General features: G+C 44.4%; 41 protein-coding genes (1 of these 41 cut by a window edge). 32 read left to right on the top strand and 9 right to left on the bottom strand.

Annotation, left to right across the window (positions count from 1 at the left end):
* Positions 1-46: 46 nt before the first annotated feature.
* The 3 genes from CW740_RS11815 (at position 47) to CW740_RS11805 (ending at position 3346) form a co-directional block, all read left to right on the top strand.
* Entirely contained in the window at positions 47-508 is a 462-nt protein-coding gene (locus tag CW740_RS11815) for a thioesterase family protein (RefSeq protein WP_106647689.1), read from the top strand.
* 36 nt (positions 509-544) lie between these two features.
* Positions 545-1465 carry an EamA family transporter RarD gene (gene rarD, locus CW740_RS11810; RefSeq protein ID WP_106647688.1) on the top strand — a complete coding sequence of 307 codons (921 nt, stop codon included), beginning with the start codon at positions 545-547 and terminating at the stop codon, positions 1463-1465.
* Positions 1466-1570: 105 nt separating this feature from the next.
* Positions 1571-3346 carry an SLC13 family permease gene (locus CW740_RS11805; RefSeq protein WP_106647687.1) on the top strand — a complete coding sequence of 592 codons (1776 nt, stop codon included), beginning with the start codon at positions 1571-1573 and terminating at the stop codon, positions 3344-3346.
* A gap of 19 nt (positions 3347-3365) precedes the next feature.
* Here CW740_RS11805 and CW740_RS11800 read toward each other — a convergent pair whose 3' ends face one another.
* The 3 genes from CW740_RS11800 to CW740_RS11790 form a co-directional block, all read right to left on the bottom strand.
* On the bottom strand, positions 3366-4622 hold the full coding sequence (locus tag CW740_RS11800; RefSeq protein WP_106647686.1) for a pepsin-like aspartic protease: 1257 nt from the start codon (positions 4620-4622) through the stop codon (positions 3366-3368).
* 96 nt (positions 4623-4718) lie between these two features.
* On the bottom strand, positions 4719-7031 hold the full coding sequence (locus CW740_RS11795; protein ID WP_106647685.1) for a TonB-dependent receptor: 2313 nt from the start codon (positions 7029-7031) through the stop codon (positions 4719-4721).
* A gap of 73 nt (positions 7032-7104) precedes the next feature.
* Positions 7105-7377: a hypothetical protein gene (locus CW740_RS11790; protein ID WP_106647684.1), complete on the bottom strand. Its 273-nt coding sequence runs from the start codon at positions 7375-7377 to the stop codon at positions 7105-7107.
* A gap of 184 nt (positions 7378-7561) precedes the next feature.
* Between CW740_RS11790 and CW740_RS11785 the strand changes: the two genes are divergently transcribed.
* Genes CW740_RS11785 through CW740_RS11775 form a run of 3 tightly spaced genes read left to right on the top strand, consistent with a single transcriptional unit; the run spans position 7562 to position 10276 of the window.
* Positions 7562-8872, top strand: coding sequence for a threonine/serine exporter family protein (locus CW740_RS11785; RefSeq protein WP_106647683.1), 1311 nt, complete (start codon positions 7562-7564; stop codon positions 8870-8872).
* Positions 8873-8903: 31 nt separating this feature from the next.
* Complete coding sequence (locus tag CW740_RS11780) at positions 8904-9377, top strand: thermonuclease family protein (protein WP_106647682.1); 474 nt, start codon at positions 8904-8906, stop codon at positions 9375-9377.
* Positions 9378-9382: 5 nt separating this feature from the next.
* On the top strand, positions 9383-10276 hold the full coding sequence (locus tag CW740_RS11775) for an aspartoacylase (RefSeq protein WP_227523864.1): 894 nt from the start codon (positions 9383-9385) through the stop codon (positions 10274-10276).
* A gap of 5 nt (positions 10277-10281) precedes the next feature.
* Here the strand turns inward: CW740_RS11775 and CW740_RS11770 are convergent, their stop codons facing one another.
* Positions 10282-12372, bottom strand: coding sequence for a serine/threonine-protein kinase (locus CW740_RS11770; protein ID WP_106647680.1), 2091 nt, complete (start codon positions 12370-12372; stop codon positions 10282-10284).
* Between the two features lie 340 nt (positions 12373-12712).
* Between CW740_RS11770 and tagH the strand changes: the two genes are divergently transcribed.
* The 12 genes from tagH to CW740_RS11710 all read left to right on the top strand — a co-directional run bounded on the left by tagH (position 12713) and on the right by CW740_RS11710 (position 31158).
* Positions 12713-14116 (top strand): type VI secretion system-associated FHA domain protein TagH, encoded by a 1404-nt coding sequence (gene tagH, locus CW740_RS11765; protein ID WP_106647679.1) that lies wholly within the window; start codon positions 12713-12715, stop codon positions 14114-14116.
* An 8-nt stretch (positions 14117-14124) separates the two neighbouring features.
* Positions 14125-14586 (top strand): type VI secretion system lipoprotein TssJ, encoded by a 462-nt coding sequence (tssJ, locus tag CW740_RS11760; protein WP_106647678.1) that lies wholly within the window; start codon positions 14125-14127, stop codon positions 14584-14586.
* 9 nt (positions 14587-14595) lie between these two features.
* Positions 14596-15936, top strand: coding sequence for a type VI secretion system baseplate subunit TssK (tssK, locus tag CW740_RS11755; RefSeq protein WP_106647677.1), 1341 nt, complete (start codon positions 14596-14598; stop codon positions 15934-15936).
* Between the two features lie 32 nt (positions 15937-15968).
* A complete protein-coding gene (gene icmH / locus CW740_RS11750; protein WP_106647676.1) occupies positions 15969-17288 on the top strand; it encodes a type IVB secretion system protein IcmH/DotU in 1320 nt (439 codons plus the stop codon).
* Between the two features lies 1 nt (position 17289).
* On the top strand, positions 17290-20841 hold the full coding sequence (tssM, locus tag CW740_RS11745; protein ID WP_106647675.1) for a type VI secretion system membrane subunit TssM: 3552 nt from the start codon (positions 17290-17292) through the stop codon (positions 20839-20841).
* A gap of 11 nt (positions 20842-20852) precedes the next feature.
* Positions 20853-21629 carry a type VI secretion system-associated protein TagF gene (gene tagF / locus CW740_RS11740; RefSeq protein WP_157826421.1) on the top strand — a complete coding sequence of 259 codons (777 nt, stop codon included), beginning with the start codon at positions 20853-20855 and terminating at the stop codon, positions 21627-21629.
* The gene (locus CW740_RS11735) at positions 21622-22449 is read left to right on the top strand and encodes a PP2C family protein-serine/threonine phosphatase (protein WP_106647673.1); all 828 of its coding nucleotides are present in this window, start codon (positions 21622-21624) and stop codon (positions 22447-22449) included. Before tagF ends, CW740_RS11735 begins: the two co-directional genes overlap by 8 nt.
* On the top strand, positions 22439-23515 hold the full coding sequence (tssA, locus tag CW740_RS11730) for a type VI secretion system protein TssA (protein ID WP_106647672.1): 1077 nt from the start codon (positions 22439-22441) through the stop codon (positions 23513-23515). Before CW740_RS11735 ends, tssA begins: the two co-directional genes overlap by 11 nt.
* A 30-nt stretch (positions 23516-23545) precedes the next feature.
* On the top strand, positions 23546-24061 hold the full coding sequence (gene tssB, locus CW740_RS11725; RefSeq protein WP_106647671.1) for a type VI secretion system contractile sheath small subunit: 516 nt from the start codon (positions 23546-23548) through the stop codon (positions 24059-24061).
* A complete protein-coding gene (gene tssC, locus CW740_RS11720) occupies positions 24061-25551 on the top strand; it encodes a type VI secretion system contractile sheath large subunit (RefSeq protein ID WP_106647670.1) in 1491 nt (496 codons plus the stop codon). Before tssB ends, tssC begins: the two co-directional genes overlap by 1 nt.
* Before the next feature lie 127 nt (positions 25552-25678).
* Positions 25679-28417, top strand: a complete 2739-nt coding sequence (gene polA, locus CW740_RS11715) for a DNA polymerase I (RefSeq protein WP_106647669.1) — start codon at positions 25679-25681, stop codon at positions 28415-28417.
* A gap of 509 nt (positions 28418-28926) precedes the next feature.
* Positions 28927-31158 carry a PKD domain-containing protein gene (locus tag CW740_RS11710; protein WP_106647668.1) on the top strand — a complete coding sequence of 744 codons (2232 nt, stop codon included), beginning with the start codon at positions 28927-28929 and terminating at the stop codon, positions 31156-31158.
* 41 nt (positions 31159-31199) lie between these two features.
* On the opposite strand, the gene CW740_RS11705 is transcribed toward CW740_RS11710, so the two are convergent.
* On the bottom strand, positions 31200-32057 hold the full coding sequence (locus tag CW740_RS11705) for a tetratricopeptide repeat protein (RefSeq protein ID WP_106647667.1): 858 nt from the start codon (positions 32055-32057) through the stop codon (positions 31200-31202).
* Positions 32058-32176: 119 nt separating this feature from the next.
* Entirely contained in the window at positions 32177-32797 is a 621-nt protein-coding gene (gene yihA, locus CW740_RS11700; RefSeq protein ID WP_106647666.1) for a ribosome biogenesis GTP-binding protein YihA/YsxC, read from the bottom strand.
* Between the two features lie 130 nt (positions 32798-32927).
* Between yihA and CW740_RS11695 the strand changes: the two genes are divergently transcribed.
* Both CW740_RS11695 and CW740_RS11690 read left to right on the top strand, forming a co-directional pair.
* Complete coding sequence (locus CW740_RS11695; RefSeq protein WP_106647665.1) at positions 32928-33545, top strand: c-type cytochrome; 618 nt, start codon at positions 32928-32930, stop codon at positions 33543-33545.
* Positions 33546-33688: 143 nt separating this feature from the next.
* Positions 33689-34279, top strand: a complete 591-nt coding sequence (locus CW740_RS11690) for a DsbA family protein (protein ID WP_227523863.1) — start codon at positions 33689-33691, stop codon at positions 34277-34279.
* 58 nt (positions 34280-34337) lie between these two features.
* Here the strand turns inward: CW740_RS11690 and CW740_RS11685 are convergent, their stop codons facing one another.
* A complete protein-coding gene (locus CW740_RS11685; RefSeq protein ID WP_106647663.1) occupies positions 34338-35066 on the bottom strand; it encodes a DUF599 domain-containing protein in 729 nt (242 codons plus the stop codon).
* 106 nt (positions 35067-35172) lie between these two features.
* Between CW740_RS11685 and CW740_RS11680 the strand changes: the two genes are divergently transcribed.
* The gene (locus tag CW740_RS11680) at positions 35173-37245 is read left to right on the top strand and encodes a thioredoxin domain-containing protein (protein ID WP_106647662.1); all 2073 of its coding nucleotides are present in this window, start codon (positions 35173-35175) and stop codon (positions 37243-37245) included.
* On the opposite strand, the gene elbB is transcribed toward CW740_RS11680, so the two are convergent.
* Entirely contained in the window at positions 37242-37901 is a 660-nt protein-coding gene (elbB, locus tag CW740_RS11675; protein ID WP_106647661.1) for an isoprenoid biosynthesis glyoxalase ElbB, read from the bottom strand. The genes CW740_RS11680 and elbB overlap by 4 nt on opposite strands.
* A 172-nt stretch (positions 37902-38073) precedes the next feature.
* Between elbB and CW740_RS11670 the strand changes: the two genes are divergently transcribed.
* The 9 genes from CW740_RS11670 to CW740_RS11630 all read left to right on the top strand — a co-directional run bounded on the left by CW740_RS11670 (position 38074) and on the right by CW740_RS11630 (position 55017).
* Positions 38074-42624, top strand: a complete 4551-nt coding sequence (locus tag CW740_RS11670) for an EAL domain-containing protein (RefSeq protein ID WP_106647660.1) — start codon at positions 38074-38076, stop codon at positions 42622-42624.
* Positions 42625-42810: 186 nt separating this feature from the next.
* Positions 42811-44808, top strand: coding sequence for a transketolase (tkt, locus tag CW740_RS11665; protein ID WP_188459703.1), 1998 nt, complete (start codon positions 42811-42813; stop codon positions 44806-44808).
* 27 nt (positions 44809-44835) lie between these two features.
* Positions 44836-45837: a type I glyceraldehyde-3-phosphate dehydrogenase gene (gene gap, locus CW740_RS11660; RefSeq protein WP_018623768.1), complete on the top strand. Its 1002-nt coding sequence runs from the start codon at positions 44836-44838 to the stop codon at positions 45835-45837.
* 278 nt (positions 45838-46115) lie between these two features.
* Complete coding sequence (locus CW740_RS11655; protein ID WP_106647658.1) at positions 46116-47294, top strand: phosphoglycerate kinase; 1179 nt, start codon at positions 46116-46118, stop codon at positions 47292-47294.
* 45 nt (positions 47295-47339) lie between these two features.
* Positions 47340-48404 (top strand): class II fructose-bisphosphate aldolase, encoded by a 1065-nt coding sequence (gene fba / locus CW740_RS11650; RefSeq protein ID WP_018623770.1) that lies wholly within the window; start codon positions 47340-47342, stop codon positions 48402-48404.
* Positions 48405-48570: 166 nt separating this feature from the next.
* Positions 48571-49887, top strand: coding sequence for a response regulator (locus tag CW740_RS11645; RefSeq protein WP_106647657.1), 1317 nt, complete (start codon positions 48571-48573; stop codon positions 49885-49887).
* A gap of 136 nt (positions 49888-50023) precedes the next feature.
* Positions 50024-51340, top strand: a complete 1317-nt coding sequence (locus CW740_RS11640; protein ID WP_106647656.1) for a DUF4123 domain-containing protein — start codon at positions 50024-50026, stop codon at positions 51338-51340.
* A gap of 15 nt (positions 51341-51355) precedes the next feature.
* A complete protein-coding gene (locus tag CW740_RS11635) occupies positions 51356-54208 on the top strand; it encodes a toxin VasX (protein ID WP_157826420.1) in 2853 nt (950 codons plus the stop codon).
* A complete protein-coding gene (locus CW740_RS11630; RefSeq protein ID WP_106647654.1) occupies positions 54205-55017 on the top strand; it encodes a hypothetical protein in 813 nt (270 codons plus the stop codon). The genes CW740_RS11635 and CW740_RS11630 overlap by 4 nt, the downstream gene beginning before the upstream one ends.
* 69 nt (positions 55018-55086) lie before the next feature.
* Here the strand turns inward: CW740_RS11630 and serA are convergent, their stop codons facing one another.
* On the bottom strand, positions 55087-56316 hold the full coding sequence (serA, locus tag CW740_RS11625; RefSeq protein ID WP_106648193.1) for a phosphoglycerate dehydrogenase: 1230 nt from the start codon (positions 56314-56316) through the stop codon (positions 55087-55089).
* Between the two features lie 237 nt (positions 56317-56553).
* Between serA and CW740_RS11620 the strand changes: the two genes are divergently transcribed.
* Together CW740_RS11620 and prsK are read left to right on the top strand one after the other, a co-directional pair.
* Positions 56554-56817 (top strand): acyl carrier protein, encoded by a 264-nt coding sequence (locus CW740_RS11620; RefSeq protein ID WP_106647653.1) that lies wholly within the window; start codon positions 56554-56556, stop codon positions 56815-56817.
* Positions 56818-56920: 103 nt separating this feature from the next.
* A protein-coding gene (gene prsK, locus CW740_RS11615; RefSeq protein ID WP_106647652.1) for an XrtA/PEP-CTERM system histidine kinase PrsK crosses the window boundary here: on the top strand, positions 56921-57671 show its 5' end (the start). Its footprint extends 1247 nt past the window's final position; 751 of the gene's 1998 nt are visible here — the first part of the coding sequence; it begins with the start codon at positions 56921-56923; the stop codon falls past the right edge of the window.

Here is a 57671-nt window from a genome sequence, read left to right as displayed (position 1 = left end):
TAGTCAGATCAGGCAAACTAGCGCAAAAGCTTTGGTTGGGGAGAATATGGGTTTTCTAAAACAAACAGCGCTCCAGATGCTCGGCGAAGCACTGGTGAACAAGATCCCTTTCAATCGCCATATTGGCCTTGAGTACGATAGCGTCAGCGAGCAGGAATGCATCATTAAGTTTGATATGAAGCCTGAGTTAGTTGGCAATTACTATCATGGAATACTTCATGGTGGAGTGATTTCATCGGCTTTAGATATGGTTGGTGGGACCATGGCAGCGGTAGGTATTTTAAACGATAATCCTGCTACTCATTTACCTCAGCTAAAAACTAAACTGGCCAAACTGAGCACCATTGATATTCGTGTGGATTATCTAAGGCCAGGCCGCGGAGAGCAGTTTTTTGCCAAGGCGCAACTGCTTCGAGCCGGTCGAAAGGTCGCGGTGGTTCGAATGGAGCTGGAGAATAATGAAGGCTCATTAATCGCTGTGGCAACTGGCACTTACATGGTGGGTTAGCCCCATACAAAACCAATATTTGATTAGAGAATCATCATGCAGAACGTTAATCGTGCAGGATACATTTATGGCATTCTAGCCTTTGTCATCTGGGGACTGGCGCCAATCTACTTCAAGGCTCTTGAAGGGGTTTCGGCCTTGGAAATCCTGGCTCATCGGGTGGCTTGGTCGGTGCCTGTGGTGCTTATCATCATGTGGGCCATTAAACGCCCTTTCCCGAAAAATATCCTGCAGGATAAAAAAACGATTGGCATTCTCATCGCTACTTCGGTCTTGATCTCCGGAAACTGGCTGGCTTTTACCTGGGCAGTAACTAATGAGCGGGTACTTGAAACCAGCCTCGGATACTTCATCAATCCGCTGTTCAGTGTTGCATTAGGAATCATGTTCTTAAAAGAAAAGCTGACAAACTGGAGCAAGATAGCACTACTTTTAGCGACGTTAGGCGTACTTTATCGTATTGTGTCGCTAGGAAGCCTGCCCTGGATATCTTTGTGGCTGGCTTTTTCGTTTGGTGTTTATGGCTTGTTGCGTAAACAGGTCAATATCGGGCCTTTACAGGGTTTGCTGGTTGAAACTCTAATAGTGTTCCCATTCACGGCAGGTTACATCATCTATCTATGGTACACAGGCACAGGTGCTTTCCTACATAACTCGGTTTCTATCGACTGGCTATTGTTGGCAGGTGGTGTAATCACGACAGTGCCTCTGGCGTTGTTCTCAGCAGGAGCACGCTTGCTACCGCTCAATACCATTGGCTTTATGCAGTATCTGGCACCAAGCTTGACCTTCCTGTTAGCGGTATTTGCCTTCAAGGAAACCTTCAATATCGATCTGTTGATTACTTTTGCCCTGATCTGGGCAGGTTTGATCATCTATACCATTGGCGTAGTTCGTCAGCAGAATCAAAAACGCCGTGACCGCAAATCAGCAGCTAAGTTAATGGAAAACCAGTAAATTTCTGGCTCATGACATGAGCAATAATCGTATTGGCGAAAGCCTGATTTATGATAAATTAATCAGGCGGTGGATTCATTCATCAACAATACAAACGGAGTTTGTATGACCCTTGAAATCATTTTCGTATTTGCCCTGGTTTTCGCAGTCTTTATTGCCTTTATCTGGGAAAAATACCCCCCAGAAGTCATAGCCCTGGCATCTTCAGCAATATTGATGGTGGTAGGAATTCTGGATACTGGGGAGTTTCTGTCGGTATTCAGTAGTAGCGCTCCGATGACAATTGCCATGATGTTTATCATCAGTGCCGCACTTGAGCGAACTGGCGTGTTGCAAATTATCAGTAACATCCTTAAAAGAAGCGCAAAAGGCTCTTATCTGCGCTCTTTATTCGTGATCATGTTCTTTAGCATGATCTCTTCAGCTTTCATGAATAACACACCAATCGTGATTATGCTGACCCCGGTGGTAATATCACTCGCCTCAAGCATTAATATGGCACCCTCTAAGTTACTGATACCTTTATCATTTGCCTCAATATTTGGCGGCACCCTGACTTTGGTAGGAACCTCAACCAATATTTTGATGAGTACCGTAGCCACAGAACATGGGCAACCCGAAATCGGGATGTTTGAAATGACATTGCCAGCTTTGTTTTTTGTGTTGGTAGGTTTTGTATACATGATGGTTGTTAGCCGATTTTTGTTGCCTGACCGGCACTCTTTGGCCAATCTCGTTAACAGCCAACCTGAGAGAAAATTTATTGCTGAAATACTGATACCTGCAGATTCAAGCCATATAGGTAAGCCGGTTAAAGATTTTTCACTACCGGTTGAAGGAGCAAATATTATTGATATGGTGCGCCGAAATGCATCTGTTAGAAGGAAAATGGAGGAGCTAAAACTGAAGGCCGGAGACCGGTTCATATTGAAAACGGATGCCAGCGAGCTTTTGAGTTTAAAAGAAGATGGTCAGGTTGAGTTTAGTGCTACTTTACCAAAAGGTGTGGAGCCGGTTACAGCCAGTGAGTCCCTTCTTATGGAAGCCAGTATTAACGAGAAATCGAATTTGTTGGGGCGAAGACTGGTAGATTTGGGGTTGGCGCGAAAATATGGTGTCTACGTGATTGCAATTCATCGTAACGATGAAAATATTAATGAGAATTTCGAAAAAATAAAATTAAAGTTCGGTGATACTTTATTGATTGAGGGGCCCGCAGATGGGATTAAGAGACTGCTCGAAGATGGCAATATAATTAATTTGACTGAGCCTCAAGACCGCCCAATTAGACGTAGCAAAGCTCCTATAGCATTTATTACTATCCTGGGGATTATGGTGCTTGCGGCAATGAAAGTATTACCGATAGCAGGATTAGCCATCATTGGCGCTACTATCGTTATGGTGACACGTTGCGTTGATCCTGATGAGGCCTTTGACGCCATAGACTGGCGGATATTGTTCCTGATTTTTGGAATGTTAGGGCTGAGTTTAGGGATGGAAAAGACCGGCGCGGCTGAACTTTTGGTCAGCTCGGTAATGAAAGTTACGGATAATATTGGCCCGGTTGGTTTGCTATTTATAATATATGCTCTGACTTCGATATTAACCGAAATGATCAGTAATAATGCCGTCGCAGTATTGATTGGTCCGCTGGTGATTGCATTGGCAGAGCAGTTGGGATTCGATCCTAGGCCTTTTATCATGGCTGTCATGTTTGCAGCCAGTGCCAGTTTTGCAACTCCGATAGGTTATCAGACTAACACTTTCGTGTATGGGGCCGGTGGTTATAAGTTTAAAGACTTCCTCAAGATTGGTATCCCCCTGAATATTATTTTTGCGCTTCTGGCGACCGCCGTTATACCGATGTTTTTTCCATTTTAGAACTTAGTTGCCGAGGTGATTACAGTTTCACCTTGGCAACTTTTATTACGCCATTGGCATCGTACTCACGATCAAACACACAGTAGTAATCGCTCATCAGCGGTAAACCCATGATCGACATATCAGGCCAGTTTTTTAATTGGTCCATGATCATGAAATAAGCTCGTCCATGTTCCAGTGCATTAATCTGCCAATAATTATCCGGAGTACAACTCATACGGATTTTCTCGCCATAAGGGCTCAGGAAATAGAAGTGGATTTCAGGCCACTTTGTTAGATCCAGATCAGTGGGAAAATAACCTTCACCCGCCTGATTGGCGTTCTGGAAGCGCTCTATATGACTTATAAAGCTGACGTCTAAATCTATCAGCTCATCCATTAGCTCCTGATAAAGATAACGTTGTAGAACTAGAAAGCTCGATCCACAGTCAATGATGCTATTGGAGCGGCCCTTGCTGCGATAATTGTCCTGAATGGGAGGTGCAGCAATTTCACGACCATTGCCCACCTGCATCGAAATCAACTTGGTGTTGTAATAACTGTCATGCACCACATCAATTGTCTCGAGGTTTCCATGATAGAGCTCGCGATGCACTTCCCCAGCTCCTAGAATCAGCAGTCCCTGATTCAGGGGATCGGCATGTAGATGTTCATCGGTATAAGTAGGATCGGCAACATGCACGATTGAGCGCTTAGTATAGAGCGCAAATTTGTTTTTACTGATCTTCTGCTCCTCAAGCTGGGTAAAAAAAGCTTTAGGATAAAGTCCAGGATACTGTTTCAGTTGTTTACGAAATTGACGGATGCCCTGCCTGCTTGATTCAACCTCAAATGGCCAAGGGTAAGTATGCGCTGGATCATGATTTCGCTCAGTAAAGTACTCGGTCAGGTCATGGGCCCGATTAAGTTCCCGATAGCCAAGGCCGAGAATACCATCAGCTCCATAAAAATTATCCTGTTGTTCGGTCTTAATTACCGCAATATGGGTGTCCTTGAGCAGCATACGTTTATTGTCGTGCTCAAGTGATAAGTGTGTTTCAACAATAGGCCCTGCCCAGCCACCGGCACCATAAGTTATAGCCTGTGCCAGAGGAGTCGGCTTTAGATAAAAATCATTAGCATGATTGTAGGCTTTGGTTTCAACTGCGATGGTGCTACTACCTGTATCCAACAGAAGATGGGCGACTTCCTGATTGCAGCCAATTTGAATCGGTGCGCAATAGCCACCTTTGGCTGGAACAATCGTAATTGGTAGTTTCATCGTATCCTTGGGCATTATTATTTTTCCTGTATCAGAAGAAAGCTATGGGTAAAAAAAGAGCCTCAATTGAGGCTCTAAGTTTAGGTGTATTTATTGCTGAAAAGCAACTAGTTAAAAGGTCCAGCGGAATCCTGCGATTAAGGAGCGCCCTGCACGGGGTGCTCTGTCTTTCAGGAAAGATGAATGGTCACGAATTTCTGCATCAGTCAGGTTTTGTCCGCGCAAAAACAAGAACAGTTCTGATTCATCAAAAAAGACGTTATATCCAAGATCAAGATTGACCAGGGTGTAGCCATCAGTCGGCAGCTCGTCTTCCGCCAGATGATCCTGGTCGAATACTTTCGTTGCTGACAGGTTACTGGTGAACATATCGTAATCAAGTCCGACTGAACCGCCTAAACGTTTGGCTGGTGTGCGTGGCAGGTAGGGACCGCTTTTAAGTTCGGCGCTGGTATAATCACCAAATAAACCAGCTTTCCAGACCGCCAGTCCGTCACCGGCAAAACGCCAGTCAATTTCTGCTTCGGCACCTTCAAATACCGCATCAGCCTGAGTGTAAACAAATACAGGCAGTTCTTCGTGAGCATGAACTTCGCCGGGAGCTGGTTCGTGTTCCTCATGAGCAAGATAGATAAAGTCATTGATACGGTTGTGGAAAATGGCAACCGAGGCACTGACTGAGTCAGAGTTATAGCGAATACCAATATCAATGTTGTTGGCAGTTTCTTTATCTAAGCCAGGATTACCCACTTCAATGCTTGCAGTGGCAAGGTGTGGTACATAAGTTTCCTCAGTATTTCCTGCATTAGAATAAAGTTCCTCGACTGCCGCCAAGCGCTGTGCGCGGGTGATATTGATAGGTAATGTCCAATTTTCATCAAGATGCCATAAGGAACCAATTGCCAAACTCAAAGCATTGTCATCGCGCTGACCAAACATATCGGTAGTGATGGTTTGTTTGTCGTATCGTGCGCCAAGTTCAGTATGCCAATGGCCAACCTCATATTCCTCCAACCAGAAAAGGCCAAGCTTTTCGGTATTCGACGGTGGAATATAGGCTTCATCGCCTATGGTCACGAAATCACTGTCTGAATACTGCAGACCAAAAGCACCTTGCCAGCCACCCCAGGAATCATGAACCAACTCTAATCGAGTCTCCTGTGCATCATTAAGGAAGGTAGTGCCGATTTCAGCACCTTCAATTTCCTGGTGCTTATAATCGGTGCTTGCAAATTGCACGCTCAAGCTGCGGAAGCCTTCAAAAGGATCATTCCAGCGGCCTTTCATATCCCAGCGTTGCTGACGAAGGTCCAGACGAACTGCTTCTTCGCCATGTTCTTCACCAGGTATTTCCTCTTCTTCATGATGTTCAGCGTGGCCCGGTAAGCCATAATTACGCTCATAATCGGAATATGAAATGCCCCAGTAACCCGCATCGGAAATATAGGAGAAGCCAACGCTGCCGCCTTTGCTGTCAGTATCACTATTTTCCAGGTAACCGGCAGCTTCTTCATCGTGACCTGCCTCACCTTCTGCTTCTTCAAGCGCATGCAGGTAACTTGACTCTGCATAGCCGGGAATTTGGTATTCGTCAGTTTCAGATTTGAATGCATCTATATTGAAGGCCAGGCCACCGTTAGCCGTTGAAAGTGTTCCTACAGTGCTACGTTCGCCAGTTGCTGAGTCGCCCAGGCGAACTTCAACACCGCCTTCGACACCGTCAGGTAGTTCGGTGGGGATACGATTATCCACAACATTTACCGCACCACCAACTGCGCCGCCGCCATACAGCAATGTCGCTGGACCTTTCAGGATCTCAACCCGTTTGGCCAACAAAGGCTCAGCTGCGATCCAGTGATCAGGACTGGCATTAGAGGCATCCTGAGTAGAACTGTTATTACTTAGTACCGTGACGCGATTACCTTGTTGACCACGAATGACAGGACGTCCAGCGCCTGCACCAAAACCTGATAGATTGACACCTGGCACTTCAGCCAGAGTTTCGCCAATGTTGGCGCCACGCTTCTGGGTTAATTCATCACCGCTTACTATAACTGCAGGGGCAGCCATCTCTAGAATGGTGTGTTCAAGTGGATTACCAGTGATCACTAGTGTTTGAGTGTCTGAGAAATCAACTGTAACGGTTAGGTTGTCGCCAGTATGTTGAACCGCCTTATTGATATGGCCCTGGTTTCCACCTTTGATATCCAGAACATAACGTCCAGTTTCTAAGCCTTTGAACTCAAAGCGTCCGTTCTCATCTGTGGTGACCGATTGATTTTCAGAAGAGATAAAGATCTCAACGTTTGCCAGTGGCTTTCCTTCATTATCTTGAAGAACGCCAGAAAGATTTGAGTTGTCAGCAGCCTGTGCTTGCTGAGTTAAAGCTGCAGATAGCAGTAATGCAATAGCAGAATATTTCATGCTTAAGATTCCTCATAGAATAGACCTGTGCCTATTCGGTTAATACACAAATAAAAGATTAAAAATAGAGAAATTAAGCTGAAACTGGGGGCGCGCGACCAAGATAACCCGTTCGTGGATAAGATTGAGTAACAGGTGTTGGCCAGGCTAGAGATTGCTCCGCAATCAGGGAGGGAGTTGGTACGAAAAGTTGTGGCGGGCTACTGTGGCAGTCTTTAAAAGTCTGATGCAGGCAGATCGCACAATCGTTCGTATCATGATCGGGAGCTTTAGCATGAGCAACACCTACCAGCGCCATGCCAAGCAGGGCGACAATCAGTAGTATGTGTTTAACAGATTTGCTCATGGTTTGTGACTCCTATTACAGAGGCCTAATATCCTAATGACCTTATAACTGATAGGCAATACAAGAATAACCGATTAATGTTACAAATAGTGAACAAAAACAGGTAGCATTGAGTGATAACGTCATACTTGCGCATGATAATTCCATATCAAGCTGAACAACCAGAAACAACGAGTACCCCCCTATGAGTGATAAGGTAACCGAACAAATTCCAGAGTCAATTTCAGAGCGTAGACTCGATAAGGTACCTCATTTCCCCAATCGACATGAGCCAGTTGGGTTTATGTTAAGGCTGGTTAAAGCATTGCATACTTACGGTGTGCCGAGTTATGAGCTTGAGCGTTTGCTAACAAATGTAGCAGAACAATTGGGCTATGGTCTGCAGTGTATTGCCGTGCCGACCAGTATCACTTTGACCTTTATGCTGGAAGAAGACAAGCCTCAGACTTATGTGATTCGTTCGAATGCCGGCGAAGTGGATGTGGACAAGTTGAGTCGAACCATGGAAGTCGCCTATGCCGTCATTAATGAAGAAATGAGTACGGTTGAGGGCGCAAATAAATTAAATGAAATTACCCGCTCTAAGCCTGTCCATAATCGCTACTGGACCATTCTTTGCTTTATGCTTGTTTCGGCATCAATCGCAAGGATATTCAATGGCGGTTTCCTGGAGGTAATTACAGGGGCAGTAATCGGACTGTCAGTGGGTTTGCTGGTCAATTTAGCTGGCTCCCGCTCTGAAACCGTGGCCAACCTGATGCCAGCCCTCTGTGCATTTATGGCTTCTATTATTTCGGTGGGTTTTAATAAGTGGCTGGGACTGGGTTCCACCTATATACCTATTGTGGCGGGTATTATTATTCTGGTGCCGGGCATGATGCTGACCATAGCCATGGCCGAACTGGCAACTCAGAATCTGGTATCGGGTACCGCACGACTGTTAGGTGCTGGCGTAATATTTATTCAGATGACTTTTGGGGTGGCAATTGGTAGCCAGCTGGGTAATTTCCTATTTCCAGCAGAACACATGACCAGTCTGGTATTGTTACCACCCTGGTCTATCTGGGTTGCCATTCTCGCAACATCTTTTTCATTTGTGGTTTTGTTTCAGGCCCGTTGGAGCCATTTCCCATGGATTATTGCAGCGGTCTGCATCGCCTATTTTGTTTCTCGATGGGGAGTAAAATTAATGGATCCAGCCAGCGGTGCTTTCGTGGGTGCCTTGTCGGTTGGGTTGTTTGCAAACCTGGCCTATCGCATTAAGCAGGTTCCGACGGCAACCATTATGATGCCTGGCTTCATTATTCTGGTTCCCGGCAGTATTGGCTTCAAAAGCCTGACAGCGTTGCTGGAGCACGATATTATTGGTGGATTGGATACTGCCTTTAATATGATTATTATAGGTATATCATTAGTCACTGGCTTATTGATTTCGTCGATTGCCACTTTGCCAAAACCAAAAACAAAAGCAAAGCTGGGTAAGCCATTAAGCTAATTAAGCGCATTGATGATAAAGTGGGGTAGGCATGATAAGACAATTGCAATGTTTAATGCTGGTGTTTCTGTTGTCTGGCTGCGAGCCGGCAGAAGCAGAATACCGGGTCAAGTTCGTGCAGGATGGAGACAGCATGATCGTCTGCTGCGAGAAAGGTAATAGTTTCACCATTCGACTTAAGGATATTGACGCACCGGAAAGAGATCAGCCGTTTGCGTCAGATTCGAGAGATTATTTGAAAGAAATGGTCATGGATAAGCCCATTAAACTGATTGGCGATAAGCGAGATAAGTATGGTCGCTTGTTGGTCGATATCATGGTTGATGGACAATCTATTAATGAAATTATGATTGCTGAGGGAATGGCATGGCGGTGGCGATACAGTAAAAGCAAAAAAATGAAACTGCTAGAGGAAACTGCCAGGGATGCAAAAAAAGGCATCTGGGCGCTGCCAGAGAGTCAGCGCATTGAGCCTTGGGAATGGCGTAAACAACGTGCGAGGTAACGGTTGTGTCTAGGGAAGAAGCAAGAGAAATGGTCAATAAGGTGGTGATTGTCGGTGGAACTCATGGCAATGAATACACAGGCGTTTACCTGTTAGAAAAGTACCACGAATATCCCCACCTATTAAAACCAAAGACATTCGAACTTGAATACCTGCTAGCCAATCCTGAAGCCTTTAAACATAACCGCCGTTATCTTGATCGCGATCTCAATCGTAGCTTCAAACAATCTGACCTGAAAGACCCCTTATTATCAGGTTATGAAAATGCCCGTGCTAAAGAAATCAATGACCAGCTCGGTCCAAAAGGCGATGCCCGCGTCGACATGATCATTGACCTGCACACATCAACTGCCCCCATGGGCGTCAACCTGGTATTAACCCAAACCGATACCTTCCATCTGATGTTAGTAGATTATGTTCAGCAACGAATGAACGATGTAACGGTGACGCTTGAAAAACAGCAAGATCATCATTTTTTGATGACTGTTGCTGATAGGCATGTATTAGTTGAAGTCGGCCCTGTGCCGCAAGGCCAATTAAAGCATGAGGTTTTTGAAAAAACCGAACAGGCGGTACAGTTAATTGCAGAGTTTATAGAACACTATAACCAGCATAGGTTACCGCAACCTTCAGAATCGATAGATATATACGAATACTTTGGAGTCATGTATCTGCCCACCGACCCTCTAGGAAACATCTGTGGCATGGTACATAAGAATATACAGGATCGAGACTTCCAGCTACTAAAATCAGGAGAGCCCATCTTCCATCTCTTTAACGGAGAAGATGAGTTTTTTGAGGGCGAAGACTGCACCATAAGCTTCATCAACGAAGCTGCTTATTACGATGAAAAAAAAGCCTTCTCAATGTCGAAGAAACAAACCTACCATATTGGCTGATTAAATTAACTTTGCTCAGCCACTTCCTCAGGTTTATTCATGTCATTCAAAATTTGTCTGCCTCGACTTAGTGCCTTGGCTGCAGCACGATAACTGCGACTGGCATTAAGTTCATCAGCGCGCTTGAAATAGGCATTGGCCAGTGTGTTCTGTAGCTCCTTCGATAAGGCAAAATCGCTTGGTAAAGTTGTTACCAAGGCAAAGACTTCTTCGTCAACTTGTTCCAGTTCACGGGTATTGGAAGCTGCCTCGATTTTAGCTATAAGTTTATTAATCGGTTGTTGATAGAAAATAGTGGCCGCTTTGGTTGGAAATGGCTTACCCGGCTGCTCAGCAACCTGCTTGTTGTACTGATCAATCTGCTTGGCTGCTAATAGAAATGCTTCGCTTTGCTGTTTTAGTTGTTGATACTCCTGGTTATCCACAAAAATCACATCACCTACTTGCTGGTAGCGGTTAAGCTCAGCCACATTGTGTTCGGCTAATGCCTGCTGAATGCCTGTCAAAAAGAGTGATTGTGACTGTTCCGATATATTAGGAGTGTGTTCAGGAGCGATAGCGAGCAGGGTCTGTTGCAATGAATAGACGTCATCGCCGGTGTCTCGCTTTTTGTAGTCCTGCTGCTCCAGTAGCTGGTTAAACTTCTGTTCTAGTGTTGAAACCAACTGGTTTTGTGCATCCAATACTTGCTGCTTGAAACTGGTTAGTTGCTGGGAATCTTTAAGGAACTTCTCGGCTTCGCTAATGGATTGCAAAGCGTTTGGATAATCAGCATAACCAGTATCGGTGGGACGAAGATATTGCTCTGACTTGGCTGAAAAGTGCTGAACGATATCATCATTTAAAATGTTAAGTAGTGAAGTCCTGTGAACATCTGGCAATTGGTTAATGCTCTCAAGTGTTGCATCAATATCGGTTTCAGCCAATGCCAGCAACTGTTGGTATTGGGCATCCTGTTGTTGATAATGAGCAAGCTGTGCCTGTGTCTCAGAAATGGTCTGACTGGAGTTTTGCCACAGAGTGATCGCCACCACAGAAACGAGGAAGGCTGACGCGGCAAGCGCTACCGGCTTGAACAGTGTACGCGTCAAGTCATTATAGAACTGCTGCACAGACTCGGTGCGTTGATGGTGCTCCAGTTGTAAGCCTTTTTCCAGCCCCTTCCAGTTAAGCAAAGCCAGCTTTGGTACTTTGTTAGGTTTGATTTTTTCAGCAAAGGCTTTGTTCGCTGGCTTGCGAGCATATGGGTGCTTGCTGGTGAACATTTCGTAGGTGATACAGGCCAGACCGTAAATATCATCTTTAACATCATGGGTTTGCTGGTTAAGCATGTTGAGGCTGGCATAGGCCGGAGTGTAGCCGCCAACTTCATATTCTGGCTCATCGGAATGCAGTTGAACGGCGTACTCATCGACTTTCTGTTTGAGGCCGCGAGAGACCCCAAAGTCGAAGATTTTGACCCGTTGCTGCTGGGTGATGAAAATATTGCTGGGTTTCAGATCGCTATGCAAGATGCCCTGCTGATGAGCAAACTCTAGCGCCGAAGTGATTTGCTTGAGAATATTAAGAACGCCATTCTTAGGAAGCCCATTGGGTTTACTGCGTTTAATGATTTGATCGAGCGTTTCGCCCTGCAGATACTCCATGACGATGTAACAGAGGGAGTCTTCCAGCACAAAATCATGAATCTGAACAATATTCGGGTGAGCCAGCAGGCGTGTTTTCTTGGCCTCTCGTTGCATAATAGTGACTGCATCCGGATGGGCAGAAAATTCGGAACTTAAGATTTTTACCGCAACATAAGGTTCACTATCACCAGCTTTTTCGGCAAAGGCATCAATGGCTTTATAGACATAGCTCATGCCGCCGGTACCGATAAGCTCAATCAGTCGGTACCGATCACTGAGCAAATCGCCCAGTTTGGGTTGGTCGACAACGGAATTGTTGGTCGTATTGGCACTAAAGTCCTGTACTACCGTTTTATCATTATCCTCAGCTAGCGGCTCGCTGGTTGGCCCTTCAGTTGGGCTGGTGTCTGGTGAATGGCTGTCAGCCTGGTTCTGATTTTTGTGCTGGTCGTCCTGCGAGTGTTCCATACGTTATAACTCTGATCCAATCAATTTCGAGCGCGCCAATCTACATGATTCGAGAGAATTTTTCAATTCTTTAATATATCTGAGAAGTATTTATCAAATATTCCAAAAGTAGTTTAATTTATCGACAAAATCCACTATCATCGGCGCCTGATTTTTTATTCCTGCCCTGTAAGGTTAGTAAAACACTCTCTTGTGGGCAGAATAAGTTGATATAACTTATTGTTATATATGGGATATTAATTTGGCTTAAGTTAAGGCATTGATACCGTGCGCTGCTATAAGTATGCGCACTCAGGGTGCACCAGGAAGTCACAAGGGATAAGAACAAAGGTCATAGAGGATGAAGCAATTAACACTACGTATTACCAGTTTTCACCGATTAGCACCTGATCAGGTTGCGACAAAAACCTTCGACCGTATTGGTGGTGTCATTGGCCGCTCGGCAGATGCTGACTGGCTATTGCCCGATCCGGAGAAGATCGTATCGAGTACTCATGCCGTAATCAGTTTTGAAGCGGGCAGCTATTCGATCACTGACTATTCCACTAATGGGCTGTTTATCAACCGAGGGGTTGAGCCACTTGGCAAGGGGCAGACCCGAATGTTGCAAGATGGAGATTACTTGCAGATTGGTGAATATGAAATCGAAGTCGCTTTAGAGGATCACCAAGTAACCAGCCACGACTCAACACTTGCCCTCGATCAGCAGCCAGTGGCTGCAGCTGTTAACAGTTCAAGTCCCCTTGAGCCGGAACCAGTACACACTGAGCAAGCAGGTTTGGAGCATCAGCAGATGGCAAACCCGCTTAATGAAAGTTATAGCGCCCCAAACCTGAGTCAAGCTCAACCGGAAGCCGTTACTTCTCAAGCCAGAGTAGCTGCAGCCCCAGCCACTGCTCAGCAGATTCCAGACGACTGGGATGCCAGTGTGGAGACTTCTCAAAGCAAGATGCATGAGGAACAAAGCCAGCCACAGCCAATAGTGCAGCAAGCGCAGGTGAGTCAGCAGACAATCACACAGGTGGCAGCCAATGCTGATAACACACAGGCTGTACCATCGCAGATACAGGCTGAACCTCAGCCTCAAATCCAGGCGCGACCTCAATTACAGGAAGGATTAGCGAATAGCCAACCGACTAATGGTGCCGCTGGTGCAGATGTTTGTATGAATGAATTGCTTAAAGGACTTGGCTTAAGCGCCGAAGAAATCCAGCTTGGCAATCAACCAGAATTTTATCATCGGTTAGGTGCTGCATTGCGACTGTCGCTACAAGGTATGCTCGATATTTTGCGTGCAAGAGCCAGTATGAAAAGTGAATTCAGAGTAATGCAAACAACCATTCGTACTCAGGAAAACAACCCTTTGAAATTTTCAATCAATGTGGATGAGGCGATCAGAAACTTGTTTGCACGAAAGATTCCGGGATTTTTAAGTTGGGATCAAGCAATTCAGGAGTGCTTTAAAGATATGAGCAGTCATGAGCTGGCGTTGATGGCAGGAACAGAAGGTGCGGTGAATGCCGTGTTATCTCAGCTTAACCCAGATCACTTTGTAGCTGATGAACAGCAGGGCAATAGTATCGAAAAGTGGATTCCGGTAGCTAAAAAAGCAAAGAGCTGGGACAAGTACAAAGAGCAGTACAGGAAAGTAAATGAGGAGCTGGGTCAGGGTTCTGATAAACGCTTTTCTGAAGAATTTGCCGAGGCTTATGAAGCTCAATTAACCGCATTGGGTGTGCGATAGGGGAAAAAATGAAACAGTTAATGATGATTAAGAGAGTGTTGGTGGCAGCTTTATTACTCGCTACTGTTAGCAGTTGCGCTTTACTGAAAGGCAATAAAGGCGAGGAAGTAGAGTTAAGCATCAGTGTTGCTGAAGAGGTCAATCAGGATGAACTTGGACGTTCTTCACCGATAGTTATTCGTCTGTATGAGCTAAAAAAAGAAGTGGCTGTAGAAGGTATGGATTTTTTCAGTATTTATGACCAAACGGAGCCCGATTTCAAGACAGCCGTATCGAGCATGAAAGAATTTCAGGTCAATCCGGGACAAAAGCTGGAACAATTGCTGGTTACTGACGTGTCTACTAAATACTTGATGCTAGTGGCAGCGTTTAAAGATATTGATAACAGTCAGTGGAAGGTAGTGCATGAGATTGAGCAGTCAGATGAATTAGCACTGGTTATTGAAGGTAAATCAATCGTCAAACAATAGGGATGTTGAATGAGCAACAAAGTTGTCTGGTCGCAAGGTTTATTCCTGACGCCAGAACATTTTCAGCAACAGGATAGATATAACGATTATCAGGTTAAACGGCTGACTCAGGCGCTGATGACACATGGTTTTGGCTTTAGCCAGCTAAAGTTAAATCAAGAGTGTCTGTTGCAAGGAAAGATTGGGGTAAAAGCAGCCAGCGGTATTTTGCAGGATGGCACCTATTTTAGTATGCCAGAAACGCACAAAACTCCCGCCATGCTAGACCTTTCGGAAGTGGACGAAGTTAATGACAAGCGGATCATGTTGGCAATTGCAGAGAGCACTGATCACTCGAAGCAGATCGCGCAGGAATTTTCTACCGAATCAAGCAAACGGTATCGCAAGGAACTTAAACAGGTAAGCAGCATTAACGAAGGTGAGGATAGTGATACTACTTTAGAAATTGCAGAAGAAAATTTTTGCTTAATTGTTGAGGGGAAAAGTCAACAAGGCTATGAGTGTTTGCCCATTGCGCGAATCAAGGAGCGAAAACAGGATGGCAGCATTGAACTAGATGAAAACTTTGTTCCCGTTGTTTTAAATATTCAGGCGAGTGAGGTATTGCACAGTAGACAGATAAGCCTGATCAGTTTGCTAGAGCATCGAAGAGAAAAGTTGGCGGCAAAGGTTATGGGTGTTGATAACAGCACGACCAGTAGCATCCATAACTACTTGATACTGCAACTACTAAATAAAAGTTTGGCGCGGCTGCATCAATTATTGGAGCAGGAGCAGGTGATGCCACATGAAGTTTATATAGAACTAGTCAATCTGGAAGCAGAGTTGGCAACTTTTTATGGTCAGGGTCGAAAGCCAGCCAGGCAATTGCCTTATGCACACAAAAATATCGATCAATGCTTTAGTCAGGTAGAGACAACGATTAAACAATATTTAAGTCATGTGCTGGATGAAAGCGCCCATGAAATTAGCCTTGAGGAAAAAGGTTATGGCATTAAAGTTGCGCATATTGATCAGGTTGAACTCTTTAAGCAAGCCAGTTTTGTGTTAGCGGCAAGAGCTGAAATGACGACGCGTGAATTAAAAGAACAGTTACCAAGACAAATAAAAATAGGCAGCCTGGGCAATATCAGACAGCTGGTAAACGCACAATTGCCTGGTATCAATTTATATGAATTGTCAGTGGCACCACGCGAAGTGCCGGTAAAAAAAGAATACAGCTATTTTACTATTGATCAGCGCTCGCCACTGTGGGCAGAAAATACCAATTCTAGAAGTATTGCTTTTCACGTTTCGGGAGATTTTCCGGGATTGGATGTGGAGCTGTGGGCAATTAAAAATGAAGCATAACTAGAGAAACCAAGGGATTAGCAGAAGATAATATGAAAAATATGGATAGAACAATTCTGGTGCCAAGACCGGGAGGGATACAGCGACCAGTCGACAGTAATGAGCAGACATTGGAGCCGGATTTAAACCGAGGACACAAAATTCCGTTAGCTGCTTTCAAGATTGGGGTAAATCCAATAATCGATGCTGCAACAACCTTACTCAGTCTTGCCATAGAGTTAAAGCAGGCAACCCAGATCAGTAACATCAATATGCTGCATAAACAGTGTATGACACACATAAAAGAGTTTGAGCAGCAGCTACGCCAAGATGAAACTGATGCAGACACCATTGCTGAAGCACGTTATGCAATCTGTTCCTTGCTAGATGAAATTGTCTTGAATGCACCTTGGGGGGCAAACAGTATCTGGAGTACGAAAAGTTTGCTCAGTGTGTTCTATAAACAAACCTGGGGTGGAGAACAATTTTTTAAGATTATCGATGAAAGAGTCAAGAATCCGCTAAACAATCAATATCTACTAGAACTGCTATTCTTGTGTTTACAACTGGGGTTTAAGGGCAAGTATCGGGTACAGGAGAATGGATTTGAAAGGTTGGAAGTGGAAAAAGAAAGGTTATTTGCTGTCCTGAAAAAAATACAGCCGGAATATAGCAAGGAGCTATCCCCTCATTGGCGCTCAAATATTACGGATCTGATAGAGAATCAGCGAAGAATTCCATTGTGGGCAGTTGCTGTTTTGAGTGTGGCAATCTTACTGGGGGTCTATATAAATTACAGCTACCAGCTGAGTCGGCAGGCTGAACCTGTATATAACAGTATTGCTGGACTGGTTCCTGACGCCCCCGTCAATCAGGAGGCCAGCAAAGTTGTTATCAATTATGCAGAGCGATTAAGGCAGTTATTAAGCACGGAAATAGAGCGCGGACTATTACAGGTCGTAGAAGGTTTGGATCATGTGGCAATCATTTTGACGAGCAATCAGATGTATTCCTCAGCGAGCGCTCAGCTGAATGAAAACAGTATCGCCATCATAGAAAAAATTGGGCAGATTGCCACCGGCACTCCTGGCCATATTCAAGTCGTCGGACACAGCGATGATCAAAAAATATTTACCGCCAAATATCATTCTAACTGGGAGCTATCGCTGGCAAGGGCAAATTCGGTGGTTAGAATTTTAAGTCGAAACCAGAATTTAGCTGGCCGAGTAACCGCAGAAGGTCGAGGTGCAGCTGAACCAAGAGTCCCTAATGATAGTGAGCAGAATAGAGCATTAAATCGACGGGTCGAAATTTTGTTATGGGTAAAAAATACATTGGATGAACAGGCAACAGTGGAAGTAAGCGAGCGTTAATATGGCTGGAATAATAAAAAAAATCGGTAAGGTAATCACTCATAAAATAACATTAATAAGTCTTGTTATCGTAGCGGTGATTGCCGTGGTCTGGTTTGGTGGTCCATTAATTAGCATTGGTGGCTATGAGATATTGAGTAGCGTTGCAGCAAGACTCAGTCTGTTGCTAATAATTGCCTGCGTCTGGCTGGCAGTCAAAATGTGGAAGTTGCAGCAGGCAAACCGAAAAAACAAAAAACTAATGCAGCATATTTCAAAAGAGGATCAGGACCAGCTGGATATAGAGCAGTCTTCCGATGATGAAATTGCGGTATTAGAGAAAAGAATGTCAGATGCATTGCAGTATCTGAGAAAAAGTGATGTTAAAAGCAAGAACCTTTACCAATTACCTTGGTACTTATTAATTGGCCCCCCTGGAGCTGGTAAAACAACCAGTATCATCAATTCTGGATTAAACCTACCACTGGCAGACGAGTTTGGTGCGAGTCCGATAAAGGGGGTTGGCGGTACCCGCAACTGTGACTGGTGGTTCACCGATGATGCGATATTGCTAGATACAGCTGGACGTTATACGACACAGGACAGTTATCAGGAAGTTGACTCCAGAGCTTGGCACGGTTTCTTGAATCTGTTGAAAAAAACTCGACCTATGAGACCTGTTAATGGGGCCATAGTTACCATCAGTATTGCTGAGTTACTGCAGCAATCTCATTCAGAGCTAAACGAGCTGGCAGGAACTATTCGAAAAAGAATTCAGGAACTGAAGATGCAGCTGGGCATTAATATCCCGGTATATCTGGTATTAAGTAAAGGTGATCTGCTGGCTGGATTTAATGAGTTGTTTGAAGATATTTCTCGCGAGGAACGCGAAGAAGTATTCGGATTAACGTTTGAGGTTGGAGAAGACTTCTCACATCATAAAGCTGTCGATAAATTTAATAGGTACTTTGTAGAGCTGATACAGAATATAGAGCGGAAGCTACTAAAAAAACTGCAGCATGAGAAGAGTGAACAAAGACGAGCACTGATCTACAGTTTCCCACGTCAGCTCCGCCTGGCCCAAAAAAATATTGATGACTTCATCAAAATAGCCTTTAGTCAAAATCGTTATGAAGAGCCAATACTTTTAAGAGGCGTTTATCTAACCAGTGCGACACAGGAAGGTACACCAATCAATCGTATTGGGCGTGATATTTCAAACACCTTTGGCTTTAAACAGGAAAGAGTTAGAAGTGATAGTGGTGATGGTAAAGGTTATTTTATCAAGCGATTACTAACAGACGTCATTTTCAAAGAAGATAAACTGGTAGGAGTCAATATTGCCTATCAGAAACGTCAGCGCCTGATTCATCGAATTGGCTATGGCCTGGCGGGATTTTGCCTGATCACCTTCAGCTATCTATGGTCACATAGTTATGCCAATAACAAGCAATTAATTACTAGCACTTCATCCTTGGTAACAGAATATAACCAGGCGAGCGGTGGTGGTATTACTGACAAATCTAATCTGTTGGAATTGAATGGTGGTTTGAATGTGTTAAAAAAGTTCAGTAACCAGATTATCGATAATAAAAACACACTGAGTGAAGGCTTTGGCTTATATCAGGGCGACAAATTTAGTGGTGTTACCCAGCAGGTTTATAACAAAGGGTTGGCCAATTATTTTGGACCTTATCTCAAAGGCAGCTTGGAGAAGGAGATGCTTCAGGCCAAGCAACATAATGACTATCTATATGAGCTACTCCGTATTTACCTGATGTTCTATCTGCCTCAGCATAAGGAAGATAAGGATATCGCCTCTTTGTTTGAACATTTGTGGCGTCGAGATTATCCGGGTGAGATCAATGAAGAGTTACGCAGTGATCTAAAAGGCCATTTAAGCTATTTCCTGACCGAGCATATGAGCTTGCCAGAACAGGATCGCAAGTTAGTGAGTTTTGCCCAGGAAAAATTAAGCCAGGTATCGTTAGTTGAGCGTGTATACAACAGTATTCTCGATAACTATCTCAATGCCATGCCGGAGTTTAAACCTAGCGATTATCTCTCACAGCAGGTCGAAAACTACTTCTATCGTAAGAGTGGCAAGTCATTACGTGAAGGTGTACCGGGTCTGTATACGCAGGCTGGTTATCATGCCATCTTCAAGCGTGAGAGCAAAAAAATCAGTGAGATTTTATCAAAAGACTCCTGGGTATTGCCGACGGATGATGCCGGAACTCTAGATAAACTGTCGTTACTTGATATTCAGGAACAGGTGCGTGAAAAGTATTTCCAGGACTATATTTTTTACTGGAAAGAATTGATTAATGACTTGGCGGTAAGAGAGTTTTCAACACCCGAAGAAGGTGCCCTGATGTTACAGGAACTGACCGGCGTTAAGGCTCCGATAGAGCGACTGTACTCGGCAATACGAAATAACGTTATGTTGGCGCGTCCTAAAGATGAAGGCATTAACATGGATGCGGCAAAGGATATTGCTGAAACAGCAGCTCCATCACGGGTCACCAATAATGCCAATCGATTTGATCGGTTGATCCCAGATAGTGCTGATATCGATACAGTGCCAGAACAGGTTGTGAACGATGCGTTTTACGACATCATTCAGTATGTAGGAGAGCCAGACGGTAATAGTCCATTAAAACAAAGCATCGGCGCTCTGAAAAATATGCAGGTGTTTCTCGAATCAATCAGTAATGCCAATAATGCTGAAGAAAAAACCTATCAAGTAACCAGTAGCCCACAGGCTGCCAGTATTATCAGCGAGCTGGAAAAAGAAGCCAGCGTGACACCTCAGCCAATGAGCGAATGGTTGGGCAAGGTTGAGAACAGCGGTAAAACACTGACAAATACAGGGACCTATTCTTACCTTAATAACTTATGGAAAACAGAAGTGCTCTCAGAATGTCGACGCGCGATTGAAGGGAGATACCCAGTCAACAAGCGCAGTAGAAAAGACATAACCCTGGATGATTTCAGAAGCTTCTTTTCTTACGGCGGAACCATTGATCGTTTCTTTAACCAGCACTTAAGTGTATTTGTTGACACTTCGCGAGGGCGTTGGCGTTTGCACAAGGATATTGGCATCAGTAACTACACATTAAGACAATTAGAAAAAGCAAAGGCTATTAGAGAAAGCTTTTTTGTCAGAAATGGAACTGATATAGCGGTTAACTTTACCTTAAAACCATCCAGCCTGAGTGTTAACGCGGGTCAGGTCCTGGTTGATATCGAAGGTCAGGTGTTGTCCTACCGCCACGGTCCCTTACGCGCCTACCCGACTCGTTGGCCAGGGCCGAAACCGCAAATTGCAACCTCTATCTCTTTTACACCAACTGATGGCGGGCAAACAGAAACAGTCAGGACTAGCGGCTTCTGGAGCCTGTTCCGACTACTGGATAAAGCAAAGCTGAAAAAGACACTGGCCTACGATAAGTTTTTGGTGGAGTTCAAGCATGACGAATTTGATGCAAGCTTTGAACTACAGGCGCATAGCGTCAATAACCCATTTTTTGGCTCAGATTTGGAGGGGTTTAACTGCCCGACAGATTTATGATGGATAGGAATGTGGCTCGAGTCGGTTGTTTCGGCAAAATGAGAAGCTGTGGTGACTTTATTAGTCGCCACGTACCTCATTCTATTCAGGACCGGTTCGATCAATGGTTAGAAGAAGGTCTTGCCGAGACCAAGGAAAGGCTCAATCAGCAATGGCTTGATTACTATCTTACCAGCCCAATTTGGCGTTTTTTAATAAAGGATTCGCTATCTGATGCAGTGCTGTTTGGCAGCATGATGCCGAGTATGGATAAAGTTGGCCGGTACTATCCACTGGTGATCATTAACACTCTTGAAAGTGGGGCCTTTTTGAGTATGGCGCAGTGCGAAGCTATTGAAGAATTAATGCTTTATACCCTGACAAATTCACTAGAGATAAATGAGTTTGAAGAGCGACTACAAATTTTAAATCAACGCTCTTTTAGTGGCGAAAAAGTGTCAGTCGCAGATCTGGTTGAGAGTTTTGGAAAAGATCTAGCGCAGGGAGCACAGGAAATTGCCAACAGGCTATGTTCTGACTTCCTGATTTCAGAAAGTGAAATAGCTGCTGCTGAGGTTTTCTATCATGAAACTGAAGCTGAAAAAGACTATGCAAGTGTCTGGTGGACAAAAGGCTCTGAACATATGGGGCCAACCGTCCTGCTGTGTCATGACTTACCGCCGATATATGGAATTCATGCAACCCTGGATGGTAATTGGCAGGCCTCGGGGTGGCGGTCATTTGATGACGAACAGAATCAATTAATAACTGAAAACGAAAAATTATCAATGGAAGAGTGCTGTGATTGAAGCTGAGCAGGATAAAACAACAATTGATTATCGTTGGCTATCGGCAGCAACAACGCATGTTGGTGCTGTACGAGAAGTGAATGAAGATAATCAGATAGAAAAGCCTGAAATTGGATTATGGGTAGTGGCCGATGGTATGGGGGGCCATAGTGCCGGTGATGTGGCCAGTGGCATGGTGGTGGATGAGCTTTCCGCGGTAAGAAGAACCGGCAGCAACGAAGAGTTTATTGAGCGAGTGATTGAGGTTTTAAGCATTACCAATCAAAAATTACGGCAGCTGGCGTTTCAGAAGTTTGATAAGCAGGCAGTAATGGGTACTACGGTGGTAGTCCTAATTATTCATGAAAACCGCTTCACCATATTGTGGGCAGGAGACAGCCGTGTTTATCGCTATCGAAACCATGTATTACAACAGTTAACCCGTGATCATAGTCAGGTAAACGACATGCTTGATTCGGGTTTACTGGCAGAGGAAGAGGCGGAAGATCACCCTTTGGCTAACGTCATCACGCGCGCCATAGGAGCTTCACAAACACTGCATCTGGATCGGGTTGACGGTGAAATTCAGCACGGTGATATTTTTATGCTGTGCAGTGATGGATTGAATAAGGAGCTTTCTGATCAGGAAATTTCCGCCTTTTTCAGCTCAGGAGATGTGGATGAAATCAATAAGGCGCTCATTCATTCTGCTTTAGTGCGTGGAGCGCAGGACAATATCACCGCAATTTCTGTGCGGGTGGAAGGCACTGTTGCAAATGACCAAACCATACCTGCTCTAAGTGGACAAGCCGGGGAAGAGAGTACAATCAATGGATATTGAAGCTTACATCAAACCGATTAGTGAAGAACAACCTTGTGGTCGCGACCTGCGCGATGATACCAGCGTTGAATCCATTTATTACAAGCTAAGAGATGCTCGCAATTCGGCACGTAAAGCTGAGCGAATCGCGTTGGCCGATGCAGATGAAGGGGCAACAATTGATGAAAACTGGTATCAGCTTAAAGACTTGTCTTTGGATGCCCTAAAGAATGAAACCAAAGATCTGGAAGTCGTTGCCTGGTTTATTGAGGCGACTACAAGGATTGATGGCATTAAAGGTTTTACTCAGGGTTATCAACTGGCAAGCGAATTAATCCGTCGATTTTGGGACGATGACATTTATCCCGCAATTGATGAGGATGGTATCGAAACCCGGGTTGCGCCTTTATCAGGTCTCAATGGATTTGATGGTGCTGGAACACTGATAACACCAATCAAATCGATAGTGCTGACTCAGAATGATGAGTACCTGCCAGCTTGTGTCTGGCAATATGAGCAGGCCGTACAGCTGGAGAGATTGGATGCGGAGAAAAAGCAGAGTCGCATTGATAATGGCGCAATCCCTTTGGAGGCCATTAAAAAATCGGTAGTGCTAACACCTGATAGTTTCTATCAGGAACTGGTCAGTGACCTGCAAACTGCGCTTGAAACCTATGAAGCATTTACCCAAGAGTTTGATCGCGTTTGTGAGTCATTGCCCCAGCCGACTTCAAATATCAGAAATGCACTAAGAGAGTGTCTGCAGGCTGTTGAATACCTGGCTAAAGATAAGCTGGCAGTAACTGAAGAGTCTGATAACCAGGAGCAGGAAGAAGGCGGTACAGCAACCGCTAGTCATCAGACAGAAGAAATCAATCGACGCGAACAGGCAGTGAATACTTTGCGTCAGGTTGCCGACTATTTCCGAAAAACCGAACCTCACTCACCTATTTCCTATTTGCTGGAACAGAGCATTCGCTGGAGCGACTTATCGCTTCCAGAGCTGTTACAGCAGTTAATTCCGGAAGAAGATGCGCGTGAGCAATATTTTAAACTAACAGGGATCGATGTGGGTAGTAACCAGTAAATTTGAACCCTAAAGCTAAAGGAGAACCACATGGCGAGTATACATGACCGTTTGAAAAAAGTGCGTAAACCACGAGTCCATATTACCTATGATGTCGAAACTGACGGTGCAGTACTGGAAAAAGAGCTGCCTTTTGTTGTTGGTGTGATGGGTGACTTTAGTGCTGATTCAACTAAACCAGTGAAGCCATTAAAAGAGCGTCGCTTCATCCAAATTGATAAAGACAATATCAATGAAGTCATGCGCAATATGGCACCAGGTCTGAATATCAAGGTTGAAAACACGCTACAGAATGATGGCTCAGAAATGGCAGTGAATTTAAAGTTTGACTCGATGGATGATTTTGAACCTGCTGCAATCGTAGATCAGGTAGAACCATTAAAAAAATTGATGGACACGCGTAATAAGCTACGTGATCTGATGACGAAAATTGACCGTTCGGAAGAGCTTGAGGGTTTAATGGAAAAGGTATTGCAAAACAGTGATGACCTTAATGCTTTGGCCGAAGCTCTTGGACAAATCAAAGACAAGGGAGGCAATGAGTAATGACTGAAATGGAAAAAGTTTCCTCAAAGGAACAGATAGTCGAGCAGAGCCAGGACATTCTGAGTCAGGCCATCGCTGCGACCAAACAAACTGAAGCCAGTCGCGCTGAAGAGTTGTTAAGAGCTTTGACCTCAGAGGCAATGAAAGGCACCGTCACCTGGAACAAAAACTTAACGGTGACCTTCAAGGAAGCAATTGACAAGATTGATGAAGCCTTATCAGCTCAGTTATCAAAAATTATGCACAATGAGCGTTTCCAAAAGCTGGAAGGCTCATGGCGTGGTTTGCAGTATTTGGTGCAAAATACTGATACGTCAGTGTCAATGAAGCTGAAAGTCATCAACCTGCCAAAGCGTGAATTGTTCAAAGATTTAAGCAAAGCGGTGGAGTTTGATCAGAGCCAATTGTTCAAGAAAATTTATGAGAGTGAGTTTGGTACAGCCGGTGGTGAACCATTTGGTGCATTAATCGGCGACTATGAATTCACCAATCATCCGGAGGATATCGAAACACTGGAACTCACGTCGAATGTTGCCGCAGGAGCTTTTGCTCCCTTTATTTCAGCATCGTCTCCAGAATTGTTTGGATTCAATGATTGGACCGAGTTATCAAAGCCGCGCGACCTGGAGAAAATCTTTGACTCATTGGAATATGCCCGCTGGCGTGGGTTCCGTGACTCGGAAGACTCACGTTTTGTAACTCTTACTGCACCCCGCGTGCTGGCGCGACTTCCGTATGGTGAACAAACGCGTCCAATCGAAGAGTTTGCCTTTGAAGAACTACCGGTTGATGGTGAGACCAAGGTGGCAAACAGCGTTGATAATAAAGACTATTGCTGGATGAATGCCTCCTATGTACTTGGCAGTAAACTGACTCAGGCATTTACCGAGCACGGCTGGTGTACCGCGATTCGTGGCGCGGAAGGTGGTGGTAAAGTCACATCATTGCCTATGCATAATTTCATGAGTGATGATGGCGACATGGATATGCAGTGCCCGACCGAAGTGGGAATTACCGACCGTCGTGAAGCTGAGTTAAGTAAACTAGGCTTCCTGCCATTGTGTCACTACAAGAATACAGACTATGCGGTGTTCTTTGGCTCCAATACTACGCAGCGTCCCAAAAAGTATGACAGTCCTGATGCTACCGCAAATGCCGACATTTCATCGCGTTTGCCATACATTATGGCAACGTCACGTTTCGCTCATTACTTGAAGGTATTGGCGCGTGACAAGATTGGTTCATTTATGGAGCCAGAAGACTGTGAAGCCTGGTTGAACCGCTGGATCCTTAATTACGTCAACGCGGATGAAGCAGCGGGTCAGGAATCACGTGCCAAATATCCATTGGCTGAAGCTAAGGTTGAAGTGGAAGAAGTACCGGGAAGCCCCGGTGTCTATCATGCGAAAGCCTGGTTAAAGCCATGGCTGCAGCTGGAAGAGCTAAGCACTTCATTACGCTTGGTAGCTAAAATTCCGGAAAGCAAGTAGTTTCCCTCCATATAAGGCCGCAATAGCGGCCTTAATTATTAATAGCAGCATGAAGCTGCTAAAGACCATGCGAGACGGCAACATTTTTTGCTACACTAGCCGAATCTAACCAACATCACTAATCCTAATGTCTGAAAAAAAGCCTCCATTTATTCTTGTTGACGGATCGTCCTATCTATTTCGTGCCTATCATGTACCTCAATTACAGCGAATGACTAACTCCAAAGGCATGATGACCGGCGCTGTGTTCGGCGTTATCAATATGCTGAAGAGTCTGATCAAAGAGTATGAGCCTGAGCATATGGCGGTGGTGTTTGACGCAAAAGGCAAGACGTTTCGAAATGATCTTTACCCTGAATATAAGGCGAACCGTCCACCAATGCCGGAGGATTTGCGTCAGCAGATTGAGCCTATTCACGAAATTGTGAAAGCCATGGGTCTGCCTTTATTGGTTATTGATGGTGTCGAAGCTGATGATGTTATTGGTACTTTGGCGAAGCAGGCCTGCAATGAAGGTCGTGAGACTTTAATTTCGACTGGCGACAAAGATATGGCACAGCTGGTCAGTGATCATGTCACGCTGATTAACACCATGGATAAAAATAATCCAATTACGGACAAGGAAAGAGTGGTTGAGAAGTTTGGCGTTAAGCCAGATCAAATCATCGACTATCTGGCTTTAGTAGGGGATAAGGTCGATAACATCCCGGGAGTCGATAAATGCGGTCCCAAAACTGCGGTTAAATGGTTGGAGCAATACGACAGTTTGCAGGGTGTGATTGAGCATGCCGACGAAGTCGGCGGCAAGATTGGTGAGAACCTTCGTGAAGCCATTGACCGTTTGCCGCTTTCATATGAGTTGGCAACTATAAAGTTGGATTGTGATCTTGAATTTAAACCTGGTGATTTAAATATTTCTAATCCGGATCTCAAAGAGTTAAAAAAGCTCTATGGCGAGATGGAATTTAAACGCTGGTTGACCGAGGTACTGAAAGATCTTGGTGAGAGTGATGAATCAAGTCAGGATAGTGAAAGTGGTTCAGGTGTCGCTTTGGTCGACCGCTCTAAATATGAAACGATATTAGAGCAGCAAGATTTAGACAAGTGGATACAAAAATTAAAAGAAGCAGAGCTATTTGCTTTTGATACCGAGACGACCAGTCTTAGTTATATTGAAGCAGAATTGGTAGGCATGTCGTTTGGTCTTGATAATGGTGAGGCTGCTTACCTGCCGTTTGCGCATTCTTACATGGGAGCTCCAAAGCAATTAGATCGGAATGAAGTATTAAAACAATTAAAACCATTACTTGAATCAGAAAAAAACAAAAAAGTGGGGCAGAACCTGAAGTACGATATGAGCGTATTGGCAAACTACGGAATAGAGTTGGGTGGTATCGAGTTTGATACCATGCTTGAGTCTTATTGCCTGAATAGTGTTGCCAGTCGTCATGATATGGATACGCTTGCGCTGCACCATTTAAATCATGTAAATATCAAGTTTGAGGAAATCGCGGGTAAAGGAAAGAATCAACTGACCTTTGATCAGATTGAAATTGAACAGGCTGCTCCTTACGCAGCGGAAGATGCAGATATAACGATGCGCCTTCATCAAAAATTATGGCCAGAGCTGAAAGAAAATGAAGGCCCAACTCAAGTTTTTCAACATATAGAAATGCCTTTGTTACGAGTCTTATCTAAAGTTGAGCGAAATGGTGTTTTGGTTGATGGAAAACTACTTCTAGAGAAGAGTCATTTATTCGAAAAGCGATTAAAGGAACTTGAGAAAGAAGCTTTTGATATTGCAGGTAAAGAATTTAATTTGGGTTCACCGAAGCAGTTGCAGTCTATCTTCTATGAAGAATTAGGTTTGCCAATTTTAAAGAAAACCCCAAAAGGTCAGCCATCAACTGCTGAAGAAGTGTTACAAGAGTTAGCGTTAGACTACCCATTACCAAAACTGATTCTGGAACATAGAAGTTTAAGTAAGTTGAAGTCAACTTACACTGATAAATTGCCGCTGATGATTAATGACAAAACAGGTCGTGTTCACACCTCTTATCATCAAGCCGTAGCTGCAACTGGACGATTGTCGTCAACCGATCCAAACCTACAGAATATACCAATTAAAACGGAAGAAGGTCGTAGTATTCGAACAGCTTTTATAGCACCGAAAGGACACAAAATTTTAGCGGCTGACTATTCACAGATCGAACTTCGAATCATGGCCCACTTATCGCAAGATAAAGGCTTACTGAAAGCATTCGAAGAAGGATTGGATGTGCACTCGGCCACAGCCGCGGAAGTATTTGATGTGCCGTTAGAAGAGGTAACTTCAAATCAACGCCGTAATGCCAAAGCCATTAACTTCGGTCTTATTTATGGCATGTCTGCATTTGGTCTGGCTAAGCAAATCGACACTGATCGCAATACGGCTCAGGATTACATCAATACTTATTTTGCACGTTATCCGGGTGTTGAGACCTACATGGAAACAACGCGACAGAAAGCAGCTGATTTGGGTTATGTTGAAACACTCTACGGTCGCCGCCTGTATTTGCCAGAAATACACTCAAAGAATGGTATGCGCCGCAAAGCTGCTGAGCGAACAGCAATTAATGCACCTATGCAGGGCAGTGCAGCTGATATTATCAAGCTGGCAATGCTGGAAGTGGATAAATGGCTCAAGGACGTCAAAGGCATTAAAATGATCATGCAGGTGCACGATGAACTGGTCTTTGAAGTTGAAGAAAGCCAGTTAGAGCTCGCTCAACAGAAAATTCCAGAATTAATGGAAACTGTTGCTGAACTATCCGTACCGCTTATCGCAGATGTTGGAATTGGCGATAACTGGGAAGAAGCACACTAAAATTTTAGTCGACAAGCTGTAAAACAAGTGAGAAATGTGAACCCATAGCGGTGGACTCTGTGAGTCATTTTTAAGCTAAAAACGGCTATCGTTAGCCTGTTCACATTTCTTGCTACTCTTTACAAAAGCTGACACTTTTCTTGCAACAAACACCCCAAACCAATGTCTATTGTACTGAGCGCAACGAATGCGCTCCCCGCGACTCCCTCCTTCCAGCGGGACTTGCAGTTCGGCCTCCCCAAGCCGGATTGCGCATTTGGGGTGGTGCCTTGTTCCCTCAGGCCACCCCTTTTTTTTGCCTGGAATTAATTCGTGACAGTCATCAATTGAAGCTTGTCTAAGTCCTTAATTCTCAAAGCTACTCGAATAACATTCATTTGCTTGCAATGGTTCTAATATAAATGGAATTAATGCATAAATGACATTTCTGCTTGAAATATGAACAAATCCCGCTATTATTCGCAAGGCTAAAAAAAGCGCATTGTTAATAATTAAATAGGAAATATATTATGAATAATAAAGGGGCTAAACTTTTATTTGTTTCTATTCTTTCTTTGGGGATTATCAGTTGTAGTGGAGGTGGTTCTGACTCGCCATCTGAACAAGAACCTGTTAATCAGAAGCCTACAGCTAATGCTGGTGCAGACCAAACCGTAGATGAGCAAACAGCAGTCACTATTCAGGGTTCAGGAACTGATAGTGATGGCAGCATTGCATCTTACTCATGGGAACAGACATCTGGACCTCAAATTGCTTTAGATAGTTCCAATCAACAAAATCTCGAATTTACTGCTCCTGTGGCAAAAGGTGTTGCTGAGCTAGTGTTCGTACTTACTGTTACTGACAATGATGGTGCTACTGCTAGTGACTCAGTTGTTGTTATTGTTAATCCAGTAGATGAGCAAAAGGTAACGCTACAAGGTGTAGCAACTGACGAACCAATTGCTAATGCAGAAGTAACGGCTGAAGTTGGTGGCAGAACCTATACCACAACTGCTGATGCTAACGGTAACTATACGTTAGAGATTGGAGCAGACGAGGATGAGGACCTAAGTGAGTTGTTGGTTATTGTTACGGCTGAAGGTAAAAACGAACAATCACATGTAACACTGAAATCAGTGGTTGGAAGCTTTGGTAGCATTTTAGAGCATGCTGGCGAAGATAAAACTCTTACTTCGGACGAAAGCAAAAACGTAAATGCTACTCATGTCTCAACGGCAATTTTAGGGCTATTAGTAATTGAAAAAGGCGATAATCATTTAACAGATTATAGTAGTTTTGAAGATGCACTACCCACGTTGTCTGGATCAGGAGTATGGGAGATTGCAACTGTAATTAAATTGGTTGTAGATTATTCAGCTCAATACCCAGAACTTGGTTTACCTGAGGGAGTAGATAATGTATGGAATTTTGCTACCAATAAAAATGCGGTTAATGATTATTTGCGAAACCTACCAGACATTCATGAATCCTTATATGAAGATATAAAGAACTCAATTTTTGAGGACGCTCAGCTTTATGAGTCAACAATCGACGTACCTCAAAGATACATAGAAGTAAATAATAAGTTTATGACTACTACTCAGTACATTTTCGGTGATTCAGATAATGGTCTTATGAATTATCATACTATTCAGCAGTCATTTAGTGTTAATAATGCTTTAGATTCATTGCAAATAAATCTAGAAGGAAAAGTTGTCAGTTCTGGAACCGTTTTTAAAGATTTTATGGGTACAGAGTATCAAGTACGAGAAGAAGAAATTTGGGAGAATATTGATATAAAAATAATTGAATCAACTCCTGCTGCAGATTTAGTAGCTTTAAAAATTGATGGAAGATATCAATACCAGGATAGTCCCTTCTATGACTTTGAGGATGAGTTGTTCACAAAATTCGAAGTTAAGTTATTTGCAAAAAATACACTACCAATCACCAGTAATGAGATAATTGGTATACGTATGTTGCCAGCTTATGCGCCTAGCCTAGACCCCACTGAAGAACTCGATACACCCTATGGTCCATACCCAAGATTTGTTTCTACAGAGTCTGCTGTCATTGAATTTTTTGAGAGTGGAGTTGCACAAAGTGTATCTGGTAACTTTGGGGACGGTAGTTGGAATATTAATAGTGATGGAGTCCTCATAGTTTATTTAGACACAGCAAATTTGGAAGTAAGAAAAATATCATCAAATCTATGGGCAGTAGAAGCATATGATTATGCAGGTAGTTCTCTTGGATTTGCTGCAGGCATGTCTGCAATTGAAGATGGAACATTGCTTAATGACCAGACTGCTATAGGCGTTTATTCTGTTGATGGTCTTATTTCCGATACAAGTGATACATATTATTGGTTTGAAGTTCAAGAGGGCGGTATCGGGTATCAGGTTGGCGGTAATGATTCTAATAACAATGGTGTGCTAGAGGAAAGCGAATACAATAAGACCAAGTTTTTCTGGGATATTGTCGATGGTAAGCTACAGATGAATATATACAGAAATCTATCAAATCAAGTTTGCACCAGCATTACCAGCGATTGCTATGTTTATCTAAGACGTACATTTGATATGTTTGAACAAGTAGAGAATAAGCAATTTGCAACTTACCAGTATCAGTTGAATTTCCTGCCAGGAAGTTATAATGATCTTTCCCCGGAGCTTCAATCACTTTGGGTATATGATATGATTTTTTCCAGGTATTTAATCAAATCAGCAGAGCGACCAATTTCAACTGAAGCAATGTAACTGTAGAGGCCAGCAATTGCTGGCCTTTTTTATCTTAAAATTTAAGCCAGCAATTCTTTAAACTCTTCCAATTCATGTAGTGGTTCAAAAGCTGGTTCGCGCTCAATCTCTTCAGCCAGTTTAGGTGCTTTATCAATCGCAATTTTTATGTCACTTATGGCTTCCTGGACTGCGCCATTGGCTGCGTTTGCGCAAGCTCTTTGCCAGTAGGCCAGGCCATAATCTTCATCCTGATCAATGGCGCGGTTAGCTAAACTAAATGCCCATTCATACTCACCCAGTTCAAAGGCGGCATCGGCTTTGTAGATCAAAGCTTCTATATCGGTTGGGTTAATTGCTAGCAGCTCATCGTAGAGCTTAATCTTTTGATGCATATTGGTTTCTAGGCCAGCACGCATCCAGATTGAGTGGATTTCATTTGCTTTGGAAATGTCTTCCTGGGCTTCGATAATTTCTTGAGAGCGACGCTTGAGCTTATCTTCTAAATCTTTTAAGCGCTCTTCATATTTACTGGTCAGTTCGGTGATCTTAGTTTCGACCACTTCATTCAGTTTACTTCGAACGTCGCGCAGAGAACGCCAGCCCATGAGTACCAGTAGTGATGCTGCGGTGGTAATAATGATAAAGACATTATTGAGTGTGTCGGTGGTATAACGAATGGCGCGATCGGAAACATCCAGTCGTGCGTTGGCCACTTTATTTTCGACTTCAGCTCTGAAGGCCTGTTGGTCCTGACGAATGCTTTTCAGCTCATCAAGAATGTATCGCTCGATTAAAGGTGGATACTGAGCAGGCGTTGCGTTGGTGTTTGGCGGTTGCTCTTTTTCTGGTTGTTGATCTGCGGCAATTACATTGACACTGAAGAGCAACAGAAATACAGCAATGATACGGCTAGTCATGGGCTTCCTCGCATGAATAAACAAAGACTTAGTGACTTGATCCTAGCGAAGGCAGTGGTGCTTTGCAAAACAAAGCACCAATTTGCGGAGATTTGAAGGAGGAAGATTAAATCTATAACTTACTCTTTGCTGGTAGTTTCTAGTTCAGCTGAGGACTCATACCAACCATCAAGAATCTTATACAGTTGATCAAGACCCTCACGCTTAAGCGAAGAAAAAGCTTGAACGGTTGCTGTTGGGTGTAGTTCCTTAACGGCTTTCTTACACTGCAGGACAGCTTTCGATTTTGCGCCTTGCTTGAGTTTATCGGCTTTACTGAGCAGGCAGTGTACCGGCAGACCAACTTCGGCAGCCCAGGCCAGCATGTCCTGATCGCTATCTTTTAGGAAATGGCGGATATCCATTAATAAAACCAGGCCGCGTAAGCACTGGCGTTGCTGGAGATAACGGGATAACTCTTCCTGCCATTGCAGTTTCATGGCCTCAGGAACCTTGGCATAACCGTAGCCAGGTAGGTCAATCAGACGTCTATCTTCGTCCAAAGTGAACACATTGATTAACTGAGTTCGCCCCGGGGTTTTACTGGTACGGGCGAGACTCTTCTGTTGCGTTAAGGTATTGAGGGCACTCGACTTACCGGCATTGGAACGGCCAGCAAAGGCTACCTCGATCCCTTCGTCAGGTGGCAGCTGAGCAAGTTTAGCTGCGCCAAGCAGATATTTGGCTGTCAGATAGTTCATAAAGGCATATTTTTTATAAGAGATATTGGCATTTTACTGGTTAGTTCCCTATAATTCATCGAACTTTTTTCGAATTCTCTGTCATTGCATTTCAGCAATGACCATTTAACAGAACTATACGGGTAACCTGATGAAAAAGTTAGTGATTGTTGCATTATTCTTATTTGGTGCCACCGCTTCTGCGCAGGAAGGTGATGCCGCCAAAGGTGCCGAACTGGCAGCTACATGTGCCGCTTGTCATGGTAAAGATGGCAATAGTGCCAATGCGATATGGCCTAAATTAGCAGGCCAAAATGCTAAATACCTTGAAAAACAGCTCCATGATTTCCAGGCCGGCGGAAAAGATCAATCGCAAGGTCGTTATGATCCATCAATGGCGCCAATGGTTGCTAATTTGAGCGATCAGGACATTGCGGATTTAGCAGCTTATTATGCAGCTCAGGAAACCCAGCTTGGTGCTGTGAAGAAAGAATTCCTTGAGTTAGGCAAAAAAATCTATTTCCAGGGTGATGCTGAGCGTGGCGTTGCGGCTTGTGCAGCTTGTCATGGTGCAACAGGTCAAGGCCTTGATTTAGCGGGCTATCCGGCAGTTTCTGGTCAACATCCAGAATACACTATTAAACAATTAAAAGATTTCAGCTGGGCGAAACGCGCTAACGATGACAACGCTGTTATGCGTGATATCGCAAACCGTATGTCAGAGCAGCAAATTGAAGCAGTTGCACATTTTATGTTGGGTCTTCATTAATTTGACCGCTTAAAGTTGCAACCACCTGTTGAATCAGGGTAAAAAGGCGACATCAGTCGCCTTTTTTTATGGCGAAGGAACTTTGGCACCTTGTGTTTAAGCAGTTGTCTATGAGTTGTATGAACATCTATCCAGAGAAAATTATGAAACGTTTATTTTTAGCTTTTGCGACGAGTCTTGGATTAATGGCTGGAATACCCTCCGCTGCGGCGATTGAGCAGGGGCAGGATTATTGGCGCGTTGAGCTTCCAGATTCTAAGCAACTGAACACCCAGGATAATTTGTATTTTAGTTGGCTTGGTTGTACTTCTTGTCGCAAACTGGAGCAGGAGCTAGCTTACGAACTGGAAGAGTTGGAGTATGTGCCTCTGATAGCACGTCCTGAATGGCGAGCTGCAGCCAAATTGCACTACACCATGCAACTACTAGGGTTAAGCGAGCAGCAAAAGTCTGCAATGATTGCCAAAATTGATGCAGGTGACGTTGACGTGACTGATTTTAATGCCATGCAACAAGAACTGTTGGCAATGGGGGTAGATGAAGAAGCGTTAACAGACCTGCTGGAAGACAAGGAGCTCTACAGACAAGTTCAAAGAGCTGAACAGCTGGCAGCCAAGTATCAAATACAATACGCACCAACTGTGATCATTAAGGGGCAGTTTGCAACAGATGCCAACCACACCATGAAAATAGATCGATTTGCTGAAGTGTTGCGTTATTTGAAGTCGATGTAGTCCTTTCATACTCCGTCCACCTAAGCGGTGGACGGTTTTTCTACTGAATTCTAGAGATCTATCCCCAATAATCCGGCAAAGGCTTCTCATTACTGTGGTGGCTGGCGTTATAAAGTGCATCGAGAGTTGCTGAGCGGCATTCGCGACGATAAAGCACTAACACTACAATGCTTGAGCAAAGTATGAAGATCCAGGAATTGAAGAACCAGCCAAGTACAGCAATGGCGAAGGTGTAGGCGCGAAGACCATAATTGAAGGAGTTAGAGGCACGGCTGAGTAGCCAGTTGGTATGCTTGATGAAAAGTTTATGCTCTTCCTGATCACAGTTTTGGTCGGGGGCTGCGCCAAACAGTACCACAGCAAAGTTATACTGCCGCATTGACCATGTGAATTTGAAAAATGCATAGGCGAAGCAGACTATCAGTAGAATGATTTTAACTTCCCATGCCGCGCGTGAGGCTATTTCTATCCATGGCAATGCCGATAACAGGTTAATGGCCTGTTGCGTTGAGCCGAGAACTGTCAACAAACCTGCGATAATAAATATAGTGGTTGATGCAAAGAAGGTTACATTGCGCTGCAAGATACCAAGGCCTGTCATATCAGAAATTTTGACATCCCTTTTTAGCATTTTTTCAATCCACTGTTCACGATTTGCCGCCAGTTGATTGGCAATGGTTGGACGCTTGCCGTGTTGAATTCTTGCATATTGGGTATAGCCGACCCAGCAAAACAAAAACCAGACCAGCGCTATCCAGTCAAGTAACGGCAAAAAAGATAGGGACATGGGAAACCCTCAAACTTAGGTATAAGTGGTTGCAGATATGACCTTAAAAGTGCCATGCTTTGAACTACAGTTCAAGCAACTTTAAAGAATGGCCCTATAACTTTTTATGACACAGCAAGCAAAACTCAAAAATGATCTGAAGGGCGCCAGTAGCCCCTATTTGCAGCAACATCAGGATAACCCGGTTCATTGGCAGCAGTGGAATGCCGAAACATTGCAGCTTGCGCGTAAGCTGGATAAGCCAATCCTGTTGTCGATCGGCTATTCGTCCTGTCACTGGTGTCATGTCATGGCCCATGAGTCCTTTGAGGACATATCGACAGCGGAAGTCATGAATGAGCTTTTTATTAATATTAAGTTGGATCGGGAAGAGCGACCTGATCTGGATAAGACTTATCAGCTGGCTCATCAGTTGCTAAATCGTCAGGCCGGTGGCTGGCCATTAACTACTTTCCTTGATCCGCAAACACTGACGCCATTCTTTAGCGGCACCTATTTTCCAAATAGACCGAAATATGGCATGCCTGCATTTACCGATTTGCTGAAAAATATTGCTGGCGTTTTTACGGAGAAGCGAGAAGAGATCAAACAGCAAAATGGCCAATTGCAGGAGGCATTGCAGTTTGTCTCTGGCTCAGTCAGCCGTGCAGAGCCTTCAAATGAAGTAACGGCCAAAGAAATTACTGAAGACTTTATTAATGAAGTATTACAACGAGCCGATAAAGATTTTGGTGGCTTTAAGGGCGCACCAAAGTTCCCACAGGCGGCAATCTGGCAAACTGTGTTTGAGCTTAGTGTTAATGGTGACTCTCAGCGAGAACAAATAAATGATCATCTACAGAAAACGCTGAGTGCCTTTGCCGACTATGGATTATACGACCATCTTGGCGGAGGCTTTTTTCGCTATTGTGTCGATGAGGCCTGGGATATTCCGCACTTTGAAAAAATGCTCTATGACAATGGCCAATTGATTAAGCTGATGGCGGAAGCTGGGCATTATTTTGCTCGAGGTGATTGGATGCAGCGCGTGAAGCAAAGCATTAGTTGGCTCTCCGAGCAAATGCAGAGTGAGCAGGCAGCCTATTACTCAGCATTGGACGCAGATAGTTTGAATGCAGATGGACACAGCGAAGAAGGAGCCTATTACGTCTGGTCTCAAGCAGATTTGCAGAGCCTCAACGAAGAGGAGCAGGCAGTTGCCAGCCATTATTATGGCTTAGCCGATAAACCTAACTTTGAAGGTCAATGGCATCTGGTCTGTCGTAATTCACTGCAGGAAGTCGCTGAAAAAACCGGTATTCACCCGAAGCAATTACCCTTATTGATTGAGTCAGTGCGCCAGCAGCTGAAACAGAAGCGTGATCAACGTGCGCTACCGTTTCTGGATGACAAGCAGTTAACAAGCTGGAATGGACTGCTTTTGCAGGGACTTTTCAGTGCCGCGCGTCAGCTTGGAGATGAGGATATTTTTCAAAAGGCCAAAATGGCCCAACAAGGACTTCAGCAAACCGTACATAAAGATGAACAGTTGATGGCCTGTTATCGTGACGGTGCAGCTTATCAGCCGGGCTTTTTGGATGATTATGCCTATCTTGCAAAAGCCTTATTGATGAGGCTTACCTTTGATTTTGATAGGGAAAGCTGGCAGTGGCTAATACAGTTGTGCGAAGCGCTTTGGACAAAATTTGCCGATCAGAAAAATGGTGGTTTTTATTACACAGCCCGTGATGCCGAAACGGTTATCACCCGCCATAAGAGCTGGAGCGATGATGCCATGCCAAACAGTGCCTGTCAGGCACTGGAAGTGCTATGGTTGGTCTCTGAGTTAACCGGCAAGCTGGATTGGCAGGAATTTATTGAGAAAAGCCTGCACAGTGCAAAGCATGAAGCGGTAAAGGCACCTTTGCAGTATCCATCAGTAGTGCGTTTAGCCAGAGCTTTTGAGCGAGGCTCGGAAATCTGGGTATTGCGTGGCGATTTGCATCAGACAGTTGCCTGGCAGGAGTATCTAACTACCGGGCAATATTCTGAACGCTGGGTATTTAGTCTGAGATCTGATGCTGATGTGCTGGAACAAAAATATCCTGCTCAGGAGAAGCCGGTTGCATATTGCTGCCGCAACCGCCAGTGCTTCCCTGCACTGGACTCTATTGCTGCGATTAAGGAGTTCTTAAATTAGGACTTTAAAAGGCTGGCCAGTTTGGCAATCAGTTTACTGATTCCGCTGGCAGCCTCCGAGACACTTCCGGCCAACATGTAGGCAGGTGTCGATAATAGGTTTCGTTCTTCATCATATACAATATCTTCGACCGGGCAGGCCATGTGGACGCCACCCATAGCTTCAATAGCTGCCGCCGTGTCTTTGTCGTTACCAATGGTCAGCTTGCTGCCTTCACCGTACAGTCTTGGGATCATGGCTGGCGCAATACAGATGAACCCGACTGGTTTTTTTGCTGCGGCCATGGCTTTGATAAATCTCTCCACTTCAGGATTGACAGTACAATCGCTTCCTTTGACCGCAAAGTCGCAAAGGTTCTTTGCCGCACCAAAACCGCCTGGAAGCACGGCGGCATCAAAGTCAGACTCTTTGGCTTGGGCTAAATCCTTGATATTGCCGCGCGCAATACGAGCTGCTTCAACCAGCACATTACGTGACTCGCCTTCGGCTACATCCCCTGTCAGGTGATTGATTACGTGCATTTGCTCTACGTTGGGCGCAAAACATTGATAGTCCAGGCCGTTCTGTTCGAGCGCTAACAGGGTAAGCACGCTTTCATGAATTTCGGCTCCGTCATAGACACCGCAACCGGATAAAATAACTGCAATCTTTTTCATAATACTCCCTTTTCAAATCAATCGAGTGAAGTGTAAATATCATCATAATATATGCAAAATTTGCTGTCAGGCGGTAAGAATTTTGATTTTTGAGACGTTTTAACCGAAACTAGAGGACAGCCTGCCGGGTAGGAACGCACAAAGGCGAATATAACGTCGCAAAGGGCCATTAATGGTGACACGATTTCTTTTTCTTTTCTGTTTAATTGGGACAATTTTTTTAAGCCAACAGACACAAGCTAACCAACAGCTTGTGGATGCTATTGGTATTGAAGATCAGTTGTCTCAAAGTGTCATCACAGCCATCGTAGAAGACCCTCAGGGGTTTCTCTGGATCGGAACGGAAGATGGTCTTAATCGCTATGATGGCTATCAGATTAAAGTGTTTCAGAAACAGAACAGTAATCTTTCCCATACCACCATTCATGATTTGATGGTCGCCGATAATGGCGATATCTGGATTGCCACTGAAAATGGTCTGAATATCTTTCACCAACAGACCGGTAACATCATAAATTTCCATCACAATCCGCTGGAACCATTTACTCTGGCCAATGACTTTGTAACTGCTTTGTCGAAAGACGAGAAAGGTGGTGTTTGGCTGGCCACCTATAATGGCCCTTCTTATTATGATCCTGCAATTGAAGGATTCAAAACATACCCGATCATGCTTAGCCGCCGCGTGACAGCAACTGTCAGCGAATTGCGGAAAATCTATGTAGATAGCAAGCAACGTGTGTGGGCCGTTACTACCCGTGGCGAGCTGGCACAATTTAATCCTACCAGTGAGCAGTTTTTCATTATCAACTCAACCACGGGTGGTCAACTAGGTGCTATCGCCGATATTGAGGAAACTCCTGAGGGTAATATCTGGCTAGTGTCCTACCAACAGGGTGTCATTGAATATCACCCTGAGAAGAATGAGTTTGTTGCTTTGTCATATGAAGAGCTTGGTCTTAGAGATTCAAAGCTCCAGGCCAGTACGGTTTTTTTCGATAGCAATGACAATCTCTGGATTGGAACTGTCAAAGAAGGCCTCTACTCGGTGAACAGTGAAACAGGGCGCTCCAATCACTACCGCTATGGTCGACCCGGTTCAATTGGCAGCAATACCATTAACGCATTGTATGAAGATAGCAATGGAATTCTTTGGGTAGGGACTTCCGCTTACCTCAATAAAATCAATCCAAACGCGATACTGTTTAATCATAATTATTTTCAGCCGGATTTACTGGACTCATTGGCTGCCGACACGACCTTTTCATTGCATGTAACCGCTGATGATATCCTGTTGGTTGGCAGTGATGGGCACGGTATAACCATGATGGATGCCCGTGATCCGCTGGATCTAAAAAAATTAGCCATCATCGACCCGCCCCAATTGAATGGTAAAAGCATCAATTACATTGGACCAGCCAGCTCAGGAAAGGTCTGGGTGATGACCTTTGATGAGATTTGGCTGCTTAATCTAAACACCCGCGAATTACAGCGAATATTTGAAAATGAAAGTTATACCGCTGAACTGTTAACGGCCAGATACTTTGATGGGAACTTATGGGTTGGAACAACTGAAGGTTTGTGGAAGCTGGATCAGAATAACAGGATCAGTCGTTACCGAGTCATTGATGCTGACTTCCATCGTAATAATCGCATAAACAGCATTCTGCCCAGCAAAGATAAACAGCATTTGTGGATTGGCACGGAAAGTGGCGTTCACCAATTTGATATTCAGACCTCAAGCTTCAAAAACTTAAGTCAGCTGATAAAAGAAGTTCCGGAAGAAGCTAAAGATGTTGTTCTCAGTCTGGCTCTGGATCAGTTTGAGCGGCTATGGATTGGTACTTTTGGTAATGGACTGGTGGTGATTGATTTGACGCGTCAGGTTGCTACTAACATAAATAGTACCACCTCAGGCATTCATGACAGCATCTACAGTATGGAGCTGGATGGCAATAAATACATCTGGGCGGGAACCGGACGCGGATTATTTAGGGTTTCGCCAAATGACTTTAGTCTGACTCAGTTTACGCTGGCGGAAGATCAGCCAATTCTGGAGTTTAATACGGGAGCCAGTGCCCACGATAGACAGGGCAACCTCTATTTTGGTGGGATTAACGGTATCATCAATTTCAGGGCAGAAACTTATCAGCCTGATGAAGTCCCGCCAACCCCAGTAATTACCGAGATCATGATTAATAATGGTCCGGTACTTATTGGTGATGAACATAAAAAACGACTGGCAAAACCTGCGAACCTCGCCAAAGAAGTTACCTTCTTCCCTGAAGATACCAGCGTAAGCTTTGAATTTTCAGGACTGAACTATGCCGATCCTAAGAATAATCGCTATCGATATATGCTCGAAGGATACGACAATGAATGGATAGAAACTGATGCTAAAGCCCGCCGTGTCACCTACACCAATCTGCAGCCCGGTGATTACCGTTTTCTGGTTAAAGCTTCTAACAAGGATGGTGTCTGGAGCGAAGTTCCGGCTGAGCTGAAAGTTCATGTCAAAACCTCAGGGTGGCTCAGCCCGTCGGCCTTTACTTTGTATGGGTTTATTCTGGGACTTATTATACTGGCTTTCTCCTATCTGATTTGGGCCAGGGTGCGTGAACGAAGAATGGCCGCATTGCAGCTGACACAAAGTGAAGAGCGACTGAAGTTATCTTTGTGGGGCAGTGGTGATGAATTGTGGGACTGGCAGATACCTTCTGGAGCTCTCCACCTTTCTAATGAGTGGCCTTACGATTTCCCAAGGGATGGAGTGCGTAGTGGTTACTCGATGGCCAACTCCAACATTCACCCGAATGATCTGCCGTATGTGCGCCAGGCTCTAAACGCACATTTGTCCGATAAATCTATGCACTATGAAAGCACCTACCGTATCAGTGATGAGAAAGGTGGCTGGATTTGGGTGTTAGACCGCGGCAAGGTGGTGAGCCGGGATGATAATCAAAAGCCTTTGCGGATGGCTGGGACCCTGAAGAATATTACTGAGCTTAAGAATACCGAACAGCAGCTCAGCATGATCGTGAAGTCCTTTGACAATATTTCAGATGGTGTCTGGATTCTGGACGAGAACTTCCATTACATTGCAGTCAACAAGGCTTTCACCAAAATTACAGGCTTTGAAGAGACTGAAGTGCTTGGCAAATTAATGAAGGTCAGTGCCTTGCATCAGATTACCGATGAAGAATTCAGGGAGCTAAGAGAAGAGCTTGCTGACAAAGGATTCTGGTATGGCGAGCTGCTTGCAAAACGCAAAGATAATTCTACCTACCCAATTGAAATCAATATTGATGTTGTGCTGGATAATGATGGCAATGTCATAAACTATGTGGGCGTTTTCTCGGATATTACTTTCCGTAAACAGGCCGAAAAAGAATTGCGTCGCCTGGCTACGGTTGATCAGTTGACTGACCTTAAAAATCGTACCAGCTTCAGGAATCACTTTGAAAACCTGATCGCTCACTCAGAGCGAGGCGACCAGCACGCACTGCTATTTATTGACCTTGATAACTTCAAGCGGATCAATGATTCATTAGGTCATGGTATTGGTGATGAGTTGCTGATTTATGTGGCCAAGATTTTACAGGAGATTACCAGTGAACAGCATGGGGTAGTTGCCCGTCTGGGTGGTGATGAGTTTACCGTGCTGTTGCAGGAAGTGGATACCTGGAATAAGCCCGCCAAAATCGCCCAGGCGATTCTGGATGAATTTGCCAAGCCGCTACCACTATCAACTGCCGAAGTGGTTGTGTCTCCGAGTATCGGTATTGTGATGTATCCGGAAAATGGACTTAACGCAGAAGAACTACTAAAAAATGCCGATACCGCCATGTATTACGCCAAGAAAAAAGGCAAGAATACCTATCAGTTCTATACCCGTCAGATGAATGAACAGGCTAAGCTGCGCATCACATTGGAAGGAGAGCTGCGTCAGGCGATTGAGAAAGATGAGTTTGTGATGTTCTATCAGCCGAAGGTCAGCCTGCAAACCGGCAAAATAACCGGCATGGAAGCGCTGGTGCGTTGGCGTAATCCTCGAAGAGGTCTGGTATTGCCGAATGAGTTCATTCCTTTGGCTGAGGAAGCGGGCTTTATTATTCCAATCAGTCAGCGCGTTATTGAAAAGACCTGTCTGCAAATACGAGACTGGCAGAATCGTGGCATTTTTCATGGCAAGGTCGCAGTTAACCTGTCTGCGGTCCAGTTCTATCATGAAAATCTATGGGAAACGGTCAAGAATGCACTGCATCTGGCTAAAATCGAACCTGATGCGTTGGAATTTGAGATTACTGAAGGGATGGTCATGGAAGATCTGACACAGTCCATTCAACAGATGCGAACATTGCGTGAAATGGGAATCAGTCTGGCGCTGGATGACTTTGGGGTGGGTTATTCGTCTTTAGGCAACCTCAAGGATTTCCCTATTGATACACTCAAAATCGACCGTACCTTCGTCTGGGATCTGGAGGATTCGGATCGGGATCGCAATCTGGTAGCTTCAATCGTAACCCTGGCTCATAACTTGGATATTAAGGTTGTCGCTGAAGGGGTGGAAAACCGCAATCAGGTGGAAGCGTTACGTGATATGGGCTGTGAAGAAATACAGGGTTTCATCTTCAGTCGCCCGGTACCTCCGTGGGATATTGAGACCATGCTCAACATCAAGGACTTCGATCTGGACGAATTCATAACCCAGAATGAATCGGACTAATTCTTCTAATCCAAGCTCCTAATTCGCATTAATTTCGCCACAAAGCCCGAGTTTATTGCCTTCCAGAGGAAAAAACTGAGTAAAAAACAGGCAAATCATTTGATTGGTCAGGGCGGGTCTGCGACAATATGCGGCCTAAAAAATGCTGCCTTTTGAGGAGACCTCATGTCACTGTCAGGTAACGACATGCTTACCCGTTTTCAACTTGCTAATGCAATCCGCGCACTCAGTATGGATGCCGTTCAAAAAGCCAAGTCCGGTCACCCCGGAGCGCCAATGGGCATGGCTGATATCGCTGAAGTCCTATGGAATGACTACCTGGTACACAATCCTGCAAACCCTGACTGGGTCAATCGCGATCGCTTTGTGATGTCAAATGGCCATGGTTCCATGCTGGTCTATTCGTTACTGCACCTCACAGGTTATGACATTTCAATCGATGATCTGAAGAATTTCCGTCAACTGCACTCAAAAACTCCTGGCCATCCAGAATATGGTTACACCCCAGGTGTTGAAACGACTACTGGCCCATTAGGCCAAGGTATTGCCAATGCAGTTGGCTTTGCGATTGCGGAAAAGAAGCTGGCAGCTGAATTTAACAAACCTGACCATGACATCATTGACCATTACACCTATGTCTTCATGGGTGATGGCTGCATGATGGAAGGTATTTCCCATGAAGTATGCTCATTGGCCGGTACCTTGGGACTGGGCAAACTGATCGCATTCTATGATGACAACGGCATTTCAATTGATGGTGAAGTGAATGGCTGGTTCTCTGACGACACGCCTAAGCGTTTCGAAGCTTATGGTTGGCAGGTTATTCCAGCGGTTGACGGTCACGATCCTGAAGCCATCAAAGCAGCAATCGAAGAAGCGCGTACTGACAGTGAGCGCCCAACCCTTATTTGCTGCAAAACCATTATTGGTTTTGGTTCGCCTAATAAGCAAGGCAAAGAAGAATGCCATGGTGCGCCATTAGGTGACGATGAAATCGAACTGGCTCGCAAGCAATTGAACTGGCCTCATCCTGCATTTGAAGTCCCTGAAAATGTTCGTGACAGCTGGAGTGCTCGTGAGGTCGGCCAGCAGCAGGAAGCGGAATGGAATAAGAAATTTATTGCCTACAAAGAAGCTTATCCAGAATTAGGCAAAGAACTTGAGCGTCGCTTAAGTCGCCGCTTGCCTGAGAATTTCACCGAGCAGGCTCAGGCCTATATCGAGAAATTACAGGCGGAAGGCCCTGTGGTTGCCTCGCGTAAGGCATCACAAATGGCTATCAATGCCTATGCGCCATTACTTCCTGAGTTAGTCGGTGGTTCTGCCGACCTGGCAGGTTCAAACCTGACTATTCATAGTGATTCCAAAGGGATAGAAGCTAAAGACGCCAGCGGTAATTATGTCTACTACGGTGTTCGTGAGTTCGGTATGTGCGCCATCATGAATGGCATGGCTTTGCACGGCGGTTTGATGCCTTATGGCGGTACCTTCCTGATCTTTATGGAATACGCCCGCAACGCACTGCGTATGGCCGCATTAATGAAACAGCAGGCTATTTACGTCTTCACGCACGATTCAATCGGTTTAGGTGAAGATGGTCCTACGCACCAGCCAATTGAGCAGCTGGCGAACTTAAGAACAACACCAAACATGTCGGTATGGCGTCCTTGTGATGCTGTTGAAACTGCCGTCGCCTGGAAAGCAGCAATTGAGCGTCGCAACGGCCCAACAGCTTTAAGTTTAAGCCGTCAAAATTTGCAGCATCAGAACCGTGATGCTCAGCAGCTGGCCAATATTGAGCGTGGTGCTTATGTGCTGGTTGATAGTGCCGATAAGCCCGAGTTAATCCTGATTGCTACTGGCTCAGAAGTTGAGCTGGCAACTGAAGCTGCAAAAGTATTGACTGAAAAAGGCAAGCAGGTACGAGTGGTTTCAATGCCATCAACCGATGTTTTTGAAGCACAGGATGCTAGTTATAAAGAATCGGTACTGCCAAGCGATGTGCCAAGCCGTGTCGCCATTGAAGCAGGTATTGCTGACTATTGGTACAAATATGTCGGCCTTGATGGTCGTATCGTTGGCATGACCAGCTTTGGTGAATCCGCACCAGCGGGTGACCTATTCAAACATTTTGGGTTCACAGTAGACAATGTTGTTGCTGTAGCCGAAGAACTTTTAGATTAAACGCGTGAGTAAATTCTGGAGATTAAGATGACAGTTAAAGTTGCAATTAATGGTTATGGTCGTATTGGACGTACCGCCCTTCGTGCGATTTATGAGCACGGTTACCGTGATCGCATTCAAGTGGTAGCGATCAACTCTTCACACCCAGCTGAAACTACCGTTCATTTAACAAAATATGACACTACTCACGGCCGTTTTAACGCCGACGTTTCAACTGATGGCGAATATATGATCGTTAACGGCGACAAAATCAAATTGTATGCCGAGCGTAACCCAGAATTAATCCCATGGGGTGAGCAGGACGTCGACGTAGTTTTTGAATGTACTGGCGTATTTAAAGATCAGGCTGGTGCATCAAAGCACTTCAAAGGTGGCGCAAAGAAAGTTCTTATCTCAGCACCAGGCGCAGCAGACGTAGATGCAACTGTAGTATTTGGTGTTAACGATGACATTCTTAAGCCTGAACACCGTGTGGTATCAAACGCTTCATGTACCACAAACTGTCTTGCACCATTGGCAAAAGTTCTTAACGATACAGTGGGTATCAAGAAAGGTTTGGTTAACACCATTCACGCTTACACTAATGACCAGCGTTTGATTGATAACCAGCATTCCGATTTGCGTCGAGCTCGTGCAGCAGCACAAAGCATTATCCCGACCAAAACCGGTGCAGCTAAAGCAGTAGGTCTAGTGCTTCCAGAATTAAACGGTAAATTAGATGGCTTCGCCATGCGCGTACCAACCATCAACGTATCGTGCGTTGACCTGACTTTTGAAGCTGGTCGTGATACTTCAGCCGAAGAAATCAACGAAATTGTCAAGAAAGCAGCAGACGGCCACGTACTTTGCTATAACGACGAGCCACTAGTTTCAATCGACTTTAACCACAGCCCAGCATCATCAACTTTCGATGCCGGTCTGACTCGCGTACAAGAAGGCAACTTCGTGAAAGTAGTGACTTGGTACGATAATGAGTGGGGTTTTAGTAACCGTATGTTAGATGTTGCCATCAAGATGATGTCTGTCTAGCAATCTTTTTCTTGTAATACTTTGTTATGGCTAATTTTTATCAAGCTGGCGTACTAAAGTACGCGTCGCCTTCAAAAATTAGCCATGCCGCGTCTTACAAGAAAAATCTAAGCTATCCAGTACATGATTTGGTAAAGGTGTTGCCTTGGACCAAAATTCTAGCTTAGATTAGTGGTCTTCTTGTCGTAATACTCGGGTGCGTCGTGACGCACCGTTTGTGTTTTTAAGTCTGGGGAATTAAACCCAGATAATCAATTTACCATGAATGGTTTAAGACTATGAATGTGTTGAAAATGTCTGATCTGGATCTTCAGGGAAAGCGCGTTTTAATTCGTGAAGATCTTAATGTGCCGGTTAAAGACGGCAAAATAACCAGTGATGTTCGTATTCAGGCGGCTTTGCCGACCATTAAATTGGCACTGGAAAAAGGTGCTAAGTTGATGGTGATGTCGCACCGTGGTCGTCCTACGGAAGGTGTGTTGACGAAAAACGATTCCATGCAAATCGTTGCTGATTATTTAAATGAGGTACTGGATGTTCCGGTACGTCTGGTCACTGAATACTTGAATGGCGTTGATGTTAACGAAGGCGAAGTGGTTTTATTCGAGAACGTACGCTGTAATGTTGGCGAAAAAGCCAATGATGATCGACTGTCTAAAATGTACGCCGATCTATGTGACGTTTTTGTGCATGACGCTTTTGGTACGGCACATCGTGCTCAGGCATCGACTCATGGTGTAGCAAAGTTTGCACCTGTTGCCTGTGCAGGCCCATTGTTAGCTGGTGAACTGGAAGCATTGGGCAAAGCACTGGATAACCCAGCCCGTCCAATGGTTGCAATTGTCGGTGGCTCTAAAGTCTCGACTAAGCTAACGGTTCTTGATTCCTTATCACATATCGTTGACCAGCTAATTGTTGGTGGTGGTATTGCTAATACCTTCATTGCAGCAACAGGTCATCCGGTAGGTAAATCTTTGTACGAGGAAGATTTAATTCCTGAGGCCAAACGTTTGATCGAACAGGCGCAATCAAAAGGTGGCGACATTCCGGTACCGGTTGATGTGGTAACTGGTAAAGAGTTCGCAGAATCAGCAGCCGCGGAAACCAAGTCAGTTAATGATGTGGCTGAAGATGATATGATTTTTGATATTGGCCCACAGTCAGCTGAACACTTGGCCAAGATTTTGAAAGAAGCAAAAACGATCGTCTGGAATGGCCCGGTTGGTGTTTTCGAGTTCGATCAATTTGGTCATGGTACCGAAGTAATTGCAAAAGCAATCGCAGACAGCGATGCATTCTCAATTGCAGGCGGCGGTGATACGCTGGCGGCAGTTGATAAATACGGCATCGCCGATAAAGTTTCATACATTTCAACTGGTGGTGGTGCTTTCCTGGAGTTTCTGGAAGGTAAAGAATTACCAGCAGTGGCAATCTTAGAAGAGCGAGCGAAAGGCTAACTCTAAAAGTTTGTCGAACAGGATACAAAGTTAAGGGGAAAGAAAATGGCTCTAATTACATTACGTCAGTTACTTGATCATGCAGCAGAGCATGATTATGGTATTCCGGCATTTAACGTTAATAACCTTGAGCAGATGCGTGCAGTTATGCAGGCCGCAGATGAAACTGACAGTCCAGTGATTATTCAGGCATCAGCAGGCGCTCGTAAATATGCCGGTTCAAACTTTTTGCGTCATCTAATCCTGGCAGCAACTGAAGAATTCCCGCATATTCCAATCTGTATGCACCAGGATCACGGTTCGTCACCAGCTGTGTGTCAACAGTCAATCCAATTAGGCTTCTCATCAGTTATGATGGACGGCTCTTTGGAAGAAGACATGAAAACGCCAGCGAGTTATGAATACAACGTTCGCGTAACAAAACTGGCAACCGAAATGGCACATGCTTGTGGTGTATCGGTTGAAGGTGAATTAGGTTGTCTTGGTTCATTGGAAACTGGCATGGCTGGCGAAGAGGATGGCTCAGGTGCAGAAGGTGTTTTAAGTCACGATCAGTTACTTACTGATCCTGAAGAAGCAGCTCAATTTGTTAAAGATACAGGTGTCGATGCGCTTGCTATCGCCATCGGTACTTCGCACGGTGCTTATAAATTTACTCGTCCACCAACAGGCGATGTGTTGGCTATTGACCGTATCAAAGAAATTCACGCGCGTATTCCCGACACACACCTTGTGATGCACGGCTCTTCATCAGTACCGCAGGACTGGTTAGCGACCATCAATGAGTATGGTGGCGACCTGGGCGAAACTTACGGTGTGCCAGTGGAAGAAATCCAGGAAGGTATCAAGCACGGTGTGCGTAAAGTAAACATTGATACTGACTTACGTTTAGCAGCAACTGGTGCAGTACGCAAATTCTTGAAGCATAATCCAAAAGAATTTGACCCGCGCAAATATAACAAAGCCGCTCAAGATGCGATGCAGGCTATCTGTAAAGCGCGTTACGAAGCATTTGGAACTGCTGGCAACGCAGGCAAAATTAAGCCAATCAATATGGAACAGATGGCACTTGATTATAAAGCTGGCAAGCTTGACCCTCGCGTAAAGTAATTCCATTACTGCAATAAAAAAGGCCAGCATTTGCTGGCCTTTTTTTGAATCACGAAATTAAAAGCGGGTAGCATAATTTCGTGAACCAGACTCTAAAGCTACACTACTGATATAGTGTAGAACTATATAGCAGTTAAAGTAGCCCAGTAATATTTTGGGGCTAACTATGACAACAAAAAAATTTAAGGCATTAATCGTGGATGATTCCAGAACCGCCTATATGGTTCTGGCAAGAATGCTGTCAAATTATAATATCGAAGCGATCTATGCCAATTCGGGCGAACGTGCCCTGGCCTACCTGAAAGACCACCAGGTTGATGTTATTTTTCTTGATCAGGCTATGCCGGGTAAGGACGGTATTGAAACCATCAAGGAAATCAAAAGCAGTTCTAATGCCGACACGCCAGTTGTGATGTTCACAGCGCGAACGGGTGACGACTATCTACATAAAGTTAGGCAATTGGGTGCCGAGGGGGTGTTACCCAAAGAGCTAACGGTGGAAGATGTTGAAGAGGTGCTTCAGAAGCTAAAATTATGGACCCCGAAAGCAAGCCAACCAGCCGGTCACAAGGTACAGCAGATAGTCAGCCAGCCAAGTGTCGATGAAAAGCTTAAAGTCTGGCTGGAATCATTTCTTGAAAATCAATTTTCACCACAGCTTTCCAGCAAGGTTCGTAAAGCTACCGATGACTTGCGCAGAGATACCATTCATTACGGCAAACGGATGTTGGATGAGATAGCCAAAACTGACAAGCAGCAAGTGATGATTAAAGAAGTTAAGGGGCAGACGGATTATTTAAAAGAGCTGTTCGCAACTTCGTTCAAGCAGTATCAGCGGATCAGCAGGATCTTTATAGTGTTGTTAGTTATGTTAAGTGCTGGACTTGTCTGGCAGGCATTTCAACTAAACAATATTAAGTCAGAACAACAACGTTTACGAGATACCGTATACACATTGGCTACTAATGTGTCCGGCCAGGAATCACGCATAATTCAGGAGGTACAGCAGCAAACGGGAGCAATTGAACGCTATTTGCAGAAAGACAATCAACAGTCATCACGGACTAATAGACGCTCTAATAGACTATTTTCGGAACAGGGCGATGAAGTAGAAATTGTCGGAATTACCGAAACTGGACGGTTAATCACGGCCCTTAGCAGGCAGGGGTATCTATTCCAGATTGCTGGCAATGGAAGAATCGAGAACAACCGGTTGAAACAATATTATCTACAGGAAAACTGTTCGGGGCCGGCTTATGTTGAAGCCATAGCAGGTACTGTATTGAGGGTGGGAGAAGCCACTTTAGGATATACCAAAGCAAACAGTGAGGCTTTTGCCTATAAGCCTGTGAGCTGGATTGAGAGCGACAGTCAATGTTCGGAGTACCAGCAAACGGATACCTTGTTGCTACGAGAGTTTTTGGTCAATGATGAGGCCGTTACTGGAGTAGCTGACCAGGTCTATATGCAAAAAAGCGGATAGAAGGCGAGAACACTACGCTCTCTCTCAGATAAATCTTGGAAATGTGATGGTTGTCGCATTTCTGCACATTCGTTTGTTCTTGCGTTAACAGTCTGACTGCTGCTGGCTAAAATACGCCTCCTTAGAAGTCAGCACAATGAGGGAAGCTTTGCGCCAACAGAAAACATGGATTAGCCGTTGCATTGTAAGTCGTACAGATGAAATGGGTGGCTTAGGTTATTATCAGCTGGACATTGCCACCGATGATGTTGAACAGATACAGCATCACAATCGGTTACACGAGTTGATTGCAAAGGAGCAATATTTCCTGACCTCAATTGAGTGGAGTCAACAGTTCGAACCTAATGATAAGGAAGTCAGTTATCAACAGCTGCAATTAGCTGAACAAGCCAGAAGCAATGGATTTTCACAGACCGCGTTAGATCCAGTAAATTTATTGGAACACTCAGTTGCAGAAGACCGAACTCACTACCTGATAATAAGCCCAACAACAGTTGAGCCAACTGTTGAAAGTAATAAGCCATTTTGGGCTCATCCCTGGATTGATGAAGAATTAAAAAAGCTGTTATTCAAGTCAGATACCAACACCTTTCTTTTGGTGGATTCTACAGCACGTGCAAAAGTCAGCATGACGTTTGATTTGGACCATTATGATGATATTGAGCAGCAGTGCCTTTATAGCGGTGACTTGGCCGTAAAGTTTAAAAAGAATGCGCCTTACCTGCTTAATCTGACGCTGACACAGGAGCAGCTGGAAGATGATGATAAGGTTTCAGACTTTCACAAAGATTTCTTTACGCGGCATTGGGGACAAAATACTGGACTATTGCTACAGAGTAAAAGCGATATCAATACCCTGGCTCGTCATTTTAAGAAATTTATAAAAATTCAGAACGAACAAAAGAAATGGTTCTTTTTTAGGTTCTGTGATCCAAGAATCATGAATCACTACCTGGGATCAATTACACAATGGCCTCAAAGAGTCGCCAAGTGGTTTGGCGTTAATGGTGAGGAGCAATTGATAGACGCAGTGTTCTGTGAAGATTCGCAGGGCGGTGTGATAAAGCGCTTTGAACCTAATAGGCAACATCAGCTATCGAATGCTGGAGTAATGAATTTAACGGCTAGTGACTATGAGATATTTAGTCATTACCGTCGGCAATACAACAAAAATTTAGTCATTAATGAGCTTAGTAATGATTTTCCAGCAGAAGTAAACCAGTTGCATTCGGAACAGCTAGGAATCTGGTATGAAGAAGGAATTAAAAAGGGTAATACAACTGCAAGAGGACTGTATGACTACTGCTATGCGCAACTTATGGCAAAAAACTATCAGCTGGATCTTGCTGAAATAGAACAGTACCTGGAAGAACAGCCATTCAGTCACCTGGAAAAATCAAACATACTGCAACGCAGCATAAAACAAACCATCGACACCATGTCGTTAAAGTAAATAAGGATATTAACTGTGCCCAGAGAAAATTTGTCAGCCACCCAGAATGTATTAGATCCGATTGCGCCATGTGATCCCAGTATCACGCCAATATTTCCGGTGAGGTTTGCATTTAAACCCGAACTACTAATGGATATAGCCAATGAATACCGTAACACCAGTGCTGAAGACAATATGCATAACGAGCAGGATTATTGCCTGCGAAGAATCAGGCAGGGCTTTGTCTATATCTATGTACCAAATACGGTAGAAGACCTCGAATCAAGAACGGATAGGCCCAATGGCTACTGGATGGTGTTTCGATATAACACCAGCTATGAGGATCAGAACTCAGATGATATGCGTGCTGATACTGAAACGCTGACCAGCGGGCTCTATCAATTCAGAATGTACCAATGGGAAGACGGTCATGCGGCAGGTAATTGGAAGCTGGATAACTCGAGAGTTTATCCATATGCGTTCGTCCCTGAACATACTACACAGATAGAAATAGGTTACAGCGAACATCGTTGGCCAGCCTATTATTTTGAAGAAGCCGAAAGAAACCCTGAGTTCAGAAAACATATTCTAACTCCTGTGGATCTTAGCGCAGAGCAAAGTAAGTTCTCTGCACCATTAAGAGACCTGGATCAACATGTAGAGGAATTCAAACCTACATTGCGAGATAGAATCAGCGATTATTTGATTTCGCAAACAGGTATTGGCATGGAAGATAAGAAAACGGTCGCCTTCTGCAATCATAGTAAAACCCGTGGACGAATTGTCGCGCTGCATGATCCTATGGGGCGCTTGCTGGATATCAATGGTGTTTCATTGCTCGTCAATAACACCCAGGCTAACTTCAATCAGGAGTATCAATATCCGCTGGTGACAGCGCGGGCAATTGAAAGTGTTAAGACACACCTTGATGGTAGTTGGAACTGGTTTAAGGATTTATGGAGTGATAGACCGATTTCCGAAGAGTCAGACCAGCTTAGACAAAAGTTTATAGAGGCCTGCGATAACTTTACGACCCTGCAGGAAAATCTGGTTAAGTTACATGAAACCACTTTTAGCCATCAGTTGGATTATGCCATCACCAAACAAATTGATTATGCGCAAAAAAATGGTATCAGAGGTGATGGTTCCAGATCGGACATGGAGCTGATTGATTATACGACAGCACTGCTTAATCAGGCGGTAATCGATCTGAATAGTTCGACAGTAGGTTCTGAATATATTCTCAGCTTATACAACCCTGACAGCGGTAAAGCCATTGCACAAACATACCAGGATAATTTCGTACTATGGAGCAGAATTGGTGGCGCTGTTCAAAAGGGTGCAGCCAATGGACTGAAAATTGCGGAAAAAGCATTCGAGAGATTTAATGTAGTCTGCACTACCCAGTGCTTACAAATGGCACAGGCAATATTTAGACACGGCAATATCGAAATACAGAAAGCATTTAACTCAGTTTATAGCGTTGAGGAATGGACACATAAACCATTAACACTCGATGAAGCTGAAAAGGTCATACGCGATAGAAGGATGCCGCGCTCAACAGTGATCACTAACCAGCAATTAACACAGCGTAATCGATTAACCGTATATGCCGGTAATAGGCGCTTAACGCCAAGAAATGTTGCGGTGACAGAGTTGGATATATTACATGTGAAATTCAAAGACTTTGATCTTATTCCGGCACCGGGAATAAGGGATATCTCTCCAAATTTTAGAAAAATTGAAACAGCAGTAGCCGGTATGGGAGCATTTCTAAGCGCAGCCACAATCGTAGACGTTTTGCATAAAAAAGAAAATGCACCAGCTGGGGACGATATCTTTAGCCAGATAGCTGATAACTTCTGGGTCAACATTACCGTAGCCAGCATGAGCGCCATTGATGATAGCTACAACACCGGCCGGGCGCTAATTCGATCTAACATTGGGCAGACAGCACGTACAGCAATATCCAGCAAGCTCTTCAGTCGATTCGGCGCCAATACCTTATTTCGAACGCAAAGCATCGCATTAGGCATGAGTCAATCCAAAGCGATTAGTCTGGTATCGAGCGGGGCAAAAGCTTTGGGACGTTTCGCAGGCCATGCCGGTGTGCTTCTTAGCTTGTTACAGGCAGCAGCTGGGATTAAGCAGGATAATTATGCAAAAGCATGGGGCAACGCGCTAATCGCCATCGGCAGTGGTGTCTTGATGATCTTCGGTGTCACCATTGTAGGGGCTGTAATCGGTGTGCTCTTAATCGTGATAGGAGCCGTCATCGAATATTTCGGTTCGCTGGATCCGTTACAACAGTGGGCCAAAAATTCTTTCTGGGGGAGTTCGAAGCTTTATTGGGGTAAGAGGCGAGACGTTTTAATTGAGAGAGTTGATGATTCGCGAGGTATTGCGATTCCAACAGCAGAAAACCATTATGATCTAATTTCTGCTTTTGAAAAAGAAATAGAGGAGTTTACTAAAATAGTAAATCAATTAAGACTGGTGGATATTGGTGGAAAACGAAACTCCAGATTTAAAGTCTTTTTGCCCTACTTAGGAGAGGGTACTCAAGTAGGAGAAAGTATAAAAATTAATATTAGTATTGAACATAAATCGGACACAAGTTGGTTTTTATCAGATGACTATGATGATGTCCCCTTTGACTATAGCATCGACTATAAGCAGAAATTGATAGCCGTAAATTATGCTAAATCAATCCCATCAACACCTGGTTATATCGAAGAAGTAAGTGTATTGGTTGAGTACACCCCGGAATCTAAAAAAACAATGGAGCTGGAGCAGACTATCTATACCCACAAAATACCTCTCAGTGCCTTTGAGTATCGAGGTGCTCCTGCTCCGGACCCTAAAGTATATGGATGGGCTACACCATGATTAATATTGATAAAATAAAACGTTGTTTCGAACGTATAAATACTGACGAGATACACATAAAGAAATTCAATTTCATGTATCAGAAGTTAAATCTCTACCTGATCGGAAGCGCAATTGTTATAGCGTTTGTAGTATTAAATTTCTATGATGAAAACTATAAAAAAGAGAGATATAGCGCAATCAATTATCAAAAAGAGATTCGAGCGCAATACGAAGAGCATAAAGAAATAAGAAAGTCATTGGGTGGCAACCTTAGGAGCTATGGACAATTCTACGAAGACATCATACCCAGATACACCAGTACGTTTGTCTTAGTAGGAGGCATGACTGGCTTAACGCTGATCCCCTTCATTATTTTCTTTCTCTGGCGGCAGCCGGCTCCTGTTTGCGTAGACCGCAAGCGACAACTGATTTACACCTGGCATAGAGGTAAGTTATTGGCTGCACGATTAAATCAACTGCAAACTGAGCTGCGAGCGAAAAGTAATCTGGCATTGGAGTATAGCGGTGGCTGGGGCCCCATGGTGATTAGCCTATATCCGGCCGGGAAAGTATATGACAAAAAAGGTGAGCTCAAGAAAGGTAAACGTATTCCTATTGGCACCTTTGTTCCGCAATACGATTACCAGAATCACGATCTAAAACCTTTTATCGAACACTATATGCAAGGGTTTGTAACCGTGCCTGAGGATTTTGAAACCAGCCGCAGTTGGCTGGAGCCCTCACCAAGGAAGCCAATGTCTTTACCTGACCAAGAAGTACTTGATAAAGCTATTGATGAGTGGTTGAAGCAAGAAAGAACAGTGTAAAGTCCTCATAAAAAACAACCAGAAAAAAAGGCCAGCAATTGCTGGCCTTTTTTGTTCTGAAGCTCTTTCTTAGTAAAGAACCCTTGCTCTAATTGTCCCTTCAATTTCACGCATTTTTTCTAAGGCAAAATGGCTTGAGCTTCGATCAATGTCGGTTACCACATAGCCAATGTCGCCCTGAGTCATCAGGTACTGTGCTGAGATATTGATATCATTCTGCGACAGAATCTGGTTGATCTGCGACAGGATTCCGGGCTTATTGTGGTGAATATGCAGGATGCGGTGTGTATTGATGTGCTCAGGCAGAGCAACCTGCGGGAAGTTGACCGCCGAAACCGTCGAGCCATTGTTGCTGTATTTGATCATTTTCTCAGTCACTTCGATGGCAATGTTTTCCTGAGCTTCAAGCGTCGAGCCACCGATGTGTGGTGTCAGAATGACATTGTCAAAATCACGCAAAGGCGACTGAAATTCTTCAGAGTTAGACTTGGGCTCGGTCGGGAAAACGTCAATAGCCGCACCGAGGATATGCTCCGAACGGAGTGCTTCGGTTAAAGCGTCAATATTGACTACTGTACCGCGTGAGGCATTTATCAGGATGCTTCCGGCTTTCATAGCTGCCAGTTCAGCTTTACCTATCATGCCTTTGGTTTGTGGTGTTTCAGGCACATGCAGGGTTACCACATCAGACTCAGCTAGTAGCTGAGTCAAGTCGGCTACCTGACTGGCATTTCCAAGGGTCAGCTTGGTTTCAATATCATAGAACTTAACCTGCATACCGATACCTTCGGCCAGAATGCCAAGCTGGGTACCAATATGGCCATAACCTATAATTCCAAGTGTTTTACCGCGGGCCTCATTGGAGTTGCTAGCCGTTTTAAGCCATTGACCGCGGTGCGCGGCAGCATTCTTTGCGGGAATTCCGCGTAACAGCATAATAATTTCGCCGAGAACCAGCTCGGCAACACTACGTGTATTGGAGTAAGGAGCGTTAAAAACCGGGATGCCTTTATGTTGTGCTGCGGTCAGGTTAACCTGGTTGGTACCAATACAGAAACAACCAATGGCTACCAGCTTATTGGCCTCGGCTAACACTTCGGGAGTAATCTGTGAACGTGAGCGAATACCCAGAAAATGGCAATCCTGCAGTGCACTTTTCAGCTCAGAAACAGATAGTGCTGTTTTGAGGCTCTCAACCTGATGATAGCCATCTTGTCTGAAAAGCTGTTCTGCTTTAGGGTGGACTCCTTCAAGGAGTAAAACTTTCAGTTGGTGTTTATCGAATGATGTGTTCGCCATCTTGATGAGTTCAGCGGTTTCGTGGCAATGAAGGTCTATTAAAACAGATCCGATCAGCATGTAAAAGTAGCAGATCGCTGTTCGTTAGAATTATTCCTGATAGGGCTAAAATAGGTGTCTAAAAGAGGCAATTTTGCTACAATCTGCCGCCTTGTGTCGCAGACGGTGCGGCATTTTGTGATTCTGAGCCTGTTTTGAGCATTAGACTTTAGGGCAAGACTTGAGGAGATTTGCCGAATGGCGTACCAGACCAACATCGATAAAATGATAGCTTTGCTAAGCGATACGCTATCAATTGATGCCGATCAGCTGTCGGCTGATACTTTGCTGCTGGGAAATTTGCCGGAATTCGATTCTATGGCAATCGTCTCTATCTTGATGCAAATTGAAGAAAACTTCGGCATTGAAATTGCTGATGACGAACTGACAGGCGAAGTTTTTGAGTCAGTGACAACTTTGACAGAATTTGTTGAAGTACAGCAGGCAGCTACTGCTATATAATCAGTCGCGATAGATAATTGATTTTTAAGGCCGAAAAGTAGCTTTTTCGGCCTTTTTCTTTTATAACACCCATAGCAACCAAACAAATAAAGTAAGCAGGGAAATGGCCGGATTTATCGCCTGTATCGTGTTAGCAGGCTTCTTGTTCATGACCGTACTATTGCGCTGGCGCGGATCGACCCTGGGCTGGCCGATTATGCTATTGGCCTTAACTTTTATAGGCTGGAGCGGCTTGAACCTGCTGGATACGGACTCTGAGCTTAACCACTGGATGATTGAATGGGCACGCCTGTTTGGTATTTTTGCGGCTCTTACCTTCTTTCTCTTCTACTTTGCAACCCACCATAAGCTATTAAGTTTCATCATAATTGCTGCCTTTATTGGCTGGGCTAGCTTTATCCTGCTCTACAGCGGAGATATGAAGCGAGTAATCAATCCGGCCATAGGCGGCTTTATTCTACTGATGATGATGCAGATGATGGAGCGGGCTGGAAATCAGTTTGCTGAGACTCTGAGGGCTGAAATTTCAACTCTGGGTGGTGCTTTAGGAATAGTCCTGATCTGGGATCTCCTTTCCATGCTGGTGCTGATGCTCAATCTGAATGTCGATGCTGAAGCACTTGACGTGTCTCGAGCCATCATTGCCAGCATTGCCATGGCATTCAGTCTGGTACACATCCAACAAATAGATCAGTCTCGGCTGGATCTTGAAAACATTCAGCAAACCTACCGCCCGCAAAGTAGCCTGAATATCTTTGCGGTATTGAGCTGGTTGGCAGTAGTCGGATATATGCTGATTGGTGTAGCTTGGCAAAAACCAATTGTAGGATCAGTGGTCCTTGCTGCATCAATAT

This window comes from Kangiella profundi (assembly GCF_002838765.1).
Taxonomy (GTDB): domain Bacteria; phylum Pseudomonadota; class Gammaproteobacteria; order Enterobacterales; family Kangiellaceae; genus Kangiella; species Kangiella profundi.
The sequence above is the reverse complement of the archived record's forward strand: the minus strand, read 5'-3'. Positions and strand labels throughout refer to the sequence as shown.

Coding starts and splice junctions, on each gene's coding strand:
- CW740_RS11815 (WP_106647689.1), top strand. CDS start 47: ATGGGTTTTCTAAAACAAACAGCGCTCCAGATGCTCGGCGAAGCACTG.
- rarD (WP_106647688.1), top strand. CDS start 545: ATGCAGAACGTTAATCGTGCAGGATACATTTATGGCATTCTAGCCTTT.
- CW740_RS11805 (WP_106647687.1), top strand. CDS start 1,571: ATGACCCTTGAAATCATTTTCGTATTTGCCCTGGTTTTCGCAGTCTTT.
- CW740_RS11800 (WP_106647686.1), bottom strand. CDS start 4,622: ATGCCCAAGGATACGATGAAACTACCAATTACGATTGTTCCAGCCAAA.
- CW740_RS11795 (WP_106647685.1), bottom strand. CDS start 7,031: ATGAAATATTCTGCTATTGCATTACTGCTATCTGCAGCTTTAACTCAG.
- CW740_RS11790 (WP_106647684.1), bottom strand. CDS start 7,377: ATGAGCAAATCTGTTAAACACATACTACTGATTGTCGCCCTGCTTGGC.
- CW740_RS11785 (WP_106647683.1), top strand. CDS start 7,562: ATGAGTGATAAGGTAACCGAACAAATTCCAGAGTCAATTTCAGAGCGT.
- CW740_RS11780 (WP_106647682.1), top strand. CDS start 8,904: ATGATAAGACAATTGCAATGTTTAATGCTGGTGTTTCTGTTGTCTGGC.
- CW740_RS11770 (WP_106647680.1), bottom strand. CDS start 12,372: ATGGAACACTCGCAGGACGACCAGCACAAAAATCAGAACCAGGCTGAC.
- tagH (WP_106647679.1), top strand. CDS start 12,713: ATGAAGCAATTAACACTACGTATTACCAGTTTTCACCGATTAGCACCT.
- tssJ (WP_106647678.1), top strand. CDS start 14,125: ATGAAACAGTTAATGATGATTAAGAGAGTGTTGGTGGCAGCTTTATTA.
- tssK (WP_106647677.1), top strand. CDS start 14,596: ATGAGCAACAAAGTTGTCTGGTCGCAAGGTTTATTCCTGACGCCAGAA.
- icmH (WP_106647676.1), top strand. CDS start 15,969: ATGAAAAATATGGATAGAACAATTCTGGTGCCAAGACCGGGAGGGATA.
- tssM (WP_106647675.1), top strand. CDS start 17,290: ATGGCTGGAATAATAAAAAAAATCGGTAAGGTAATCACTCATAAAATA.
- tssA (WP_106647672.1), top strand. CDS start 22,439: ATGGATATTGAAGCTTACATCAAACCGATTAGTGAAGAACAACCTTGT.
- tssB (WP_106647671.1), top strand. CDS start 23,546: ATGGCGAGTATACATGACCGTTTGAAAAAAGTGCGTAAACCACGAGTC.
- tssC (WP_106647670.1), top strand. CDS start 24,061: ATGACTGAAATGGAAAAAGTTTCCTCAAAGGAACAGATAGTCGAGCAG.
- polA (WP_106647669.1), top strand. CDS start 25,679: ATGTCTGAAAAAAAGCCTCCATTTATTCTTGTTGACGGATCGTCCTAT.
- CW740_RS11710 (WP_106647668.1), top strand. CDS start 28,927: ATGAATAATAAAGGGGCTAAACTTTTATTTGTTTCTATTCTTTCTTTG.
- CW740_RS11705 (WP_106647667.1), bottom strand. CDS start 32,057: ATGACTAGCCGTATCATTGCTGTATTTCTGTTGCTCTTCAGTGTCAAT.
- yihA (WP_106647666.1), bottom strand. CDS start 32,797: ATGAACTATCTGACAGCCAAATATCTGCTTGGCGCAGCTAAACTTGCT.
- CW740_RS11695 (WP_106647665.1), top strand. CDS start 32,928: ATGAAAAAGTTAGTGATTGTTGCATTATTCTTATTTGGTGCCACCGCT.
- CW740_RS11690 (WP_227523863.1), top strand. CDS start 33,689: ATGAAACGTTTATTTTTAGCTTTTGCGACGAGTCTTGGATTAATGGCT.
- CW740_RS11685 (WP_106647663.1), bottom strand. CDS start 35,066: ATGTCCCTATCTTTTTTGCCGTTACTTGACTGGATAGCGCTGGTCTGG.
- CW740_RS11680 (WP_106647662.1), top strand. CDS start 35,173: ATGACACAGCAAGCAAAACTCAAAAATGATCTGAAGGGCGCCAGTAGC.
- elbB (WP_106647661.1), bottom strand. CDS start 37,901: ATGAAAAAGATTGCAGTTATTTTATCCGGTTGCGGTGTCTATGACGGA.
- CW740_RS11670 (WP_106647660.1), top strand. CDS start 38,074: ATGGTGACACGATTTCTTTTTCTTTTCTGTTTAATTGGGACAATTTTT.
- tkt (WP_188459703.1), top strand. CDS start 42,811: ATGCTTACCCGTTTTCAACTTGCTAATGCAATCCGCGCACTCAGTATG.
- gap (WP_018623768.1), top strand. CDS start 44,836: ATGACAGTTAAAGTTGCAATTAATGGTTATGGTCGTATTGGACGTACC.
- CW740_RS11655 (WP_106647658.1), top strand. CDS start 46,116: ATGAATGTGTTGAAAATGTCTGATCTGGATCTTCAGGGAAAGCGCGTT.
- fba (WP_018623770.1), top strand. CDS start 47,340: ATGGCTCTAATTACATTACGTCAGTTACTTGATCATGCAGCAGAGCAT.
- CW740_RS11645 (WP_106647657.1), top strand. CDS start 48,571: ATGACAACAAAAAAATTTAAGGCATTAATCGTGGATGATTCCAGAACC.
- CW740_RS11640 (WP_106647656.1), top strand. CDS start 50,024: ATGAGGGAAGCTTTGCGCCAACAGAAAACATGGATTAGCCGTTGCATT.
- CW740_RS11630 (WP_106647654.1), top strand. CDS start 54,205: ATGATTAATATTGATAAAATAAAACGTTGTTTCGAACGTATAAATACT.
- serA (WP_106648193.1), bottom strand. CDS start 56,316: ATGGCGAACACATCATTCGATAAACACCAACTGAAAGTTTTACTCCTT.
- CW740_RS11620 (WP_106647653.1), top strand. CDS start 56,554: ATGGCGTACCAGACCAACATCGATAAAATGATAGCTTTGCTAAGCGAT.